This window comes from Prochlorococcus marinus XMU1411 (genome assembly GCF_017696075.1).
Lineage (GTDB): Bacteria > Cyanobacteriota > Cyanobacteriia > PCC-6307 > Cyanobiaceae > Prochlorococcus_A > Prochlorococcus_A marinus_V.
The window spans coordinates 1-57,671 of record NZ_JAAORI010000001.1; the positions used below are offsets into that span (position 1 = coordinate 1).

Genomic DNA, 57,671 nt, shown 5'->3' on the forward strand with positions numbered 1-57,671 from the left:
ATAACGTTTTTAAATTAAGAATTCCACAATTTCCACAATAACTACTACTACTAATTTATATATTTTTTTTAAACCTTTATATTAGAAAAAGAGAATAAAATAAATGATTGAATTTAATTTACGAAAAAAGTATATTGTATTTGTAAAAAGTTCTCAATTCCGATGGAGATTATTTGTAATCAAAATGAGTTAAATAATGCAATACAACTTGTAAGCAAAGCAGTTGCTTCACGTCCAACTCATCCGATTCTTGCAAATATCCTCTTAACAGCTGACCAAGGAACAAATAAAATTAGTTTGACAGGATTTGATCTTAATTTAGGAATACAAACTTCTTTCGATGGAACTGTTAAAAATAGTGGTGCTATTACGATACCTGCAAAACTGTTATCTGAAATAGTAAACAAATTACCTAACGAAACTCCTGTTTCTTTAGAAGTAGATGAGAATTTAGATAACATTTTAATAAAAAGTGATAGAGGTTCTTTTAATCTTAAAGGTATACCTTCTGATGACTATCCAAATTTGCCATTTGTCGAAAGTGGGACTTCTTTAAATATTGATCCAAGTTCTTTTTTGAAAGCTGTAAAATCAACGATTTTTGCTACTAGCAATGATGATTCAAAGCAGTTACTTACAGGAGTCAATTTCACCTTTAAACAAAATTATCTAGAGTCTGCCTCTACAGATGGTCACAGATTGGCAGTTGCTTTAATTGGTAATGATGAAGAATATACAGTAAACAAAGACAAACCACCCATAAACCAAGATGATTTTTCAGTAACTATTCCCACTAGATCATTAAGAGAAATTGAAAAATTAGTATCTTTAAAAAGCTCTGAAAATTCAATAAAGCTTTTCTATGACAAAGGGCAAGTGGTTTTTATTTCGTCTAATCAAATAATTACAACTAGAACCCTTGAAGGTACCTATCCTAATTATTCACAATTACTTCCTGATACCTTTTCTAAGATTTTTAATTTTAAAACTAAAAAATTAATTGAAGCACTAGAAAGAATTGCTGTTTTAGCAGATCAGCAGAGTAGTGTTGTTAAGATTAAGATTGATAATACAGATTTAGCTTCCATCAGTGCAGATGCACAAGATATTGGTAATGCAAATGAATTAATACCTGTTTCCTATTCTGGAGAAAATTTTGATATTGCATTTAACGTTAGATATCTTTTAGAAGGTTTAAAAATTATTTATTCTGAAAATGTACTTTTAAAGTGTAATCTTCCAACTACACCAGCTGTTTTTGTTCCTGAAGATAATTTAAATTCTTTTACTTATTTAGTCATGCCTGTTCAGGTTCGTTCTTAACTTGAAATTACCTAAAGAAATTTTATTAAGTGAATTATTAAGTTACAGTGTTAAGGGCAATATGGCCCTTTATTACGGAAATGGAGAAAATGTTTGGATGCATCCTCCAGTTCATCGAATTTTAGGATGGTACTCTCGCCCTTCAAATTTTGATTTAAAAAGAAATGTTTGGCGTTTAAATCAAATAAGTCAAATAATAGATAATGAAATTTATGTTAAAGGTGATCCAGCTATTTCTGATTTAGCAACTTTAAATAGGTTCCCAACATTAATAGAAGCTAATCTCATAAATATCAATGGATCAAAAATAGGGGTTATTGCAGACTTTTTATTCGAAATGAAAACTGGTAAAATTAAATATTATTTAGTTTCTCGATCAAATCCTAAGATTCCAGGTTCTAGTAGATGGAAATTAAATATTGAAACTATTAATGATCAACAACCTGGATTGGTATTTTGCGAAAGTAATTCTTTAGACGATTTATCTTTAATAAAATCAAGTATAAAACATGAATTTTTACAAAAAGGAAAAAAAATATTTGACAGATTTGATGAAATGAAAAACATAGCTTCTAATAAATTAGAAGATTGGCTTGAAGAAGATGAAGATATAAACCAAAATTTAGATTTAAAACAAAAAAGTTTTTATAATGATGATATATCGACAAGATCTTTTAGTGATAAAAAAGAAGATGACCCTTGGATCTAAAGAATGATAAATCCAGAAAATAATGATCAGTATGATCTTAATGAAGCACTAAAAGTTGAAAATTTAACGATTAATGACTACGAAGAAATTTGCAGAAGACTAAAGAGAAAACCAAATAGAACTGAACTAGGAATGTTTGGTGTGATGTGGTCTGAACATTGTTGTTATAGAAATTCAAAACCTTTATTATCTGAGTTTCCCACTAAAGGAAAAAATGTTTTAGTTGGACCTGGAGAAAATGCTGGTGTTATTGATGTTGGAAGTAATCAAAAACTTGTTTTTAAAATAGAAAGTCATAATCATCCATCGGCAATTGAACCTTTTCAAGGCGCGGCAACAGGTGTGGGCGGAATATTAAGAGATATTTTTACAATGGGAGCCAGGCCTATCGCAGTTCTGAATTCATTGAGGTTTGGAAATCTTGATAAATCATCAAATATCGATTTGCTTCGGGGAGTTGTTTCAGGTATTTCACATTATGGAAATTGTGTAGGTGTGCCTACTGTTGGAGGTGAAATTGATTTTGATGATAGTTATTCTGGAAATCCTCTAGTCAATGTTATGGCTTTAGGACTTTTGGAGACCAATGAAATCGTTTGTTCTGGAGCTAAAAACGTAGGGTCACCTGTACTATATGTTGGAAACACAACTGGGAGAGATGGTGTTGGTGGGGCTAGTTTCGCGAGTTCAGAATTAACTACTACTTCATTAGATGATAGACCTGCAGTTCAAGTAGGTGATCCATTTGTTGAAAAAAGTCTTATAGAAGCATGTTTAGATGCTTTTAAGACCGGAGATGTAATTGCAGCTCAAGATATGGGTGCGGCTGGTTTAACCTGCAGTAGTGCAGAAATGGCTGCAAATGGAAATTTAGGTATATCTATTGATTTAGATTTAGTTCCTTCTAGAGAAGATAATATGTCTTCTTATCAATATTTATTATCTGAATCGCAAGAGAGGATGTTATTTGTCGTAAAGGAAGAAAAAATTAATTCGCTTATTGAAAAATTTAATAAATGGGGATTGTATGCCAAAGTAATTGGTGAAGTAATAGAGGCTAATGAGGTAATTATTTCTCACAAAAGCAAAATTGTTGCTCAAATACCTACTTCTGCATTATCTGATGATACTCCTATTGATTTTCATAATGTGATTAATAATCCACCTCATTATTTATTAAAGAAATGGGAATGGAAAGAAAATAAGTTACCAGAAATTTATGAGCAAAAAATATTCTCCTTGAAGGAAAATAAGATTTTTTCTTGTGAAGAAATTATTTTAAAACTTCTATCTAATCCCTCTATAGCCTCTAAAAGATGGGTTTATAAACAGTATGATTCTCAAGTGCAGGCAAATACAGTGTTTAAACCTGGAGAATCTGATGCAGCTGTTATAAGACTTAGAGAACAAAATGAAAAAAATAAAAATAGAGTATTTTCTGGTGTTGCTGCATCAGTTGACTGCAATAGTAGATGGGTTTTTCTTGACCCTTTTAGAGGAACTATCGCTGCAGTTGCTGAATCTGCCAGAAATGTTAGTTGTGTCGGAGCTGAACCAGTAGCAATTACAAATAATTTGAATTTTTCTTCTCCTGAGAATGACATAGGATATTGGCAACTTTCTTCTTCATGTAAAGGAATTTCTGAAGCCTGTAAAGCTTTAGAAACTCCTGTAACAGGAGGAAATGTTTCTTTATATAATGAATCAAAAAATAAAGATAATGAAATTACTCCTATTTATCCGACACCAGTAATTGGAATGGTTGGAAAGATAGATAATGTTGAAAAAGCTATAAGTAGTGCCTGGAAAAATGTTCATGATCAAATATGGTTAATTGGTTCTCATAAATCAGAAACAACAATAGCAGCTAGTTCTTATTTGGAATACTTTCATGGAGAAATTGCAGGTCGGCCTCCAAAAATAGATTTGTATGATGAAAAGTTCTGTCAGAGTTTTTTAAGAAATGCGATTTTAAAAAGTTTTGTAGTCTCTTCTCATGATATTAGCGATGGTGGTTTAGCTATTGCTTTAGCAGAGTGTTGTATTTTGTCTTCAAAAGGTGCAAAGATAGAATTGAATCAAGATACTATTAGATATGATAATTTATTATTTGCAGAAGGAGGTTCTAGAATTATTTTTTCAGTAAATAATATGAAAGAAAAAGAATGGATTAATTATTTAAAAAAAATCCAAATAAATTCTAAATCAAGTATATTTTTAAAAAAAATAGGATATGTTTCTAATCAAACTTTAAACATAAAAATTCAAGATAACGATATCTGCAATATTAGAGTTGAGGAATTAACCGAAAAATTTAATAATAGTATTTCCAGTCACTTTTAAATATGCAAAATATTTCTCAATTATCCAAATCTTTAAGAAATTAAGTTATGTGCGGAATAGTTGGAATCGTTTCTTCAGATGATGTAAATCAACAAATTTACGATAGTCTTTTACTTTTACAACATAGAGGCCAAGATTCAACAGGAATAGCCACAATGGAAAATACAATTTTTCATATACATAAGGCCAAAGGTCAGGTAAACACTGCTTATAGAACAAGAGATATGAGGAATTTAATCGGCAGAATCGGTTTAGGTCATGTTAGGTATGCAACAAAAGGATCAGCAGAAAGTGTTGAGGAAGCTCAGCCTTTTTATGTTAATGCTCCTTATGGAATTGTTTTGATACATAATGGCAATTTAACTAATACCAGAGATTTAGAAAAACAATTATTTAATATCGATAAGCGTCATACAAACTCTTCAAGTGATACTGAAATGCTATTAAATATTTTCGCTACAGAATTACAAGAACAAATTCATAATCATGAATTAGAACCAGACATTATTTTTGATTCTGTTAAATCTTTGCATAAAAGAATTCAAGGATCATATGCTTCAATTGCATTAATTTCAGGACATGGTTTATTAGCTTTCAGAGATCCTTTTGGTATAAGACCTTTAGTTATAGGTAAAAGACTTTCATCAATTACAAAAAAAGAAGAGTGGATGGTGGCTAGTGAATCTTTAGTGCTTGAGAATAACGATTATCAAGTAGTGAGAGATGTAGATCCTGGAGAAGCTATTTTTATAAATCTTAATGGCGAGTTTTTTTCTAAGCAATGCTCAGAAAATCCAATCTTATGTCCTTGTGCTTTTGAATATGTTTATTTAGCTAGGCCAGATTCGATTATGAATGGAATTTCAGTTTATAAAGCTCGTTTAAAAATGGGAGATTATTTGGCTGAAACAATAAAAACAACAATTAACTCTGGAGATATTGATGTTGTAATGCCTATCCCTGATTCTTCTCGACCTGCAGCTATGCAAGTGGCAAGACAGTTAGGCATTGAATATAGAGAAGGTTTTTTTAAAAATAGGTATGTTGGTAGAACATTCATAATGCCTGGTCAGCAGAAACGTAAGAAATCTGTAAGACAAAAATTAAATGCCATGAGTGCAGAATTTAAAAATAAAAATGTATTAATTGTTGATGACTCGATAGTTAGAGGTACTACTTCAAAAGAAATTGTTCAGATGGCTAAAGATGCAGGAGCAAATAAAGTTTTTTTTACATCAGCAGCACCCCCTGTTCGTTTTCCCCATGTTTATGGAATTAATATGCCAAATAGAGATGAATTAATAGCTCACGATAGAACAGTAAGAGAAATCGCTGATCAGCTAGAAATCGATAACCTGGTTTATCAAAGTGTTGAAAATTTAAGTAAATCTATAATAAGTGATTCTTCTATTAAAGAATTAGAGATGAGTTGTTTTACAGGTTTTTATGTAACAGGAACAGTAAATCAAGAGTACTTAAATTGGGTTGAAAACGAATATAAATCTTAGTCAAGATAGCTTTCGAGTCGAAAACAATTTTCAAGATATTCTCCTTTTTCTAATTTTAAAAAGTCAATTAAAAAATTTGTTCTCTTTGATTTGAAATTTAATTTATCAAATTTTAACCTTGCAGATTTATTTTTATTAGTTTCAATATCAAGGTAATTATTACTAGGTAAAACTTTTAGGAAGTAATCGTTTTTAAGTTTAGTTATTTCATTTAAGTAACCTAAACTGTATTCATTTGCATAATAAATTTCATTACTATTTATACAAAAGATTTTTCCTTGTTTAGAAACTAAATAAATATTTTCTCCATTCTGATATGGACAACAGGAAACAATCTTTTCAGTTGGTAAAAGTCTTGCAATCATTAAACCTTGAGATTGTTTAGTAGTTGGCATAAAAAATTTGTTTGATAAATTAAATTTAAAAATTCTTCCTATTGAGGTTAATATTATTAAATTTTTTTCTTCATCAGAAATAAATGAATCAATTATTTTAATATTATTTTTTAATTTTGATATTGCAAAAGATCTATTACTTTTAATCATATCATCATCAAATAAAACTTTTTTAAATCTTCCGTCCGAATTCAAGATGCATAAATAATTTTTTATTCCTTTTTTAATTGAATGAAAGTTTATTATTTCATTCGGATCAATATTGCCAAGTATTTTATTATCTAATTTATAGTCATTATTAATTTTTGATTCCCAATCAATGTGAAAAACTTTTCCCGTGAAGGTTATTCCAAATATTTTTATATTTTTATCGATACTACATATAAATTTTTGAATATTTTTATTATCTATAAATTGATTTACATCTTCAAACGATTTCTTATAATTATTAAAGATCATCTTTCTTAAATATAATCTATTGTCTATATATAATTTAGTTTTTTTATTAATAAAGTCTTCTAAAATTTGATTGTTTATATTTTCTAATTCTTCATTCTGATCTATATTTTTGAGTATTTTCGTTTTTCTTTTAATATTATATTTTTTCTTTAATATTAATAATTCTTCAATTAGTAATTTAAGTAATAGTTTTCTTTCATTAAGTAATTTTTGAAAATAGTCTTTTTTCTTTTGTAAATTATTTATATCATCATCAATTTGATTTTTCTCTAAATTTGTTAATCTTTTTAGTGGCATATCTAATACCGAATTTGCTTGTTTTTCACTTAAGCAAAAATTATGAATCAACATTGATTTAGCTTCTGATGAGTTTTCTGAATTTTCAATAATATCTATTACTTTTCTTATGTCTTTTGTTGCTTTTGATAAACCTTCCAATATTTCTAGTTTTTCAAGAGTATTTTTTAGAAAATAATGAGTTCTTTTTCTAATTGTTTCTTCTCGAAACTCCAGAAAATAGTCAAGGTATTGTTTTAAATTTAGTTGTACAGGTTTTCCTTTAATCAAAGCTAAAAAAATCGCACCAAAGTTTGTTTGTAGAGTTGTTTTCTTATATAAATTAGATATTACTAGTTCAGTATTAGAATCTTTTTTTAACTCTACAACAATTCTCATCCCATCTCGATCGCTTTCATCTCTGATATCAGAAATACCATTAATTTTGTTTGAATTTACAAGTTCTGCTAGTTTTTCAATCCAACCTGCTTTGCTGATCTGAAAAGGAAGTTCTGTAATGATTAATGCATTTTTTTTATGTTTACCTTTGCCAAAATTTATTTCTTCTTTATTTATTACGCCTCTTATCGGTATTGATCCTTTTCCTGTTTCGTAAAGTTCTTCTATTGTTTGATTAAAAATTAGTTCTCCTCCAGTAGGAAAATCAGGTCCTTTAATAATGTTGGAAAGTTTTTTAATACTTATATCTTTATTTTCTACTAAAGCAATTAAACCATCTATAACTTCTCCTAGGTTGTGAGGGGGAATGTTTGTTGCCATTCCAACAGCAATACCTGATGAGCCGTTTAACAATAAAAATGGAAGTTGTGCTGGAAGAACATCAGGCTCTTTTTGTGAGCCGTCAAAGTTATTTGAGAAATTTACTGTTTCTGATCCAATCTCTTTAAGAAATCCTTCATGAGCTATGGGCGCTAATCTGGTCTCGGTGTATCTCATTGCTGCTGGAGGATCATTATCAACAGATCCAAAATTTCCATGGCCGTCTAAAGTTGGATATTTAGTTGAAAAATTTTGGACTAGCCTTACTAATGCGTCGTAGACTGCTTGATCTCCATGAGGATGGTATTTTCCTAGTACATCCCCAACAACTCTCGCACACTTTCTAAACGGCCTATCAGGAGTTAAACCTAATTCATACATTGCAAATAGTATTCTTCTTTGAACAGGTTTAAGGCCGTCTCTTGCATCAGGAAGAGCTCGACCAACTATTACGCTCATTGCATACTCAAGATAAGAACGTTGCATTTCTTCTTGGAGAGATATAGAAGTGAATTTTTTCTTATCCATCAGAGTGCAGAATTAAAGTATGCATTAATTAACTAAATTAAGACTAATAGGTAAACAAATATTTTCCAGTATTGAAACTTAAGAAGATTAATTTATTTTGGATTTTGCCAATATTACATCCGTTTGTAGTTTTTCATTTTGTAAGAGGATTTCTGTTGATTTTTGTAATTTTTCACCCCATAACTGTTCTTGCCTATAATTGTAATTAACATAATTTGGATCTTTAATTAAAGCTTTTTTTGCAAGTTCAAGAGCTAATGTAATATCTTTCATTCTTAAACACGAAGCAAGTCCTAGTAAAGGTTCTGCATTCTCCTCAATTGAGATCGCTTTTTCAAAAAGTTTTATTGATAGATTGATGTTGTTTTTTTCGAAATAAGCTAAACCTTGATTATTTATTGCTTGCCAGAAATCAGGTTTAATTTTTAGAGACTTATCAAATAATTTGATAGCTTCCGAGTAATTTTTTTTCATTAAAAAAATATTTCCAAGCTGAAAAATAGCTTTATAGCTATTTGGTGCAATACTTAATCCTGTTTCTAAAGCAGTTTTTGCGCTTTGTAGTTTTGAAATTTTAAAATAAATATTACTTTTAGCAAAATAAATTTCACTTAAATTAGAATTAATTTTTTCTGCATTTTCTAGAGAATATAATGCTTCTTTGTAAAGTTTATTAGCTACTTGCGCTTCAGACAAAATTAACCATAGTTTTTCATTTTTTTTATTTATTTTTACAGCTAATTTCGCTAAGTTAAGGCTTTGTTCATATTGACCAAAATATAAAAGTTGATATGCATTTCTCCCTATAGATAAACTTTCTTTATCTAAGTTTTTAATCGTTGGGAAATAATAATATGGAACTAATGATTTAACTTGTTCTACTTTAAAAAAGTAAAAGCTAATTAAAGATAAACATATTATTTTTTTTATAAAATTTTTCATATATTTATTTATTACTCATATTTGCTTTTATGTTTCTTCTCCACATCCATGGTTTAATTCTTTTTAATGTCGTACCTTTAAGATTATCTTGCCAAGTTTTATCACTCCATTTTAACGATTCATTATTTAGATTTTTAATCCATTCTTTTGGAGTATTTTCAAGAATATTATTAAGAGGCACTGATTCATTCCAGGGGCATACATCTTGGCAAATGTCACAACCTGCAACCCATCCATTTAAATTTTTTACTATTTTTTTGGGAATAGTTTTTTCTTTGCTTTCTATAGTGTGATAGGCAATACACAAATCTGACTGTATTACAAAAGGTTCTATTATTGCTTTTGTGGGACAATGTTCAATACACTTGTCACATTTTCCGCATAGTGATTCATGTGGTTTATCCGGCACTAGATCTTTTGTAAGGATAATAAAACCCAAAGTCAACCAAGAACCATGTTTTTTGTTTATTAAATTGCTATTTTTACCAATCCATCCTAGGCCAGATTCTTCAGCCCATGCTTTTTCAAGAAGAGGCGAGGTATCAACACATATTTTCCATTTGCAATCTGGAATTTCTAGGTTAATCCATTTACCAATATTCTTTAATTTTTTTGAAATCACCTTATGGTAGTCTTCTCCTTGACTAAATTTCCCAATCTTGAAGACTTTTTCTTTGTTGTTGTTTAGTGAACTAATGTAATTAAATCCAACGCTTAAGACACTTTTTGCTCCTTCAAGAAGCAAGCCTACATCTTTTCTTCTCTCTGCTTCCATCCATTTCATTTCAGCATGGTGGTTGTTTGATAACCATCTGTCTAATGCATTGGTTCTCAATTTTAATCGCGAGCTGCCTGGAATTGAAGCAATTCCACATACTGTAAAACCTTCAATAATTGCTCTTGCTTTTAACTTTTTGCTTATTTCTTTTTTGTCTTCAAGTGTATTAATCATTTCTTTATTATGTATATCATTTCTCTTAAAAGTAATTTCTTGCTATTGAAACAAATAAATATTTTTAATTTATTAAGAAAAAATATATCCTAACTTAATAAAAACAGTTAAATTATTAGTAAAGTTAATATAGTAAGAAACGTTATTTTGGTTGATTCTAATCAAGATTCGAACCTAGGATCTAGGCTTCAACAGGATCTAAAAAATGATTTAATAGCAGGATTGTTGGTTGTAATACCTTTAGCAACCACTATTTGGCTTTCATCATTAGTTAGTAAATTTGTTTTAACATTAGTTACTTCTGTTCCTAAGCAACTAAATCCTTTTATTAATTTAAATCCTTTATTACAGGATTTGATTAATCTTACTTTGGGTTTAACAGTACCCTTATTAGCTATTTTGCTAATAGGCTTAATGGCGAGAAATTTTGTTGGAAGATGGTTATTAGAATTTGGAGAAGGTACTTTATCAAAAATACCTGTAGCAGGTGCAGTTTATAAAACTTTAAAACAATTGCTCGAAACTTTCTTAAGTAATAAATCTAATCGATTTAGAAGAGTTGTTTTAGTTGAATATCCACGAGAAGGCCTTTATAGTGTAGGGTTTGTAACTGGTGATGTTGGTCCCTCTCTGCAGCAAGAATTAGAAGAAAAGTTGCTAAGTGTCTTTATACCTACAGCACCAAATCCTACTACTGGTTGGTATACATTGGTTCCTGAGACATCTGTTAAGGATTTGGATATATCTGTTGAAGATGCTTTTAGAACAATAATTTCCGCTGGGATAGTAAATCCAGACGAGAAAAATAACATTACAAATCCAACATTTTCAAAATTATTTTCACAATTACGCGCTTCCACTAATACTTCTTCTTAATTGATGCATAATAATAAATCTCTTTCTAGAGAATTATCTTTAATTTCTCTTGGCTTAATCAAAGATAAAGGTGATTTCAAATTAGAAAAATTTCAGATAGAAGAGATTTTTGAATCTGCTTTAGATTCTTTAATAAATCACTTCAGAGATGAATTAGATAATTGTGAATCAGACTTAGAAAATGCATCACAAAAAATATTAGAAAGTGAATTGCATGAAGGACGTGATTCCTCTTTTGCAAAAGTTAGAGATGAGTTAAAAAATTCTTTAAAAAAGATCGAAAATGTAATGAATGCTCTCTCAGTAACTATAGACTTTCCAAAATTAATAGTTTCCAGTGGACAAATTGATATTAGAGAAGACGTCAATCAAAGGATTAGTAAAATAATTAATAACCTAACAACCATTGATTCTCATATTGACCAAGTAATGGATGGATGGAGATTAAAAAGATTACCAAGGATTGACCGAGATATTTTGCGTTTAGCATACGTGGATATCAATTTTTTGGACACACCTGTTGCTGTTGCTTGTGATGAGGCAGTACATTTAGCTAATAAATATAGTGATATGCAAGGAAGAAAATTTATCAATGGAGTTTTAAGGAGATTACAAACAGTAAAATCTCAATGATTATTTGATATAAATAAATAGTATTTTAAATTTATTAGATACGTCTAAAAAATATCAATGACTAATACTGATTCCGATAACTCTCGAGAATGGGCTGCTCAAGCTTATGCACTTTTAAAGAAGAGACAAGAAGAACAAAAACAAGATTTACCAAAGCAAGAAGAACAAAAACAAGATTTACCAAAGCAAGAAGAACAAAAACAAGATTTACCAAAGCAAGAAGAACAAAAACAAGATTTACCAAAGCAAGAAGAACAAAAACACAAGATTTACCAAAGCAAGAAGAACAAAAACAAGATTTACCAAAGCAAGAAGAACAAAAACAAGATTTACCAAAGCAAGAAGAACAAAAAAAGGAATTTATTGATAGTGCTAATAAAAAAAATATTTTGGTACCGCCAAAAACTATTATTGAGCCAGAATTAGGTGAATTTGATGATAATTTTACTTGGTCTGCAATGGTATTAGCTGCCCAAGGAAAAACAATAAATCAAATATCGATAGATGAAATTGATTGGTTAACTAAATTAAGAAGGGGATTAGAAGAAACACGAAAAGGTTTTGTTACTGAATTATTGGATAAATTAGGAGACGATCCTCTCACTCCTGAGTCATTGGATGATTTAGAGACATTATTAATAAGAGCTGATGTTGGGATAGATTCAACTGATAAAGTTATAAATTCCTTAAGAAAAAAATTAAATGAAGAAGTCGTAGGTGCAGAAGCAGGAATAAAATTTTTAAAAAAAGAATTAAAATCAATTATTGATAAACCAATAAAAAACTCAGGTATCGATCTTTTAGTGCCTCAAAAAGGAAGATTAAATGTCTGGTTATTAGTAGGAGTTAATGGTGTTGGTAAAACTACAACATTAGGAAAATTAGCATATTTGTCATCAAGGAGTAATTATAAAACCTTGATCGCTGCTGCTGATACGTTTAGAGCGGCGGCAGTAGAACAACTTAAAGTATGGGGTGAGAGGAGTAATGTAGATGTTATATCTAATCAATCAAAAAATGCTGATCCGGCTGCTGTAGTTTTTGATGCAATCAATTCTGCAAAAAAAAGAAATGTTGACTTATTACTAGTTGACACAGCAGGTAGATTGCAAACAAAAAATAATTTGATGGATGAATTAGCAAAAATAAAAAAAATTATTGATAAAAAGGTTCCAGATGCAATCATTGAATCATTACTAGTTTTGGATGCAAGTCAAGGTCAAAATGGCTTAAAGCAGGCAAAAAGTTTTGCTGAATCAGCTAATTTAAGTGGAGCAATTATTACTAAATTGGATGGCACTTCAAGAGGCGGGGTATCTTTAGCCGTCTCAGAAGAAGTAAATTTGCCAATAAGATTTATTGGTGCTGGAGAGGGTATAAAAGATTTGAGACCTTTTAATAGTTATGAATTTGTGGAGGCTTTGCTTGCAGATCAATAAATATTAAATTAAATTTTTTTAAAAATTTAAATTTAATGTTAGAACATATTTATCTATTAGATTTGTTGTGACAAATAATCAAAAAGAAAAACTATTTTCAAACAAATTTATTAAAAAATTTTTAGATGATTACTCTAAAGTATCTTTAAAAAATAAGTCCAAATTTACTGAAATTGCACTGTCATTGTCATATTATTTGAAGTCTTTTTCCAATATAAATAAATTACTTGATTATATTTGCTTAATTTTTAAACATATTTTTAAAGAAAAAATAATATTAATTCTACCTTTAAATTATGAAGGAGAAATATGGAATGAAAATATTAAAATTTCTGCAAATAATGAATATTTAAAAATTCAAGGAGAAATTAATACTTTTTTGAATCAATTTAACTTCTCTAAAAATTTTAAAATAAAGGAAATTCTAACTTTCGAAAATGATTTAAAAAATAATTTCAAAGAATACAAAATTGAAGCAGACAAAATATTATCAAGAGGTAAATGCAGAGGATTTGTTTACATTTTTAGTAAAGATTTATCAAGTGACTCAATCACTGATGATTCTAATTTTAACTTTATTAAAAATTGTCTGGCTATTGGATTAGAAAATTATTGTTTGATCAAAATAAAGAAAAAGCACGAGAATGTTGATAGAGAAATTTCTACTGGTGCAGAAATACAATCTCAATTACTCCCAGATTACTGTCCAATTATCTATGGTGTAGATCTTGCTGCTCATTGTAGACCAGCTCTTCAGTTAGGAGGAGATTATTATGATTTTATGTGTTTAAAAACTAATATCTCAGAAAAAAGAAAAGAAAAAGCTAGATGGGCTTTAGTAATAGGTGATGTTATGGGTAAAGGGATTCCAGCTGGCCTTCTAATGACTATGCTAAGAGGTATGTTACGCGCGGAGGTTCTTACAGGATTACCTCCAGATAGAATTTTGTATGATTTGAATCAATTAGCAATAAATGATTTAGATCAATCTCATAGATTTGTGACATTATTTTATTCAGATTATGACCCTAGAACAAGAAAATTGAGATTTGCTAATGCAGCCCATAATCCGCCTTTACTTTGGAAAAGTTCAGATCAGAAAATCATAAAATTAGATTCAGAAGGATTTGTCCTTGGCTTACAAAAAGATGCTGAATATGATTGTGGTGAAATTAAACTCAATGAAAATGATTTAGTGCTTTATTACACTGATGGAGTAATCGATACATCTAATTCTGCAGGGGAAAGATTTGATGAGCAAAGGCTAATTAAAACCCTTACAAAATTATGTAAACAATCCTATTCATCCCAAGAAATTTTAAATAAAATTTTTAAAAAATTAGATGACTTCACTGGACAAAATAGACACCTGGACGATGACGCATCTATGGTTGTTTTTCAATTGAAATAGATATTTTTTGTCACTCATATAAAAAAATGCTTTATTAGAGATATCTAAAGCTAAAAATTGATATGGCAAAAGTTTGGAGTAAAAGATTTGATAATACACTTAATCCTTTTATTGAAAAGTTTAATGCATCTATAGGTTTTGATAGAAAGCTTATTTTAGAAGATTTGGCTTGTTCTATTGCTCACGCCAAAATGCTTGGTAAAACAGAAGTTTTATCCTCTTCCGAAACTTTGCAGATTATTAATGGTTTAGAGAAAATAAAAGTTGAGTATTTGGAAGGTAAATTTTTTCCTAGTTCTCCTTCTGAAGATATTCACTACTGTATTGAAGAAAAACTTATTAGTCTAATTGGTGAAACTGGAAAAAAATTACATACTGGTAGAAGTAGAAATGATCAAGTTGGCACAGACATAAGATTATGGCTAAGAAAAGAGATTGACAATCTTGAAATTTTAATAATTGACTTACAAAAATCTTTTTTAAATCTTGCGAAATCTAATATTTATACCTTAATTCCTGGATATACACATATGCAAAGAGCACAACCATTGTCTTTGGCTCATCATTTATTGGCTTATTTAGAAATGTTCCAAAGAGACCGTGAAAGGTTTAAAGAAGTGAGGTTAAGAGTAAATACTTTACCATTAGGCGCTGCAGCATTAGCAGGTACAAAAATAAAAATAGATAGGAACTTTACAGCTGCAGAATTGGGTTTTCAAAAAATTTATAAAAATAGTATTGATGCAGTGAGTGATAGAGATTTTTGTATAGAATTTGTTTCTGCATCTGCGTTGGCAATGTCTCATTTAAGTAAAATTTCCGAGGAAATAATTTTATGGGTAACTGATGAATTTTCTTTCGCTAAATTAACAGACAAATGTGCTACCGGTAGTAGCTTAATGCCTCAGAAAAAAAATCCAGATGTTCCAGAATTGATCAGAGGTAAAACGGGAAGAGTTTATGGACATCTTCAAGCGCTGTTAACTATGGTTAAAGGGGTACCACTTGCATATAATAAGGATTTTCAAGAGGATAAAGAGCCAATATTTGATACTGCAGAGACTATATCTTCTTGCATTAAAGCAATGACTATTTTAATAAATGAGGGCATTGAATTTAACATTAAAAATTTATCTGATTCCGTAGAAAATGATTTTTCTAATGCTACTGATTTGGCAGATTATTTAGTTTGTAAACAGGTACCTTTTAGAACTGCTTATCAAGTTGTCGGTGAAATTGTTAAATATTGCTTAGAGAAAAAAATGTTGTTTAAAGATCTTAAAATTGATGAACTTAAAGAATTTCATCCCAAATTTGATGAAGATGTTTTTGTGGATCTTGAACCCTTTAATGTTGTTAAATCAAGAACTAGTGAAGGTGGCACTGGTTTTAGCCAAGTAGAAAAGGAGGTAATTCACTGGGAGAAAAAATTATTACTTTAAATCTGAATTATTTTTCTACAACAAGGGTATGCTTTGAAGTAGAATAGAAAAGTAGTGTTATAAAACTATTCCAAGTAGTTTTTTTAATTAGGTTATTTTTTGTTGAATTTAAAGTGAGTATTTTTGTTGGCAATTTGCCTTTCCGCGCAGAGCGTGAAGATGTTGTACAGTTGTTTGCACCTTTTGGTGAAGTTTTAAATTGTTCTCTTCCTCTAGAGAGAGATACTGGCAGAAAAAGAGGATTTGCATTCATTGAGATGGCAGACGAATCAATTGAGTCAACAGCTATTGATGGTTTGCAAGGTACAGAGCTTATGGGTAGGCCCTTAAGAATTAATAAGGCAGAGCCAAGAGGATCTGGAGGGTCTCGCAGAGGTGGTAGAGGCGGAAATAACGGCGGCTATGGTGGTGGTGGCTATGGTGGCGGAAATAACGGCGGCTATGGTGGTGGAAATAACAGCGGCTATGGTGGCGGAAATAACGGCGGCTATGGTGGTGGTGGCTATGGTGGTGGAAATAACAGCGGCTATGGTGGCGGAAATAACGGCGGCTATGGTGGTGGTGGCTATGGTGGTGGAAATAACGAAACTAATACGTCTTATACGAATAAACCCTCCGGAGCAGAAGGTTGGGAAGATAGAAGTTATGGCAGCTCTTCTGAAAACTCTGAATATGAAAGTGGGAGAATCAGAAGAAAAAGAGGAATTTCAAATGAGGGTAATGTATCAAATGAAGAGAGTTAATAGCCTATTTCTTTTAGTTTAGAAGTTAAATTAAGAAGACAGTCAATATCTAATTCCTTTTTTATAGATTTAGTTGAAATTTGATTTCTCCAAATTTTTGCTTTTGGAATACCTTCGACTAGATTTATGAGATGTTTACAAATATCCCAAGATTTTCCTCCATTTGCAAGATGTTTTTCTATGTATGGAATTAAAGAAAAAATGATATCTGAAGCAGATTTGGAATTTGAATTTATTCCATAAACTTTTTGATCAATTGCAGACCATCTTAATGGGTGTTTATATACAGATCTTCCAATCATTACACCATCAAATTCTTTAAGGGCCTCTAATGATTGATCGATATTTGTGAAACCCCCATTAATTTCTATTAATAAATCTGGATTTAATTTCTTTAATTTTTTTACTACATCGTACTTTAATGGAGGTATATTTCTATTTTGTTTTGGATTGAGTCCTTTTAAAATTGCTTTTCTCGCATGAACTGTAAATCTATCTGCACCAGCATTTGCTACATCCCTTACAAAATTATTCAAATTTATAAAACTGTCATAGTCATCTACACCTATTCTGTGTTTGATAGTGACTGGTAAACTGCAGCTATTTTTTAAGGATTCTATGCATATTGCAACTTTTTCAGGATCTTTCATTAATGAAGCGCCAAAGTTTCCTGAGCAGACTCTTGGGCTTGGACAACCAACATTAAAGTTTATTTCGTCATAACCCCAATCTTCTGCCATTCGAGCAGCTTCTTTCAGAATGACAGGATTGTCTCCACCAAGTTGAATCGATATTGGGTGTTCTTCACGATTAAAATTTAGAAAATTTTCTTTTTTATTTGTATAAACTAAGCTTTGGGCTACAATCATTTCCGTATACAAGAGAGCTTTAGAACTTATTTTTCTCATTATCATTCTGAAATGTTTATCAGTACAATCCATCATTGGAGCAATACTTAATTTATGAATATTTTTCATAGAATTAGATTGATTAAAACTCATTATCTTTTATGTGATTTAAATATATGAATCAATTTCTAACTAGAAGATCTTTTATTCTAATTCCTATTATGTCAATTTTAAAAATAATCTTTAAGCCAATGAAAGTTTTAGCTTCTTCAGTTAATTCCAAAGAAGAGTGGAACTTATCAAAAGAAGAATGGAAATCCAGGCTTAGTTCAGAATCCTATTATATTTTAAGGGAGGAAGGAACTGAAAGAGCTTTCAGCAGTCAACTAAATAATGAAAAAAGGAAAGGAGTTTTTCATTGCGCAGGATGTGATTTGCCGCTTTTTCTTTCAGATAAAAAGTATGATAGCGGTACAGGATGGCCAAGCTTTTGGGAGTCAATTCAAGGGTCAGTTGAAACAAAGGTTGATTTTAAGTTAATTGTCCCACGGACCGAATATCATTGTTCTAGATGCGGTGGTCATCAAGGCCATGTCTTTAATGATGGTCCGGCTCCTACAGGAAAAAGATACTGTAATAATGGCCTAGCATTAAGATTTGTTCCTGATTAAATATTTGTGCGGCCTTCCGCAACTTGTTTTGTGCATCATTTTAATGGAAAATAGTCTTATTAAATTTTTAGAAAAATGATTGAAAGTCAATCAGACAATATTGATAATAAAGAAAGTGATATTTCTGATCAGAGTAATTGTCCTGAAAATGTCCAATCTCCAGTAGATTCAATAATTGAAAATGATGAATCATCATCCCAAAAAACAGAAGAAATAAATACTGAAGAATTAAAAAATACTATATCCAATAATGATGCAAGATTAGAACAGTTAGAAAAAGAGCATGAAACTTTAAAAAATCAATACGTAAGAATTTCAGCAGATTTTGATAATTTTAGAAAAAGGCAGTCTAGAGATCAGGACGATTTAAAAATCCAACTTGTTTCTAAGACTTTAACTGCAATACTTCCTATTGTTGATAATTTTGAAAGAGCAAGACAACAACTTAAACCAGAAAGTGAAGAAGCTCAGGCTCTTCACAGAAGTTATCAAGGATTATATAAACAATTAGTAGAGGTTTTGAAACAACAAGGTGTGGCGCCGATGAGAGTTGTTGGTCAGCAATTTGATCCTAATTTACATGAAGCTGTATTAAGAGAGCCTAGTGAAGAATTTAATGAAGATTTTATTGTAGAAGAATTGCAGCGAGGATATCACCTAGAAGGTAAGGTCTTGAGACATGCTTTGGTTAAAGTTTCTATGGGACCTGGTAAACAAAATTCACGAGAGGAAGTAGAAAAGGATAAAGTTGAAGGGGATATTAATTCAGAGGAAAATACTTCTGAAGATGTATAAATTCCAATTTTTTACTTGAGTATTATCTAATGGCTGATTTTTACCAAATACTTGGAGTTTCAAGGGATGCTGATGCTGATACCTTAAAAAGGGCTTATAGAAAATTAGCAAGGCAATATCATCCTGATATTAATAAAGAACCTGGTGCTGAAGATAAATTTAAAGAAATTGGCAAGGCCTACGAAGCATTATCCGATCCTGATACAAGAGCCAGATATGATCAGTTTGGAGAGGCTGGCCTTGGAGGTGCCGCTGGAATGCCTGATATGGGAGATATGGGTGGCTTTGCAGATTTATTTGAAACTTTTTTTAATGGCTTTGGTGGACAAAATCCACAGGGAGGGAGAACTCAAAGAAGAGGCCCTCAACAAGGAGATGATTTAAGGTATGACCTTAGTGTTGACTTTAAAGATGCAATATTTGGCCAACAAAGAGAAATTAAAATTCCTCACCTTGAGAAATGTGAAGTCTGCAGGGGAACAGGTGCCAAACCAGGAACCGGTCCAAAAACTTGCTCTACATGTGGAGGAAGTGGACAAGTTAGAAGAGCTACGAGGACACCTTTTGGTAATTTCACACAAGTGGCTGAATGTCCTTCATGTAATGGAGCTGGTCAGATAATTGCAGATCCGTGTGTAAGTTGTGGCGGTAATGGTGTTAAGCAAGTTAGAAAAAAATTAAGAATTAATATTCCTGCAGGGGTTGATACGGGGACTAAATTAAGAGTTTCCGGAGAGGGAAATGTTGGGTTGAAAGGGGGTCCGCCCGGAGATCTTTATGTTTTTATTAAGGTTAAGACTGATTCAAAACTTAAAAGAGAAGGTGTGACTATTTATTCAGAAATAGCTGTCAGTTATTTACAAGCTATTTTGGGAGATACTGTTCAAATTACCACAGTTGATGGAAATGTTAATTTAAAAATTCCAAGCGGTACTCAACCAGATACAACTCTTTCTCTTGAGAATAAAGGGGTACCTAGACTAGGTAATCCAGTTGCTAGAGGAAATCATGAAGTTCTTGTAAAGGTTAAATTGCCAACTCGTATAACTGATGAAGAACGTAAGCTTTTAGAGGGTTTAGCTTCTCAATATTCAGATAAAAACATCAATTCCAGTAGTGGACTATTTAGTAAATTGTTTGGTCAAGAATCCTAATGACTTCTTTAAAGCATTTGGATCTTAAATGTGTTCCATGTCCTTTAAATGTCGTCAAAATTAAATTGGCTTTAGAGAAATTATCCAAAAATGAACAACTTATAGTTGAACTGGATAAAGGAGAACCAGAAGAAATGGTATTAAATAATTTAAAAGAAATGGGATATTTGTTTATACAAATCAAAGAAAATGAAAAATTTATAAAAATAAAAATATTAAATGAAAACTAATATTAAATATTTAGGTTTAGTTACAAAAAAATTTAATGATTTTTTTTTAGTTGACTTAAAAAATCAAGAAAACATTGGAAATAGCAAGAGATTTTTATGTAAGGTGAGGAAGTCTATAAATTTCAAAGATCAAATAATTTATGTTGGAGATGAAGTAATACTTGATAATATTGATTTAAAAAGTAAACGCGCAGTAATAAAAAATCTAAAAAAAAGAAAAAATTTATTAGCTAGACCCTCAGTTGCAAATATTTCTAACATATACGTTATTTTTTCCGTTGAAGAGCCACAGTTAAATTTATCTCAAGTGAACAGGTTTTTGATATCTGCAGAATCAATGGGAGTTGAAGTATCATTAGTGTTAACAAAATGTGATTTAATTTCAGATGAAAGAAGATTTTTTTTACTTGATAAATTTAGTAAATGGGGTTATCAAGCAATAACTTTAAATTTACGAAAAACTTCTTATTTTAAAAAATTTTTAACTGAGTTAAAGCAAAAACAATGTTCAATTTTTATGGGCCCATCTGGTGTTGGCAAAACTACTTTGCTTAATATGATTATTCCAGGTGTTCAAAATAGAACTGCTCCAGTTTCTAATAAAATTAAGAGAGGCAAAAATACTACTCGAAATGTTGAGTTATTTTCCATATCAAAGCAAAGTTATATTGTGGACACCCCTGGTTTTAATATGCAACCTTTAGAGGTTGATATTAGGTTGTTACCAAATCTTTATTCAGAAATATATAAACAGGTAATCGATGAAGAAATTAAGTGTAAATTTCGTAACTGCTTACATTTAAACGATGAGGGCTGTAATTTAAATAAATCATTCGAAAGATACTCTTTTTATAAAGAAATGATTGAGTTTTCTAAGAATCACTATTATCAAAACCAGGAAGATTAAGATTTAATCCACCAGTCAAATCATTCATCCTTTCTTTCATAGTTGTAGTAGATAATTCATGAGCCTTTTGGATAGCTTGTAAAATATTTTGCTCTATTTTTTCTTTATCCGCATTTAAAATATTTTCTTGCACTTCAACTTTTAAAGGAAGTTGGTTTCCGCTTATCCAGACTTTAATCATTTCATCATCACTTTTTCCTTCAATCTCCATATTTTCTAGTTCATCTTGTAATTTTTGAGCATCTTGCTGAATTTGTTTAGCTTTTTTAAAAGCTTCTGTAAGTTGTCCAAAGTTAGGAAGTCCAAAACCCGCCATTTTGTAAAAAAGTTTCTTTAGTTAGGATAGTCAAAACCAATCATTCTTACTTCCGGTTGCAAAAATATTCCTTTGTTTTGTAGTACTTTTTGTTGAATTACTGTTATTAATTCATAAATATCTTTTGAACTTGCTGAAGAAGTGTTAATTATAAAATTTGAATGCATTGTAGAAATTTCTGCACCGCCAATTTTAAATCCCTTTAAACCCATATCATCAATTAATTTTGCTGCATAATTATTTTCAGGATTTTTAAAAACACTACCAAAACTTGGTTGATGATATGGCTGTGTTTTTGTTTTTAATTTGAGGTTATTTTTGGTAGTTTTAATTAATTGTTCGTGATTTCCATTAGGCTCAAAATATAGTCTTGCACTAATAATACTCAAATCATTTCTTTGAAAAGAGCTAAATCTATACTCGAAATCGATATCTTTTTTTTCAATTTCAAGTTTTTCATGAGTTTTATTATTTATAACTTTTACAGAAATAAGATTTTTTGCTAGCGACAAATTATTAGTGCCAGCATTCATATAAATTGCTCCTCCTAATGTTCCTGGAACTCCGACAGCCCATTCACCTCCTTGTAATCCATTTTTAGCAAGAGAATTAGATAACGTTGGAAGCATTACACCTGCTTCCGCTTCAACAATTCCTGAATATGGCTCTATCGTTAATGATTTCATTTTTTTTGTACACACAACTAAACCTTTTATGAAAATATTATTTATTAGAAGATTTGAACCTGCACCAATAATCTGGTATCTTTTTTTATTTAAATTTGCCCATTTTATTAGATATGAAAATTCGTCAATGCTTCTTGGCTCAGCAAAATATTCAGCAACTCCTCCTACTTTTATAGTTGTATAACTACTTAAATTACAGTTCTCAGAAAAAATCTTTTTATTCATAAATTACTTATTCATTTTATTTGTTTTGCATTTAAAATTGACCAGAAATTATGACAATCGCCAGCTCCCATATTCAAAATTAAATCCCCTTCTTGAGTTAATTCGTAAAAATTCTTTGTAATTTCATGATAATTATTTACGTAACTGACATTTTTATTTTTTTTATAAATCAGATCAGTGATAATTTTCGAAGTAATTTTATCTTCGTTTACTTCTCCTGCTCCATAAATACTGGTTACATAAATAACATCTGCTTTTGACAATTCTTCAGCGAATTCTTTAGTAAATTGCTTTACTCGAGAGTATCTATGAGGTTGAAATATAGCTATTAATCTACTTTTTTGACATTCACTATTATGTTTTTGTTTAATAAATAATCTTCCTAATTTAATCGTCTCTTTTATCTCATTTGGATGATGTGCATAATCATCATATAAACATCTTTCATCTATTTGGCCTCTGAATTCAAATCTTTTTTTTGGTAGTTTAAGATGTTTTATATTTTTTTTAATTTCTATAAAATCTACACCTATCATTCTTGAAGCTGCTATTGCCGCGGTGATGTTAGATAGATTGTGTAACCCTGGAATTGGAATATTTAAACTACTTATGAAATTTCCATTTTCATAATATTTTCCAATAGTATGACTTTTATTTATTTCAGTTGGGATTAAGGCATAAGCAACCTCGTTTGGTGTAGTATTTGACCACTTGCTTTCAGAGTTAAAATTATTTCTCGTGATTTCACAATCAAAATTAATTAATAATTTTTTAGAGTTTGAAGCGAAACTTTTAAAAGAAGATATGACTTCACTTAGATTAGAAAAGTGATCGCAATGATCAAAATCAATGTTATTGATTATTCCAATATCAGAGTCATATTTATTAATTGTCCCATCAGATTCGTCAACTTCGGCTACTAAATATTTTGTATTTTCTAAATGACAATTAGAGTTGTAGATAGGAATTATTCCTCCAGTTATTGAAGAAGAATTATGTGTACATAACTCAAGAATTGTAGAAAGAAATGTACTGGTTGATGTTTTCCCGTGACTCCCAGCTACTGCCAATGCATTGTAAGTGCGCATTAGCATTGCGAGAATCTCTGAACGATGTTTTATTGATAAATTTTTTTCTCTGCAGTATGAAAATTCTTCATTTTCTGGCTTTATCGCGGAGCTTACAACAATATTAATCAATTTGTTGGTAAATTTTGAAATTACAAATTCAATATTTTCTTGAACTTGAGAACTAAAGATTACTGCACCTAATTGCTCTAATTTATTAGTTTCATTGTTTTTAACTAAATCAGATCCCGAAACTGAATAACCTTTTTTAATTAAACCCATTGCTAATGCTGACATTCCAATACCTCCGATCCCAATAAAATGAAAATGAACTTTCAACAGTAATTCTTTATCCAATGTTTATCGTTTACTTCAATCAAAATAACTTCTCGGAAAAATTTTGCTATTTTTTCTTAAAAAAAAATGTTTTTTTTTATTGAATTAATACAAAACTAGACTTATTTGCTTAATAAATCAAAAAAAACTTACGTTATTGCACAAAATTCAGTATGATCAGCAACTTAGGTTAATCATTTAGAAATTATTAGTTATGACTTTGCGTGTTGCAATTAACGGCTTTGGCAGAATTGGTCGAAACTTTATGCGTTGTTGGCTTAGTAGAGGGGCTTACACCAATATTGAAGTAGTTGGAATTAACGTTACCTCAGATCCCAAGACTAATGCTCATTTATTAAAGTATGATTCAGTTCTTGGTCAACTTGATGGTGTTGATATTCAATATACTGATGATACTTTTGTAATTAATAACAAGACAATTAAGTGTTTCTCTGATAGAAACCCATTGAATCTACCTTGGAAAGACTGGGGTGTAGATTTGGTTATTGAATCTACTGGAGTCTTTAATACAGACGTTGGTGCAAGTAAGCACTTAGAGGTAGGAGCAAAAAAAGTTATCTTAACTGCTCCTGGCAAAGGCGATGGAGTTGGTACTTTTGTAGTCGGCGTTAATGCTGATAAATATAAACACAAAGATTATGATATTTTGAGTAATGCTAGTTGTACAACAAACTGTTTAGCTCCAGTGGTTAAAGTTTTAGACCAAACGTTTGGGATTAACAAGGGTTTGATGACCACAATTCATAGTTATACAGGGGATCAAAGAATTTTAGATAATAGTCATAGAGATTTAAGAAGGGCTAGAGCAGCGGCTACAAATATTGTTCCTACTTCTACAGGTGCTGCAAAAGCAGTAGCACTGGTATACCCAGAAATGAAAGGAAAATTAACAGGTATTGCAATGAGAGTACCCACTCCTAACGTTTCTGCAGTAGATTTTGTTTTCGAATCTTCTAAATCTGTTACAGCCGAAGAAGTCAACAAAGCGCTTAAGGAATCATCATTAGGCTCAATGAAAGGTATCATAAAGTACGGAGATGAACCATTAGTGTCAAGCGATTATGCAGGTACCAATGAATCATCAATTGTTGATAGCGACCTCACTATGTGTATTGGAGATAACCTTGTAAAGGTCCTTGCTTGGTACGATAATGAGTGGGGTTATAGTCAGAGAGTTGTAGATTTAGCAGAGATTGTTGCTAAAAATTGGGAATAATTTAAAAGTGTTTGAAAGGTTTTTTATTAAATAATATGTTTTTATTATTATTTCTAAATTCTATTGATGGTTCACCATAATCAAAAAAACCAATCTCGTTAATATTTTTATCAAATTTAGATAAATTTTTTGACCATTTTTTTGGTAATGAGAAAACTAATTCGTAGTCTTCGCCTCCAAAAAAATAATATTCGTCCCATTTATCTCCTTTAGGCCAATCCTGATCTTTAGGTATTTTTTCATAATTTATAATCGCTTTACAGTTGCTAGCTATTGCTAAATCTTGTAAAGCTTGAAAAAGACCATCACTGCTATCAGTACATCCTATTCTCTTTATTTTTTTATTGGAGCGAGTTTTCAGGAGATTATTTAGAAAATTTGGGTAGATATTAGGGCGACAAAAATGTTCAATGGACTTACTGATTAATCTTTCATTAAGAGAAAATTCATTATCGAAATTAATTTTATTTTGTATCAAAAATCCTAGTTTGCTAAGACCATGTATACCTGTAGTTAAGATAATATCTCCTGGTTTACATGCGTTTCTTCGTAATTCAAGTTCACCTTGAATTCCAAAGGCTGTAATTGAAATGACTTTTTCATTTCCCTTTGAGCAATCTCCCCCTAAAATCCTCCCGCCATATTCTTTTAATGCTTTATTTATTCCTTTATATAATTCTTTAACCCAAATCCACTCAGTTTTAGCAGGTAAAACTAGGCTTATTGTAATACCTATAGTTTCCTTGCTGCCACTGGATAATAAGTCAGAGATGTTGCTAACAACTGCTTTCCATCCAAGGTCTTGAGGACAAATAGTAATATCATTGAAATGAACATTTTCTACTAAAGAATCAGTATTGACAAGTAAATTTTCATTTTTAGTTTTGATTAAAGCGCAATCATCTGAAGCTTGATTTTTAGGCATAAATTTTTCTAGCCTATTTATTAATTCTTTTTCCCCTATATCTTCTAATATTTCTTTATGCATTTAATTGGAGGTTTTCGATTCCTTCTAAAACATCAATTGAAATTATTGTGTCATCTTTAGTAAGTTCTTCTAATACATCAAATCCATCTACAACGTAACCAAAGGCAGCATTTCTGCCGTCAATTAAATTGCGACCTGCTGGATTTAATTCTGCTTCATATAAAAAGAAGAAAAATTGTGATGAGCCATCATCAACTGCGGTATTCGAATGGGACCATCCTAGAGTTCCAAGTGTTGCAAAAGGTAATGTTGGCGTCTCTGTGTAAAAACCTAAATCTTCAAAAGTTTGATTATAAAAGGTATCTTTTTCATCTGGGATTCTTATTTCTAGGGGAACGTGACGTTCTTCATTTGTTTCAGGATCTATGTAACCAATAGCTTCACCAATTGGATCACCTGTTTGCATTACAAAAAATTCTTCTGCTCTGTTAATAGGTAAATCTTTGTAGAAGTTTTTTGAAGATAAATCTATAAATGCTCCTGCTGTAAGTGGGGCGTTAAATCCATCCACAATAGCTTGCATATCTCCTTTGGAGGTTTTTATATTGACTTTTGCTCTGCCCAGTAATCTTGGTAAATTATCAAATTCGTGGGGAATAGAGTATGGAAATTCATTTGGTAGAAAATATTCTTCTACTTTACCTATTTTATCTAAAGCATCTCTTCGGGTGGCTATAAATGAGTATTTATCTTTTGATTTAGAATAGTCTTGAAGGCTATTAAAATTTTCCTTGAGCTCTAAAAATGTATTTTCAGTAATTTTCTGTTTATCTTTTGGTAATTCTTGAATAATTTTACTTTGGTATTTTTTTAGTAAAGATTGACATTTTGTAACAGTTTTTGCAAGAGCAGGCCATCTTCCTCCTCTGACAAGGTCACTAGTTTCTTCCAATTTGTGTTGAATTTCCTGTAACTCAACTTGCTTGATAGGGAGTGCGTTTCTGAGGATTGCATTAGGGTCTTTTACTGCATTTCCAGTAGGTAAATCAGCTAGTACTTGTATCGGTTTAAATAGAAAAACCTGTGAAAATACAATTAAAAGAATTAAGAAAACTTTGTTCTGATTTGATAAGAATTTTTGCATAGCACTCTTGCAGGTTTATGATCCTTGGGGATGTAATACAGGAATGATTTCCAGTAACGATTTTCGCACAGGTACTACCATCGAATTGGATGGACAAGTTTGGCGCGTTGTAGAATTTCTACATGTCAAGCCTGGTAAGGGTTCTGCTTTTGTGCGAACAAAATTAAAATCAGTTCAAAGCGGCAACGTGGTTGAAAAAACTTTTCGAGCCGGAGAATCAGTACAGCAGGCTATCCTTGAGAAGTCTAACCTGCAGCATACATATGTGGAGTCTGGTGATTATGTTTTTATGGATATGACAAGTTTTGAAGAGACAAGACTCACCTCTGAGCAAATCGGTAAAGGCGCAAAATATTTGAAAGAGGGAATGGAGGTTAATGTGGTTTTCCATAATGGTAAAGTTTTAGAAGTAGAACTTCCAATATCTATTACTTTGAAAGTTACAGAGACTGATCCTGGAGTTAAAGGTGATACTGCTAGTGGGGGCACGAAACCAGCTATTCTAGAAACAGGTGCTCAAGTTATGGTTCCTTTATTTATTTCTGTTGGAGAAATGATTAAAGTTGATACTCGTAACGATAGTTATCTTGGACGTGAAAATTAATGGCTATGAAACTAGATCATGAAGACTTAAATCGCTTAATAGAGAAAATCTCTTCAAGTGATATTCAAGAGTTCTTGCTAGAAGGTGAAGATTTTAAACTAGAAATAAAAAGGAATTTGTTTGATCAGAACCAAGTTATCAATAATTTAGCTTCTAATACTTCATTTGATAAACAAACAATTGCTAATCAAAAAACTATCAATCAGACTATCCCAGTTGTTAATGAGCCTGAAACGCCGCAGGTAGCACCCCCAGGACGCTCTGACCTAACTGAAATTACTTCTCCTATGGTTGGAACTTTTTATCGGGCTGCGGCGCCTGGTGAGGATCCATTCGTCGAAGTAGGAAATAACATTAAGGTTGGTCAAACTATTTGTATTTTGGAAGCAATGAAGTTAATGAATGAAATTGAATCTGAATTTAATGCTGAAATAGTAGAGATTCTGGTTGAAAATGGGACACCAGTTGAATTTGGTCAAGTTTTAATGCGCGTTAAGCAGTCTTGAATTCTAAGTAATTTCTATAGCAGCTTTTATAGCCTCAATCATACTTTGAGATTGAGCAATCCCTTTGCCAGCAATATCAAATCCTGTTCCATGATCTGGAGATGTTCTTATAAAAGGTAAACCGATTGTGGTATTTACTGAGTAATTAAAAGCTATCACTTTCATTGGTATTAAACCTTGATCATGATACATAGCAAGAATGCCATCGTGCTTTTCAGCATTTTTTTCACTCCAAGCTTTTACTGAAGAATTCCAGCAACTATCTGGTGATAAAGGGCCTAATAATTTAATACCTCTATTTTTCTCATTCCATGTAATTAAGGCATCATTGAGCCAATCTTTTTCTTCATGACCTAAAATGCCTTCTTCGCCAGCATGAGGGTTTAATCCTGCTACTTTTAAAGTAGGTTTGTCAGTATAGCTATTACAAAAATTTTTGAATAGATCCAATTTAGAGTGGATTAATTCTGTAGTTAATTTCTTGGGAACTTCACAAAGGGCTATATGGGTTGTAGCTAGTAAGGTATTAAATCTCCAACCTGTAATTGGTGATTTTGCTGTGAATAACATTCCAAAGTTTTTTACTCCACATGATTTTGCTAGTACTTCAGTTTGACCAGAGAAGTAATGACCTGCTAGAGACCATGATTTCTTGCAAATTGGTCCTGTTACAAGTGCCGAATTGGGATATGTTTTTACAATTTCTATTGCTTTTGTTAAATATTGATAACTTGAATTACCGTAACTTGATTGAGGGTTATTATCTGATGAAGAAATTTCGAGATCATGTATCTTTAAATTTTTAGGATTTGCAATGTTTTCTAATCCTAATGATCTAAGGTGGCTATATGTATTTTGTAGATTTTTTTTTGATCCAACCAATATAAAGTCAACATTTTGAGGTATCTCATCAGAACAAAGAGCTTTTAATATTATTTCAGGTCCAATACCTGACTCATCTCCTACGCTTAATACTACGTTCAATGCTTTATTTGTATTTTGACAATTCATAAAAAGTTTTTAAATTTATTTTTTTAACTATTCAGATAGCAATTTTTTAAGCCTATTTTATAATTTTTATAAATTAGTTTATACCCGAGTGTTTCGCATAATAGTTTATTCGAAACTCTTCTATTTTCCATCCAAAAAGATTTAGCTATAGGGGATAATTCCTCTTTTGCATCTTCAAATAATATTGGCTTTGGCATTGTTAAACCAAGGAAATCATAGCAATATTGAATAACTTCTATCTGAGAACAGGGTAGATCATCTGCAATATTAATAATCTGGTAAAATTTTAAGGAATTTTTATTTTGTAAGAGATAAATAATTGCATTTGTTATGTCAGCGACATGAATTCTTGAAAAAACCTGATTTTTTTTTGATATAACACGAATTTTTTTATTTTTTATTGCTTCAAAAGTCGATCGTCCAGGTCCATAAATACCAGGCAACCTAAAAATCTGTACAGGTAAACCAGATCTAATCCATTCTTTTTCACAATTCAATCTCTTATGACTTCTTTGTTGAAAAGGTTTTGGTTCATCAATTTCAGAGACCCAATCACCCTTGCTGTGCCCATAAACTCCTGTTGTAGATAAATATCCAACCCATTCAAGGGATAAACTTTTTAGCTTATCTTTAAGACTTTTTAATACTGGATCGTTTCCATTTTTGTCGGGAGGTATGCAACTAAGAATATGTGTGACTCCATCAAAAATTTCTTTATTAGGAAGCAAGTCTTCTTCGCTGTTGAATACGAAACTATTTGGATCTTTTTTTTCAGATCTTGAACTTGTCAAAGCGGTATAACCCAATTGCCTTATTTTTTTTGCAAAGAAACTACCGCTGAAACCACATCCTAAAACTAAAAATTTATTTTTACCATTTAGTGAACTTGCGGAATTCTTCATGCGACGTTAAAGTAGTACATATGTATTAATTAAAGATGAAGACAACTCTTAGGCCTGATTTAAAATTAAAAACTTATTGCATTAGCAAAAGTTATAGTCGTCTGACAGAAAAAGAAATAAGCTTAATTAACTTTAAATTCTATCAAAAATTATTTGTACTTCTCATTTCATTTTCCACAATTTTAATATTCCCAGAATCGCCAAGAGAATTGGAAAATATATGTGAGAGTTATAACTCTGGAAAAATGTGTAATGTTTGGTAGTCAAGCTGCTCTATATTCTGATCTATCTTTTTCGTTATCTTTATTAACTTGAAAATTAGGATTGGCCCATTGGAGTAATCTTATAGCTAGTCTTAAATCTCCTTCTAACCAAGCTCTTATAGCCATTGCTCTTCGTGGATCATAAAATTTTTGCCTTCTGTACCAATACAAAGCATTTTCATCTGATTTGTCCCCATTACAGGAAAGACATGCAGGGACACAGTTTTCTGTAGTGCTTAAGCCTCCTTGACTTCTTGGTATTACATGGTCAATCGATTCAGATGTTTTTCCGCAATATATACAACTTTTTCCTGTAAACCTATGTATAGATTTTCGCCATTGTCTAAATCTGAACTTAGGACATAAATCCTCTAAAAAAACCGCATCATTAATATGCATTCAGAATATTTATTTAAATAAATAATGGCTTGAATAAATTAAAAGTCAACATTTATCTATCCTTTTAGGTATAAATTTGCAAGCAAAAATATGATTTAGTCTGTTTAGATACAAAATAGTATTTATAAAATTATAAAAATATAACTAACTTTTAAAATCTTTATTAATAACTATATCTTTCAAGTGTTTCATCAGAAAATTCTTCATTAGTTTCTTCTAATTCTTTTTCTAATCTTTTTCTTTTGCTTTCTCTGTCTTTTGCTTCTTTTTCTTGTCTTTCCTCTTCTTTTTCTAAATCTCTTATTAGTTTTCTATTTGGATGAAGTTTATCAAGGTACTCAACACAATAGCTGAAAGTTTCTCTATCTCTAATAACTGATTCAGTAATTTGTGCTGCTGCTTGTTTAGGTGAAACTTTGAAAATTCCACCTTTTTGCTTTTTTATATATGTATATGCTGCATCCCAACTACTTTCATGATCATTTCCTCCATCTCTCATAGTACAAAAAATTTCCGCTCCAAAAGATCCTGCATTTACTTTTAAAGAATGAAATGAAATAGGGGATATAATCCCCAAGGTTACAAAAATTAAATTTTTTCTAAATCCCTTCATTGCATATAAGCTTTCTATTTAAAAATATCTTTTATTGGAAATATGTCTATAGATTTTTAAGATTTTATTATTCCAAATAAGTTTAAGCATTTTACAATTAAAGGTAGAATTAGAAGCACAGTAATTAATCTTACTGCGTGTAGAGTTGCGACTGCAGCCCCAACCCCATACTCTGATCCTACAAGACTCATGCCGCTGATGCCTCCTGGTGCTGCGCCAAGAATTGTTGTTATCACATCGATATTAAGTAATCTGCTTGTCCATAATCCAATTGCTAATCCTGTAATAACTAAAGTAAAAGTTATTAAAATAGCAGGCCTCCACAATGTTTGAAGATCCATTAATGAGTCTTTGGTTAATGATGTGCCGATAACTGTTCCAATACCAATTTCTAAAATTGTTCTTGTGCCTATTGGCCACTCTGCAATATCGACTTTGCCACTGATGCTAAGTATGCTTGCGCCTATTAAAGCACCTGCAAGAGGAGCTGCAGGGATACCTGTTTTTAGAGCTAAAACTCCAAAAATAAAACCTGCAATTAGATAATAGAATAGATTTATGTTTGGCATAAATTTGAAAGATGTTTGACCATAATATTAGAAGAAAATTTATTTGCTTAAGTTTGTAGTCAAATAATATTTTTGATTTTCTCCCGTAATGTCCCCTTTTCTTGGCATAATATTACTAAAGCATGAATTTTTATGTCTTCACAAATTTCATACAAAGATAATAAAAGCCGCATAAAGAAAAAATTATCTTTTTTTGAGGGTGGTCATCAGCTCGAAAAATTAGAGTTTGCCCTTGCAATAGCTCAAACCAAAGGTGACGAAAAAAAATCAATTACTCTTAGAAAAAAGATTGTTGAATTAGGTGGAAATGTTGAAGAGCCAGGTACTTAACCTAATTTCTCTCAAGATATTTAGAGACCACAACCAATGCTTCACCAGCCTGTTGAGCTGTTATTTTGCTTAAATCAAGAAGTACATTACCGATGGCTGCGACAATTGTGATGATATCTCTGTCATTTATATAACCTAAGTGACCAACTCTAAATATTTTTCCTTTCAAGTGATCTTGACCACCAGCAAGTAGGATATCAAATTTATTTTTTATAGTCTTTCTAAATTCTTCAGCATCTATTTCTCCAGTTTCTATCGCAGTAATTGAAGGGCTTAAACATTTTTCATCGGCAAATAATTTGAGATTTAATGTCTTTGCTGCATTGCTCATTGCTAATTTGTGTCTATTGTGTCTGAGGAAAATGTTATCCAAACCTTCTTCTCTCATCATTTTTAAAGCTTCATCTAAAGCAAAAACCAAATTAACTGCTGGAGTATATGGATTACTGTTAGTTAAAAGACTTTTTCTGTATGATTTTAAATTTAAATAAAATTTTGGTAAATTAGATTTTTCTGTTGCTTTCCATGCTTTTTGGCTCATTGATATAAAACTAAGCCCTGGAGGTATCATATATCCCTTTTGCGATCCCGAAGCAACGATATCTAATTCCCATTCGTCTACTGGAACATTGCAAGCTCCAAGACTTGTAACGCAGTCAACAATTGATAAAGCTGTGTTGTGTTTCCGAATATATGAACTTATAGTTTTTAGATCATTAATTACACCTGTTGAGGTTTCAGAATGAGTCAAAATAACCGCCTTTATTTCTTTTTGTTTATCTTTTTCTAATACCTTTTTGAATTCTTCTGGATCAAGGGGAGTACCCCATTCAGAATCTATTTTTATTACTTCTAGACCAAATTCTTTAGCAACTTTTACCCATCTTTCGCCAAATTTTCCATTTTCTCCACAAATTACTTTATCTCCTCTACTTAAAGTGTTTATTATTCCAGCCTCCATTGCGGCAGTCCCACTACCTGTGATTGTTAGAACATCATTTTGAGTTTGATGAAGCCACTGTAAATTTTTAGAAGTACTCTCTACTAGATCTTGGAATTCTTTACTGCGATGGCCTATTGGATGCTTACTTAATGCTTGTAAAACTTTTTCTGGAACTGGTGTGGGTCCAGGAATCATCAATGATAATTTTTGTTGTATGGCCACTTTTTGTTAAATAGGTCATTCTTAGATTAGTTCTCATTATATATTTTTCAATTACTTGATTTGAAAAAAGGATTTTCTTTGCCATTGTGGGTTGCTGGAGCTGCTAGGTCAGCATTAAAAAAACTAGTAGGTTTACCATTTGAGAATTATGAACTAATAAAAATTCCTAATGAAAAAAAAGAAATAAAAATAGAGATTCATTCTGTTGGTTTGCTTAAAGATGAATCAAATGCATTAGGAATTACCTTTGCAAAGTCAGGCTTAGATCTTGACATTACAAATAACTTAGAAATATGGACAATAGCGTCTGTAGAAAAAATTTCTTGTAATAATCCTACTCAAACAATTCCAATAAATATTATTGCGGGATCAGGTGTAGGTATAAAAGAAGATACATCAGAAATATGCATTTCTAATTTTGCAAAAGAAGTTTTATATGAAAATTTATTAGATATTATTCCTGAGGGTTTTAATTTGAAATTAGAAATTATTTTCCCAAATGGTATGTTTTTAGCTGAAAGAACTAGTAATAAGTCATTTGGTATTGTTGATGGCTTATCTATAATTGGTACTTCTGCAGAGACTTATTCGAGTGCTTCTCCTGATCAATTAGAAGAGGCTAAAGCAAATTTAGCAAAATTAATTCAAAATGATTTTAAAGGGGAAGTTGTCTTTGTGATTGGTGAAAATGGGTTAAATTTGGCCAAAAATCATAATGTTAATTTGCCAATTATCAAAATTGGAAATTGGATAGGACCATTATTAGTTGATGCTGCAATAAAAAAAGTTAAAACAGTAATTCTTTTTGGTTATCACGGAAAATTAATTAAATTAGCAGGTGGTATTTTTCATACACATAATCATTTAGCTGATGCAAGAATTCAGATTCTTGTTTATTTAGCAGTTCAAGAAAAGGTACCACCTGAAATAATATTTGAATTATCTCAGTTAAATAATCTTGAGGATGCGTTACTACTTCTTGAAAGATTGAATCAATCTTTAGCTGATCAATTATTCAAGAATTTAGCAAATACGATTGAAAAGCGTTCTCTTGCTTATGTAAATAGGTATTTAAAAACTGACATAGAAATCGCATCAATCATTTTTGATAGAAAAAGGAAAATAAGGTGGGCTGGAATTTACGGTAATAAATATATTTCTTTTTTCCAATGAGATCAATTTGTGATTCATTATGCTTTTGTAAATAAATTGAGCTAACTTTTATACATGAGTCAAAATTTTTTAAAAAAAGAACGAGATCCTTCAATATTAATTTTAGATTTTGGATCTCAATATTCTGAATTGATTGCAAGAAGAATTAGAGAGACTAATGTTTTTTCTCTTGTTGTAAGTAACTTCATTTCAATTGAGGATATTCAAAATATTAAGCCTAAAGGGATAATTTTGAGTGGAGGACCAAATTCTGTCTATGACCAAAACGCACCTAAATGTGATGAAAAGATTTTTGATTTAGGAATTCCTATTCTTGGTATATGCTACGGAATGCAATTAATGGTTAAAGAGCTTGGTGGATCTGTTACTTCAGCAATTAAAAAAGCGGAGTATGGAAGAGCACCAATTAAGATAGATTTAGAATGTGACCTACTTTGTGATGTAGAAGATAAATCTATAATGTGGATGAGTCATGGTGATTCAATAAATTGTTTACCTGATGGATTTAATAAAATTGCTCATACCGAGAATACACTTCATGCAGCAATTTCAAACGATAGAAAGAAGTTATTTGGTGTTCAATTTCATCCGGAAGTAATTCATTCAGAGTTTGGGATGACAGTAATTAAAAACTTTGTTTATAAAATTTCATCTTGTGCTGCTGATTGGACAACTGAAACCTTTTTAGAGGAGACGATTCCTAGAATTAGAGAACAAGTTGGCAATAAGAAAGTTTTGCTTGCTTTATCTGGAGGAGTTGATTCTTCAACGCTTGCTTTTTTACTAAATAAAGCTATTGGAAATAAGCTGACATGTATGTTTATAGACCAAGGTTTTATGAGAAAAGGTGAACCTGAATTTTTAATGAATTTTTTTGATAAGAAATTTCATATAAAAGTTGAATACATTAATGCTAGGAATAGGTTTATTGAAAAATTAAAAGGAATTACTGATCCAGAACAAAAAAGGAAAATTATCGGGGAAGAATTTATTAGAGTGTTTGAAGAAGAAAGTAATAGGTTGGGACCTTTTCATTACTTAGCTCAAGGTACTCTCTATCCTGATGTTATTGAAAGTGCTGGTACAAATATTGATCCTAAAACAGGCGAGAGAATAGCTGTAAAAATAAAAAGCCATCATAACGTAGGTGGATTACCAAAAGATTTGCAATTTAAATTAGTTGAGCCATTAAGAAAACTTTTTAAGGATGAAGTACGGAAATTAGGAGCTGCTCTAGGTTTGCCAGATGAAATTATAAAAAGGCATCCATTTCCAGGTCCTGGTTTAGCAATAAGAATTTTAGGAGAAGTGAGTAATGACAAACTTGATTGTTTAAGAGATGCAGACTTGATCGTGAGAGACGAAATTAAAAAAGCTGGATTATACAACGATATTTGGCAGGCTTTTGCAGTATTGTTACCTGTAAAAACTGTAGGGGTAATGGGAGATAAAAGGACTTATTCATGGCCTATAGTTTTACGTTGCGTATCTAGTGAAGATGGTATGACAGCAGATTGGTCAAAAATTCCCTTTAAAATTTTAGAAAGAATTTCTAATAGGATCGTAAATGAAGTGAGTTCAGTTAACAGAGTTGTTTATGATATTACAAGTAAACCTCCTGGAACCATTGAGTGGGAGTGATGGGTGGTAAAGGAACTCAGTTATAGTCTCGAAAAGTAGGTTACACGTGGGTTACACGTGAGGGTAAAATCTCATCTCTATAGAGAAATCGTATAAAAATAAATCGCTCTATACTTTATTCTTTCTATGATGTTATTTTTCTATTGAGTAACCAATAAATTTAATGATAAGTAATAAAAAATGGCAGAAATTATTAGCACTTGCAACAAGTGGTGAAAAATTACCTAATGATGCCACAGAGGAAGAAAAGCAAGCATATGAATCATTAATTCGTGATTATAAAATTATGCTTAAGACTGCAAAGGAACAAGGAATAAAGAATCCTGAAATGTATATACCTTTTGAAGTTGAGGGAGATTTTTTGTGAATGAACTTAAAGGACCTGACTTATAAAGAAAAACAGCAAAGTTTATACAGTATTTAATATTTAGAAATTTATATTAGTTACTGTATTTAATTTATAAAGGATGCTATTTTTTAGAAAAAATATCATGCTTAATATTGAAGAGAATATAGAACTATGGTCAAGAATAAGGTTTGGTGAAGTTCCAATGGATCATTCAATTGATTTGAAAAATATAAATTTGATTAAAAAAAGTTTATTTGAATTAGGTTTAGAAGATAAGTTTATGGATGGTTTTTCCACAGAAAAACTCCTCGTGCAAAGTAATGCTGAAGGAAGTGGTGGGGAGAAAATGACTGAAATTTTTCATGAATGTGTAAAGAATAATAATTTAAGTCCAGCAATGTATCTCGCCTCATTCGCAAATAGGTACATAAACAAGAATAAAGATCTTTCAAAATTAAATGGTTTTCTTGCAAGAGCGATGAGATCTTTTGGTGCTTTTTTAAGAGAACCTGATCTTGCCTATAAATTAAAAAAAGAATTAGAAAACTTTTTTGAAAAAATTGAAGTTAATATGGATCCTGATCAAGATTTGAAAAGACATATTGATATAGAGATTAATTGTGATGGAAATATTTTAAATGTTTGGTCTTACCAGGCAAGCGATAAAGGATTGCCAAATACTATTGATAGATTAGTAGGAAATAGGGGTCCAGTTGCTTCTGGTATAAATGTTTTGTGTCCAATAAATACATTTAGCGCTCAAAACTTTATAGATAAACAAAAAAGTTTAAAAAAAAAGAAAGAACAAATAATTAACTGGGAAAAAGAGTTAACTCAAAAAATCTCTAATTCCCGACGAAGAAAAGTAGAGGAAAATTTAATAAAAAATAGAGATTTATATCATGATAAGAAAAATGCACTAAAATCTATAGAAGATCAGATTTTAAAAGAAGTGTCTTTAAATAAGGGTTGGTTTTTATACTCTGATTTTTACGTTAAGGAAATGGCAATAATTATTAATGAAACGCTTAATGGTAGAAAGTCTGCTATGGAATATTCTGATTTGCAAAATATTCTTGAGAAACCCAAGGATTTAGTAACCAAAAAATTAATATTTAATAATTGATCTTCTTTTGATGAATAAAAAACCAAAAAAAATTATTGATTTATTTGCAGGTATTGGCGGTTTTCATTTGGCATTTCATAAATTGGGATTGGAATGTGTTTTTGCATCTGAAATTAATGCAGATGCACGAAAGTCTTATAAGCAAAATTTTAAATCTTATGTATCAAAAGACTTCTTCGAGAAAAGTTTTAATGCCGATATTTATCAACAAGATAAATTTGCAATACCAGATTTTGATATTTTATGTGCTGGTTTTCCCTGCCAACCATTTAGTCAGATTGGATATAAAAAAGGTTTTTCTGAAGATTTGGAGGGTAGAGGAAATTTATTTTTTGAAATTGCAAAGATTTTAGAAATCAAAAGACCTAAGGCATTTTTTCTTGAAAATGTTCAGCATCTTATTAAACATGATGATGGAAGGACCTTAGATATTATTAAACAAACAATTGAGAAATTAGATTATTCATTTTATTACAAAGTAATTAGGGCATCTGATTTTAATTTGCCTCAACATAGACCAAGGATATTTATGGTTGGGTTTTTAGGAGAGTCAAATGAACAAAAAATGTTTAATTTCCCTAAACCAATTCCTCTTCAGAATAGTATGAGTGATGTCTTTGAAGCAGAATGCCCAAAAAAAATTGGTTATACCCTGAGACTAGGTGGTAGTGATTCAGGTATCCACGATAGAAGAAACTGGGATAGATATTGGGTTAATGGAGTGGATACTAAAATTAAACCTCTTCATGGTAAGCGTATGCAGGGTTTCCCAGATGATTTTTATCTATCTGAGAGCAGATCAAAGTCAATGAGACTTTTAGGCAATAGTGTTGCTGTTGATGCTGTTTATTATGTTGCTAAAAATATGATTGATTATATGAACGATAAAGAGAAATTTGTGTTTAATAATTTATTTGAACCTTTTCTCAAAGTCGCTGTTTAAGTACTATTGATTGTTCAACTTTTTTGGGAAGGTGTCCCTAAAATTTATTATGGCGAGAATTAAACAAACACCTTATGAAGTTCTACTCTCTGAATTTGGTGGAGTACGTTCCTTAGCAAGGGCGATTGATCGTGATCCTGGTTCGGTTAATAAATGGCGAAAAGGGGATGGTACTATTCCTTCTTCAATACAAAGAAAAGTTTTAGAAACTGCTTGGGATAGAGGTATTAGAATCACAGCAAATGAAATAATTTTTGGTAGAGATGAAAACTAACTTGATAGTTTTTTGGAATTTGTCTAAATTTTATATGGTTTAATTTTTGACTAATGGGAGAAGAAAATAAACGGATAATTCGATATCACGACACTGTACCTCCTTATTGCGATGTGTTTAAAATTTCGGAAAGGAAATATGAAAGCGATACTGACAAGGATCATGATGTTTCATACTCAAAAGAACATTTTGAATTAGAAAGTTCTAACCCTGTAGATACTATTAAAGTGGCAACTTTTGCAAGAAATAAGAAATACAAATCAAATGAAATGATTAAAAAAGATCATTATTATGTTTGTGAATTTACATGGCAACCATATAAAAGGATCAAGGAATTTAAGAATATGGATGAAATGACATATGAAGGTACCGAAATTACAGAAACCAGTCATTTACTCTTCTGGATTTTTTGGGATGAAGATTTTAGTTGTTGGCAGAGATCACCAGCATTTGCTTGTAGGAATGCATTATCACATAATGATGCAGGAGATTGGATGATGAAAGAAATAACTGCGGCAGGGAGCGAAGCGCATGCTGTTGATTACTTCAAAAATGGGGTATTGGAGATATTAATTTAAATATTTTTTACCTAATCAAACTTTATTTTTGCCTCAGTTTTATTTGAAATCAGAATTAAACTTAGAGGCATGAAACATTCTTTTTTGATTAATGGAAAAGGAAACTTATCGAATAGAAGAATATTGGCATAACGAGGTAACCGCTTTTGCTACGGCGTTCGGTATTCTTGGTGAGAGAAAATATCCAAAAGAAGATTTTGCTGAATCAACTGACTTTAATAATCTAGAGAGTTCCTTACCACCAGATACTATTCAAGTTGCAACGTTTTTGTACAAAGAATATTCCACAAAAAAAATATATTTTTATGTTTGCTCATTTCAGGAACCACATCCACATTATTCATATTCTCTCTTCTCTATAATGTGGAGTAGGGATAGTCTTTGGGAATTAAATGCTTGGTATTGTTGTACTGTAAAATCTGAACAACCTCAACCATCTTTACATAAAGAAGCAGCAAATTGGATGTTACAAGAAATGACCACTAAAGGTTGTGCTATTGCTCCAGTAGAAGTCTTCAAAAAAGGAATACTAGAAATATTAATTTGATAATCTCATAGATTTTTTTAATTATATTCGTTTGTTGAATACTTAAATATTCTGTCAATTAATAATGATATCTCTACAAAAATTTATCAAACTGCCAATATCCTTTAGATTGCCCGCTATGACTGGGTTACACGTGAAGAAATCTGTCTTTTTCTTCCCTTAAATCAACTGATATGACTATGTTTTTTATTAATCTTTTAGTAGGTTTTATTGAGTTGGAATGAAAAGTAGGTTATCAACAAATCTTAGTCTAGAAAAATTGGTTAAACATAGGTTTTACATATAAGTAAAAATCTATCTCTATAGAGAACTCATAGAGTTTGAAAATCCTCTACATCTTAAAAAATTAATTGTTTATTTTTTTAATTTTTTCTAAATTCCATTTATCAAATATTAATTTCATTTCTTTTTCGTAGTATTTTACTTTCTTTGAAAAAGGTAATTTTTGAATAATTATCCCAAAGGGGAATTTAAAAAAAGAAGAAACATAAACAAAATAAAACTCGACAAATGAAGGTTTTGGTGGGAGAGGTAAATTTTTTATATATGCCCAATCAATGCATGGTTTTAGTTGCTTATCACTAGCAGTAATATTTTTTCTACATCTCCAGTAAGAGAATAGATAAATTCCTATAAAAATCGGTAGTGGAAGAAGTCGCAACATTAAATATCAAAGATAATTTTTCCCCTCATTGATTCATATTAAAGTGATAGTTAAGTTTTTATGAAAATTCCTGATGATAAACCAAAGCAAAAACTTAACTTATTAAAAATTAAATAAGAGGGCATTTGTTTGCCCTCTTCGAGTCTTATGCACCTCGCTGTCCACAAAGTCGATGAAGTGCTTTTGACTCCTGAATTATTCCTACTCCTACTCAATAGAAAAAGATAGTCGTACAAACCACAAAGCACTTCTACTCGGGTAATAATACTCTATGAATTTCAAGTTAATAGGTGGACAATATAGATATAGATCTAGGAGGTCTTATGAAACTATTCAATCAATTTAACATTCTTCCAAGATACTTAACTGCGTTTAATTATGCAGGGTTAAATCTTAACGAGACTCCAAAAGAACTTGAGAAATGTACCCCTGAGTTTCAAAACTTTTGGGATAAAGAATGTAGGGAACATCCAACAAATCAAAATTGTCTAATTTACTGTGACTGAGGTTTTAATTTTTAGTCTTTATTAAATAAACTTTTGCTAACAAAAAGTTTCATAATAGAGGTCAAAAATAATCTCTAAAGATAACTTTTAAGCAGTTTGTTAAAGAATTTAATAAAAATTTTAAGATATAAAAAATCGCAGTTTTTTATTAATTATTTAAAAAGGTAAGTTTCGATATTTTTCAGATTGGGTGAGTATTTCTATACAAGGTTTCATTATATCTTTATAGTTTTTCCACCCACCGATTGATTTTGAATTGATGGGGGATCTCACTTGAACTTTGCTTGCTGTAAATATTTCGCGTGGATTTAAATGTGGAGACAGATATGCATCGCTCCACTCCCAACCTAACCAAGAGATTAAAGATTTAATTTCTTGGTTAGGATTACAAACTAAGGAGTCATAATTTAAGTCATATATTTTTGATCTAAATCTACTTTTATAATTGCTCATTATTTCTTCTTGTTTTAAATAAATAATTGCACAATCCATCAAAGAAGAGGAATATTCATTTCCCTGTGTAAAATGAGCACGATAAATTGAGAGAATATTATCTAAGGGATTTCGATAACAATGAATAATTTTTGAGTTCGGTATTTTTTTTGCAATAATACCTGCGTATAAAAAATTATATAAATTTTTATTAGTTGTTTTATTTGATTGTTTCTTAAGATCTCTGATTTTCTCCCAATATCTTTCAGCCAGATTTAACTTTTGGTTGCTTTTTTTATAATCCAAAAATGATTTTTCTAAGATCTCACTTTCACCTAAATCATCGATATCAGGGTTCATACTTAGAATTGATTCCAATAATGTAGAACCACTTCTTGGCATTCCCACAATAAAAATACTTTCATGAGATTTTATATATTCTTTTTGATTGATTGCTTGTTTATTAGATTCAATAAGTAATGCTTTAGATTTATTAATAAGAGCATCACAGTTGGATGGATGAAGGGTAAGTTTTAATTGATTTGCTAACTGAAGGAATTTAGAGCTATCTTCGTAATTTTTTTCTTTGTGAAGAATATTTGCTCTAGCAAAGTAAATATTAATTTGATCTTCTTTTGTCTTGAGATTTAAAATACTTTCATTAAATAGCTGATTTTTCCAGTTCTTATTTTCACTAGAGTATTTAAGTGAGGATAGTAAATAGTATGCTTCTGTATAATTAGGATTGAGTTTAATTACTTTGCTGTATGATAATTCTGCTTCCTTTAATTTTCCAAGATTAGATAAAGCATGTCCAAGGTTAAAATATGCTTTTACGTAATTAGGATTTAGTTCAATTGCTTTTCGGTATAGTAATTCTGCTTCCTTTAATTTTCCACGGGTAGACATTAGATGTCCAAGATTGTAATGTACTTCCGCATGTTTAGGATTAAGTTCAATTGCTTTTCGGTATAGTAATTCTGCTTCTTTTAGTTTGCCAAGATCAGACAATATAACTCCATAATTAGAAAAAACTAAGTGATTTTTAAAACCTTGATCTATAAAAGATTTATAGTATTTTGCTGCTTCTGAAATATTACCTTTTGAGTGAAAATAAAATGCTTTATTTATTATTTGCTCTTGAGAGGCTTTACTTTTCTTCTTGCCTGTTTTTTTAGATTTATACTCCTCTCCAAAACCTTTCATTATCAAGTTACATATTGAAATTTATTAATTATTATAATGTTTGTTGAATCTGTGAGATACATTTCTACCTTAATACTTTAATTCCATTTATTTTGCATTTTGAGTAATTACTTCTATAAACCTTCTAAGTAATTATTTATAAATATACTATATTTTCTTTTGATTAGAAGAGTTTTTCTATTGATTTATTAATTAAATATTTAATGTCAGATGAATAAAGATTGCGTTAGATATAATCTACCGAATATAGATATTTAGAATTAAAAATTTTTTTTAAATCGATTTTTTTAAATAGAATTACGTATTTATTGTATTAATATTCAGAATCTTAAAGTAAATTTAAAATAAGTAATATTTTAGTTTTACTTATAAACTATTCAAAAAATGAATCATTTTTTTGAGCGTGACTATAAAAATTCTTGTAATTAATCTTCGAGTACCTACAATATATCTTAGAGGTATTTTTATTTCTAAAATTTAAGCTTACAGCATTTTTATCTTATGTTTTTGCACAAAATTTTCTCCTTTTTAATACGAGATTAGAGCAATGAAAATATTAGTTGATAGTAATTTATCAAATCTTTTAAAATTTTTGAATTAAATTCATAAGAAATTTTTATATTAGATTTAAATGTAATGAGTGAGATTATTAAATTAAGTCGTACTACTGTTGAGAAATATCTTAATTGTCCAAGATGTTGTGTACTTGATAAAAAATTTAAAATAAAACCACCATCATTACCTTTTACTCTAAATATAGCTGTAGATAATTTATGTAAAAATGAATTTGACTATTATAGAGAAATACAGAAACCGCATCCTTTATTTGATAAATATGGCATTGATGCTATTCCTTTTAAACATAAAAATTTAGAAATTTGGAGAAGTAATTTTCAAGGCATTAGATTTAAATGTATCGAAAATAATTATGATTTTGGAGGAGCAATAGACGATATTTGGCAGAAAAAAAATGGTGACCTTATTCTTGTTGATGTAAAAGCGACATCTAGAAATAACTTTGATTGGTCCGAGACTTTTAATAAATACGAATATGCAAAAGCTTATAAGAGGCAATTGGAAATGTATCAGTGGCTATTTAAAAAAAATGGTTTTCAAGTCGCTAATGAAGCTTATCTTCTGTATTTTAATGGAAAAAAAAATGAAGAGTTTTTTAATAATCAACTGAATTTTGACGTACATTTAATTAGGTTAGATTGTTCTACATCATGGGTTGAGTCTAAGATAATTGACACTGTAAATTTATTACGTTCGAATCATTTCCCAAAACCTTCAATAAATTGCGAATACTGCAATTATTTAAAAAAGCGTTGGCAATTATCAATGACTTAATACTCATAAAATTTGTTCATATTGATGGAAAAATATTTAATAAAAGATAATCTTTAAATAGATTATTAATAAAGACTTTTGATAGAATCGACAAAATCTGAAAGAACGCTTACTAAGCATCTTCAGCAAGATATAGTAAAAATATCTGGAAAAACAATTTTTATAAATCCTTTTTTGTATTGGAGAAGGTTTGACGACAATACCAATAGATGGCTAAGAGAACCAGGTCAAATGTCAGAGGACCAAATTCAACCTAATAGGAATCGTTTTTATCCAGAAATAGATTGGGTTGATTTAAGTCATGAACAAAAGCTTATAAAAGATGCCACAGTCGAGATGTTTTTAAAAACTCTTGAATTAATAAGTACATTTCATCCCTACCTTAGTTCAGGGCAGCTATTGGAAGTTGAAAGAAAAATGGCAGTTACAAAAAAGATTCCTTTTGAAAAGTGGGTTACAAAATCCTTTGCCAAAAAAGCAAGATTATTAGAAAATGAAAAAAGAAAATTCCAAAGAGAAAGGTTTTTTAGTAATTGGAGGGAATGGTTTAGTCTTGAAAATACCCAACAAGCTATTTTGCCATTAATAGTTACGATATTTATTTCATCATTTATTGGCTGGTCTTTAGGAATATCGAAAAATAGTTGTAATCCTTATTTTGAACAAAGCTTAGATCAGTTAAATTAAAATATTTAATATTTTTTAGTATTCAACTTAATATTATTTTGAAAAAATAATAATATTCATTTATGATTGTATTAACTGGAATAAAAAATTATTTAATATTGTATGAGTCAAAACTTCTCTTCAAATAATAATGAGAATAATGATTCCTCTCACCAAGAGAGTGACTATGAAAATTTGATTAAAAGACTAAAAGAGATAAGCACCAATATTTCTTTATTGGAAAAAAAAATATTGAGATAAATTTTTAATTTTTTGATAAAAAGTAATTCTAATAAAAAACTTATTTCATTCAAGAGACAACCTTTAGTCTTACTTATTCTTTCTTCTTTTACTTTCTTCTTGATTTTATTAAGGTTAATTTTTTTACAACTATTAAATTATGAATCCTTTAAGAAAATGTCAGATGAGAATAGGATTAGATTAATTGCATCACCACCAATACGTGGAAGAATACTTGATAAAAGTGGTAATGTCTTAGCAGATAGTAGAATTCAATACTCTTTAATAATAAAGCCTCAATCTTTAGACGTAAGCAATTGGCAAAAACATAAATTAATTCTTTCTGAATTATTAAATATTGATAGAGATTTCATTCAAAAAAAATATTTAGATGGTTTACGAAATAAGAAACTTTCAGTAAATATAATTGAGGATTTAAATATTGATCAATTAATAAAATATAAAGAAAACGAAAATATTGTATCAAGTTTTGAAATTGCGACGAAATTAATTAGAAATTACCCTTATAAATCTGTTGCTGCTCACGTAATTGGCTATACTCAGCCAATAAATAAGTCAGAATATAAATTTTTATCTAATAAGGGTTATAAATTAAATGATCTAATTGGGAGAACTGGAATTGAATATGTTTATGAAGACTTAATAAGAGGTGAATGGGGCGGAGAGATGATTGAAGTAAATTCTTTAGGTAACTTTCAGAAATCTTTAGGAACAAAACCCTCATTACAAGGAAATGATATTAAATTGACAATTGACATAAACCTGCAATTAGTTGCTGAGGAAGTTCTTAAAGATAAAAAAGCTGGAGCGATAATAGTAATGGACCCAAGGGATGGTGCGATAAGAGCAATGGCAAGTAAGCCTACTTTTGATTTAAATTTTTTCTCAAAAGATTTTAAGCCTCAAGCAGAATACGATAAGATATTTAATTCCCCTGAAAAACCTCTTTTTAATAGAGCTTTAAATGCTTATGATCCAGGAAGTGTTTGGAAAATTGTAACGGCCTTAGCTGGCTTGGAAAGTGGGAAATTTCCGATTGATACTATGCTAGATACAAAACCATGTATAACTTATGGAAATCAATGTTTTAGAGAGCACAATGATTTAGGTTTTGGAGTTATAGGTTATGAAGATGCTTTAAGAGTTTCTAGTAATACATTCTTTTATCAAATTGGATATGGAGTAGGAGTCGATGAAATTTATGAGGTATCAAGAAAGCTTGGTTTTAATGCTTTATCTGGGATTGAAATTTCAGAACAAGAAAATATAGGATTAGTCGCTAGTAGTGAATGGGCTAAACAAGGTCGAGGATGGGGTGAACCAGGAAGAACTCCTTGGCTTCCAGAAGATATTGCGAGTATGTCGATTGGACAATTTGTCGTTCAAGTTACTCCTATTCAAATAGCGAAAGCATATGCTGCAATTGCTAATGGAGGCTATCTAGTTACTCCTCATTTAGTTGAAAAAGATGAAGAATATCTTTCAGATAAAAAACAAATTAAAATTGAAATTGATTCGAATAATATTCAGCTGATAAGAAGTGGTCTGAGGAAAGTAGTAGAGTCTGGTACAGGAGTATCAATTAATTATGGAGTTTCAAATTTACCTCCAGTTTCAGGCAAAACTGGAACAGCTGAAGATGGTGAAGGCGGCTCTGATCATGCTTGGTTTGTTTGCTTTACTCCTTCTCAAAAGAGTGAATTGTTGATAGTTGCATTCGCACAAAATACTCCTGGTGGGGGGTCTGTTCATGCACTTCCTATGGCTAGAAAAATTTTAAAAGTTTGGAATGAAAAAGAATGATACTAATTCCTAACTTATAGAAGTTTATATGTTTATTTTTTTCATTTGTAACAGTCTTTTGATGATGTCCTCAATACTTTTAGTATCTACTGGTTTGCTATATGAGGATAAAAGTTGTCTGCCTAATACTTGACTCCCTAAATGAACTAATTGAATACGTAATGAGGTAAGCAGTTCTAATCCTATACCACCAGAAAATGTTGCAATCGCAATTGGTTGACCATTAAATAAATTTCTAAAGTCATCTCCCGAAATAGAAAGCCATGCTATGAAGTTAGATAGAATGGGAGGGATGGATCCATTATATTCAGGAGCACAAATAACCCATTTTTCTGTTGAGAAAAGCTTTTTTTTAATAGAAACTATTACATCTGGAATATTATCTTTAGTGTGAATTCGTGGATTAAATAGTGGAATATCAAGAGTGGTAAGATCTAATATTTCTGAACTTATTTTGAGTTCATGACTTTTTTCAAGAAACTTCTCGGAAAGTTCTAGATTTTTTCCACAACTAGCCGAAATTATTATTAGATCTTTTGATTGATTCATAAATTAGATAAATAAGGTTAATAGTTTGCACCCGTTTTGCGATGATGCACAGCTGTTAGAATATCGGACTTTAGTATATTACCGTGTAGTACTTCAGCGTATATTACCCAATGATCTCCACATTCCATTCTTTCTTTCACTGAAGCATCTAACCATGCTAAAGATTCTGGAATAATTATCTGTTCATTAGGAGTCAATTCAATATCTAAACCTTTAAATCTGTCTTCTCCTGGTGCAAATGGTTTTGTGAATCTTTTCAAAGGCTCTTTGTAATCTTTTTCACTTAAAATATTTAAAGCAAATAAATCTCCAATTTGAAGAAGAGATTCTACCGATCTATCTTTTGCTACCGCAATACTTAACCCTGGTGGAGAAAAACTTGCTTGACTAACCCAAGATGCAAGCATAGCGCCTTTTATATTATTCTCATTTTTTCCTTTAGAGGCAGTTAGCACACAAAGTGAACCAATTATTCTTCCAAGAGCTTGCAATTTTGGATCTGTTTTGCTAGAAATCATTCCCGTATCTGTTTTTCTAGTTTTTATCTTTGTTTGCTTTATAATTTTTCTCCCAAAATGAGTTCCTATCTCTTCTAATTCTTTAATCTTTGGTTTGTCTGGGCTAAATTTAATTCTTATGGGATCAAAACTAAACTTAAAACCACCGTCTTTTAATTTTGATTCAAGTAGATCTATTGCTTCACCGCTCCAGCCAAAGCTACCAAAAATCCCAACAGGTTTATCTCTGTTACCCTCTGATAATAATGTTCCTAGGGCGCTGACTATAGGAGTTGGAGCATGACCTCCGAGTGTGGGCGAACCGATTAAATATCCATCCGCATTTTGTATAGATTTTATTAGAACATCATTAGGTGTAAACTCACAATTAATACTTTGAACTTCAACCGAAGTTCTATTTATTCCTTTAGCCAATGCATCTCCTATAGAGGCTGTATTCCCATATGCACTTGCATAAATCAAAGCGATTCTAGGATTGTTAGTTGAGAGATTTTCACCCCATCTGATGTAGTCATTAAGAAAGCTTTTTAAGCTATATTCAATAGCGGGTCCATGTAATGGTGCAATAGTTTTTATTTCATATTCAGCAATTTTTTCAGTGATTGTTACCACTTGGTTGGACATGGGTGCCATTAGACAATCATAAAAGTGTTTCCGATCAATTTCTGTACTAACTCGATTTGTCTCAGACCAATATTCAGCTGCAATGTGCGCAGAGAAAAATTTTTCACTTATAAGTATTTCTTGATTCCGTTCATAGACTATTAGTCCTCCTGGCCATCGTGCGGTTGGAATAGGAATTAATTCAAGTAAAATATTATCTAATTCTAATTTCAGTTCTTTTTTTATAATGTTTATTTTGGGTAATTGAATATCAATATTATTTTTTAAATTGGGGTTCTTTTGATTCCAAAGCTCGTTAATAAGTTTAAAGCCAGGATTTGAGCAAGTGATAGTTAGGTTTTGAAATCTTGCACTGATGTTTTTTATAGTTTCTATTACTTGGGGATTAATATGACCAGAAATGATATTAATTTTTTGAAATTTAAATTGATTAAATAAATCGCATATTTTTTTGTTAAATGCATCTAAATTTTGTTTTTCAGGTGGATGAATAATAAATAGATCATCTTTACTTCTAATTAAAAAAGTATTAAAAGAGGTCCCTTTTTCAAGATTAAATTCAAGCTCAAATCTTTCTTTATTTTGATCTAAAAATCTGATACAAGTAATATTTTCAGTAATTTCAAATTCTAATAAGTTTTGATTTTGAGAGATTAAGCTTGTATTAATAACTGACATTTTCAAAGATTTATTTTTTAGTACAAAACATAACTTTCCAGCTCATTATCGAAATAGATATGTTTTTTAAGTGACTTTCAATTTTCGAATCAAACATTATATGTTCTAAGTTATATTGTTTTCAGTAGATTATAATCATATAGTTTAGTTACCGCTGTTATTCGTCTGTTTTAATTACGCAAAAATTTTTTGTCAAATGCGATTCTTTCTCTTTAATCACTTTTTTTATGGTAATTAGTTGAAATAGATTTTCCAGATATTGTGAATATGAACTTCTTTACGGATGTTCTAATATATGAATTTAATTGCAGATAAGTTCCTTTAAATAATTCTTTCTTGAATCCACGAAAAGTTGTTGAGTGATAATATTTTTTACCTGATGGAGAATTTATTGAAAAGTAATAATTACTTATACATTTTCTTCTTTTTGTTTTCGACAGGATTTTTTTGACTCCATGTATTGATTTATTATCAGTTCTCATTATGAGCAATCTATTAAACTTGCACTTTATTATCTCTTCTTTATTTTTAATCCCATCAGGATAAAGGACTAATTCACCTCCATCTTTTTTCGGAATCCAGTCTTGATTGACGTAATAAAGTAGATTTAATCTTCTGAAGTTTTTTAAATTTCTATCATGAGAATTGTCAATATGAGGGTTAAGGTAACATCCTTTGCTCATGCTTGATATCCCTCCTGCATAAAGTTCTGGATCACCTATTAAATCTTTAATATTTGTAATTTGACCAATTATTTTTATTATGCTTTCTTCTTGAAATGAATATAAGCATTCTTGGACTAATTTTTGTCTATCAGAAAAATTTACACCGACATATTTATTCTCTGATGGCCCATTTAAATGATTCAGTTCTTTCTCTTCTGGAAAGTCAAAATGTAATTTCGATGCGATTTCGTTTGGTAATAAGTTATCGATTATTAGATGGTTTATTGAACCTGATTGTTCATATTTTTTTGTTAAAAAATTTATTCCTATTTCATTAAGTCTTTTTTTTATCAGTTCAGAAATTTCTTGCCTATCCAAAATTCTTAAAATTCTTAAATAAGGTTAAGTGGTAAAATAATTTTTTTCAAATTATACAGATAATAATAACACTGTTTTTCTGACTCATGCTGGGATAATTTTTAATATTGAAAATATCACTTCATAATTGGAATTTATATTTTGCAGTTTATAATTTGCGTAATCCATTAATATTATAAATTCCTTTTAATATCTTTCTTGAGCAGTTAATAATGATTTGCAACTTTCCTGTGATGAACTGCCGTTTTACAAGATAGGTCTGAAACGTTTCCATTTTCAACAATACCGTAAATTATCCAGTGATCTGGAGTTTCTAATCGGGAGTTGACTCGACAATCTAAAAATGCAAGAGAATCTGAAAGAACTGGTCCTCCTTCTGCAATGTTATTTATTACATCTATATCAGCAAATCTATCGGCTCCAGGCGCAAACCTCTTTAAAAAGTGCCTAAACATTTTTTGGTAGTTATCTTCTCGTAAAACATTCACAACAAAACCTTTCCCAACTTGCATATAAGATTCAATGGCTCTATCTTTTGCTACTGCTACCGTAATACCTGGTGGAGAAAAACTTGCTTGACTAACCCAACTGGCGACCATTGCACTTTGTCGAAACGTGGAACCTTCTCCCTGGCTAGCTGTAACTACATATAATCCTCCACTTAATCTACCTAAAGCTTTATCTAAATTTGAATCGACGCTTTTCATTGAGGCAATATTTTTCTTTTTATTGATCAATTGACCCAAGTCAGTACCTGCCTCTTCGAATTGTTGATAAACAATTGGATCTGGAATATTTTTAACCCTTAGAGGCGAAAAGGCTTCTTTCTGGCCCAGTTCTCTTAATTTACTTGCTAAAGAATCTATTGGCTCATCATTTCCTCCGAATGCATCATAAACAGCAGTAAATTGTTTAGGCTTCAATGCGGCAAACAAAGTGCCAAGAGATTCTTTTAATTCATTATCTGAATCAACTGGCCATGTGGGAATTACCACTGCTTTTGATTCAGAAATTAAACCTGTTAATTCCTGAGGATCAGAAGATCTTAAATCAATTAATTGTACTTGTGCATCTGCCTTACTTATTCCATGAGAAATAGCCTGGCTTAGTCGATCACAATATCCATAGTCACTTATGTAGCAAACAGCTACAAATTCGTTTCCCTTACTTTTATTACTGCTCCATTCTAGATATTTTCCTTTCCAAAAATTGACTTGATTATGAAGTAAAGGTCCATGACCTACGGCTATTGTTTTTAATTCAGGTAGCTTATCTATTCTTTTAATTGCCTGAATAACGCTTCTAGCGTTTGGACCCATTAGACAATCGTAATAAAAACGAAAATCATCATAAATTTCTTTTTGGTCAGTGTCATAAAATTCATCAGAACAATAGTGGAGTCCAAATGCATCGCATGTATAGAGAACATGAGTGCTGTGGTCATATGAAAAAATTGTATCTGGCCAATGTAAATTTGGTGCGCTTATAAATTCAATATTATGTTCTAAACCGCTATTAGGATTGGTCCCCAGATTTAAAAACTCTCCACTTTTGACTTCTAGACGATTAAAGGGAATATGTATTTGGTCTTCAATGAATTTAAGGGCTAATTTTGATCCTACTATTGTGATATCTTTGTTTAATTTCAAAAGATTACCTATTAAACCAGAATGATCAGGTTCTGTATGGCTTGTAATTAGATAATCAATTTCTTGTGGATTTACTTTTTTAAGTAATTCTTCAAACCATAATTCTTCGAACTTTGCGTGACTAGTATCAATAATTGCTAGTTTTTCACCTTTAATAATGAAACTATTGTAAGTAGTTCCATTTCTTAATCCAAATTCAATATCAAATCTACTGCGATCCCAATCCAAAGATCTTATGGCACATGAATCATCAGCAAAGTTTTGAGATTGAATTGTCAACTTATTATTTATTTGTGCCAATTTAGAATTACTTGTCTGGGCAGAGGCTAGCATAGGACAAATCGCGTTATAGAATAACTCTAGTTATGTAGAATATAAATCCGCGTGATTATTTTTGCGAAATAACCGAAATTACGCTTTTCTTTAATTTTTATTATTTTTATTCAGGATAAATGACATCTCAACTAATTAAAAAAATAGTTACTGGAGATGAGATAAGAAATGCTTTTTTAAAATTTTACAGTGAAAAATTACATAAAATCATTCCAAGCGCATCTTTAATTCCAGATGATCCTACCGTTATGCTCACAATTGCTGGGATGCTACCTTTTAAACCAGTTTTTTTAGGTTTAAAAGAAAGACCATCAAAAAGGGCTACATCTAGCCAAAAGTGCATTAGAACAAACGATATTGAAAACGTTGGAGTTACAGCTAGACACCATACTTTTTTTGAAATGCTTGGGAATTTCTCTTTTGGAGATTATTTTAAACGAGAGGCTATTCAGTGGGCTTGGGAATTAGTTACTAATATTTATCAACTTTCCCCTGAAAATATAATTGTGAGTGTCTTTCATGAAGATGGAGAGTCTGCAGAAATTTGGAGAGATGAAATTGGTATTCATCCAGATAGAATAGTGAAACTAGGTGAGAAAGATAATTTTTGGTCCTCTGGAAAGACAGGTCCATGTGGACCTTGTTCAGAACTTTATTATGATTTTTATCCCGAAAAAGGTCTGCAGAATATTGATTTAGAAGATGGAGATCGTTTTATTGAATTTTATAATCTTGTTTTTATGCAATATAATCGCGATCCTAATGGAAAATTGACAGATTTAAAATTTAAAAATATTGATACAGGAATGGGCCTTGAGAGGATGGCTCAAATATTGCAAAAAAAGCAAAATAATTATGAGACAGATTTAATTTTTCCTATCATTCAAAAAACTTGTGAGATTGCAAATATTGATTATTTTTCTTCAAATGATAAAAACAAAATTTCTTTAAAAATTATTGGAGATCATACAAGAGCTGTTATTCATCTAATTTCTGATGGAGTAGCAGCAAGTAATCTCGGCAGGGGTTATATATTGAGAAGGCTTATTAGAAGAATGGTCAGACATGGGAGATTATTGGGTATAACAAATGAATTTTTACCGCATATTGCTACTGTCGGGATCAATTTAATGAAAAAAAATTATCCTGATTTAAAAAATAATAATAATTTAATTTTGAATGAGATAAAAATTGAAGAAGTAAGGTTTAGGGAAACTCTTGAAAGGGGAGAGAAATTGTTAGATGAATTAATTTCTTCAGGTCAGAAATTAATATCTGGTTTTAAAGCTTTTGAACTTTATGATACTTATGGATTTCCTCTAGAACTTACTGTTGAAATTGCTGAGGAAAATAGTATCAGTGTAGATGTAAAGGGTTTTGAAGAAGAAATGAATGCACAAAAAGAGAGAGCGAAAGCTGCTTCTAGTAATATTGATTTGACATTAGAGGGATCATTAGAACGAGAAATAGATCTTTTTAACAAAACTGTTTTTCATGGTTATGATTCACTTCTTTCGGAAGCAGCAGTAAAGGGTATATTCTTGGATTCAACATTAGTTAAGCAAGCAAGTGAAGGTCAGAAAGTTTTAATTGTTCTTGATCAGACAACTTTTTATGGAGAATCTGGCGGTCAAGTTGGTGATATTGGAACGATATTTTCAAAAGATGTAGAGGTCTTAGTTGAAAATGTAATTCGAAAGAAAAATGTTTTTTTACATTATGGAACTATTAAAAAAGGAATATTAACTATTGGACAAAAAGTTAAGACTAATGTTAAATCCTCTAATAGAGCTAAGGCTGCTGCAAATCATACAGCGACCCATTTATTGCAATCTGCTCTCAAATTAATTGTTGATGAAAGTGTTGGACAAAAAGGTTCATTGGTAGCCTTTAATAAATTAAGATTTGACTTTAATTCTTCTAAGCCTATATCTAAAGATCAAATTTCTAAGATTGAGAGTCTAGTAAACTATTGGATTATGGAAAATCATATCCTAGAAATAAAAAATATGTCTAAGAGTGACGCCCTTGAAAAGGGTGCAGTGGCCATGTTTGGAGAAAAATATGATGATGAAGTGCGCGTTGTTAATGTGCCAGGAGTTTCAATGGAACTTTGTGGTGGCACACATGTTAAAACTACATCTGAATTAGGTTCTTTCAAAATAATCAGTGAGGAAGGAATCTCAGCCGGAGTAAGAAGAATCGAAGCATTATCTGGTCAATCAGCATTCGACTATTTCAGTGATAGAAATGCTTTAGTTAATCAACTAAGTGATTTGTTAAAAGCAAATCCTAATCAACTTTTTGAAAGAGTTAATAATTTGCAAGCAGAACTTATCAATAAGAATAAAGAGATACAAAAAATGAAAGATGAAATTGCATATTTTAAATACTCTTCTATGAAATCATCCGCAGAAATAATAAATTCTTTTTCAATTTTAGTAAATCAGATTGATGGCTTAGATGGAAATTCTTTGCAATCTGCAGCCCTTAATTTAACTTCTCATTTAGGAAAGAAAGCATTAGTGATTCTTGGGGGAATACCAAATCCAGAAAATAGAAAGTTGTTATTTGCAGTTTCTTTAGGTGATGATGCGGTAAAATTAGGATTGCATGCAGGTAAATTAATTAACGAGATTGCAAGAATTTGTTCGGGAGGCGGAGGAGGTAAGCCTAACTTTGCTCAAGCAGGTGCTAAAGATATTGATAAGTTAAGTGTTGCTTTAGATTATGCTAAAAATCATTTGCAAAAAACATTGGAAAGTTATTCTGATAAATAACTACTTTTTCTGAGACTCATTTCGATTTGATCAATTAATTTTCTTGCCTCTTCAATAGTTAATTTTTTTTGATCAATTGCTGATTCAGTATTAATCCTTATAGATTCAACCAAAGAAGCTGAACTGTAATCCAATAACTGTAAAATTTCAGATTTACTTTCCTCTTTAATAATATTTTTGACCTTATATGAATTATCTTGATTTATATCTATATGAACAACGTTTGTATTGCCAAATAAATTGTGAAAGTTTCCCAATGCTTCTTGATAGGCTCCAGTCATGAAAATTCCAATTAGATAATCTTTATCTAGTTCTGGCTTATGTAAATTAAGTAATGATTTAATTTTTCCATCATCAATAAAATTATTGAGTTTCCCATCTGAATCACAAGTTAAATCTGCAAAGTTGCCTTTGCAGAAAGGTTCTTCTAAGTGCCTATGTATTGGTACTATTGGAAAAATCTGATTGATTGCCCAGCTATCGGGAATAGATTTAAAGATAGATAAATTTGCATAATAAGTTGACGCGAGAGTTTCTGTAATTTCAGATAAATCGGGGTGATTGATTTCATCATTATTCAGGTTATTAGAAATTTCTTTTGCGCAAGCCCATGTAAGTTCTTCGGCATAAGCTCGTTCTGCCAAACTTAAAAATCCTAATCTAAAGGCAACTAAGCAATCTTCTTTAAACTTTTTTGCATCATTCCATAGTTCAATTATTTGAGATAAATTTATTTTTTTATTTTTAAGTTTTTTTAATTCATAGAAAGTTTCAAGTAAATTTGAAATGATTAATTGTTGATCTTTTTTATCAAAAATTTGTATTTTGGAACTGACATGACTTGTTCCTAAGACATTAAAAATTAAAACTGAACAATGACTAATTATTGCTCTTCCACTTTCTGAGATTATTATTGGATGCTTGATATTATTTAATTCACATGAATCTTTAATGGTTGCGATTACATCGTTAGCATAATTTTGAAGAGAATAATTAGTAGAGGTGTTGGAAGAGGTTTTAGTTCCATCAAAATCTATCCCTAATCCTCCCCCTACGTCGATATATTGCATTGGGGCACCAAGTTTAGATAGTTCAACATATATTTGACTCGCTTCTTGTAATGCGTCTTTAATCACAGCAATATCACTTATTTGACTTCCTATGTGAAAATGGAGCAATTTCATTTCGTTTATAAGATTTGCTTCTTTAAGTTCTTTTATTGTCGACATAATTTCTGGAATTGATAATCCAAATTTGGAATTATCTCCAATAGATTTGCCCCACCTACCACTACTTTTACTTGATAACTTTGCTCTAATTCCTATCAATGGAGTTGCGTTAAGTTCTTGTACTGCTTGAATAATTCTTTTTACCTCATCTGTTTGTTCAATAACTATTATTGGATTTTTGCCGAGTTTTCTGGCCAAAGTAGCAATCTCAATATATTTTTTATCTTTATATCCGTTGCATATTAATAATGAATTTTGGTTTTCAAGAAGTGCAAGGCCAATTAATAGTTCTGATTTACTTCCTACTTCTAAACCAAAATTCCATTGACTACCAAACTCTATTATCTTTTCCAAGATATTTTTTTGTTGATTACATTTGACAGGAAAAACTCCTTGATAGATATTTTCATATTTGTAGGTTTTTATTGCTTTTGAAAAAGCATTATGTAGTGCATTTATTCGATCTTTTAAGATATCGTTAAATCTTATGATTAATGGAGGATTGATTTCTCTACTTTTAAGTTCTTTGACAAGCTTGAAAAGATCAATCTTATTTTCAGAATTTATATCTTTAGTTACTGATATATTTCCTTTGGAATTTATAGAAAAATATTTATCCCCCCATTTGTCTATTTTGTAAGTCGAAATACTATCTTCAATAGTCCAAATATTTTTTAATTTTTTCGGCTCAAAATTGGTCACTTTATGTCTAATTGATTAATAAATGTTTTTGAAAATAACTAAAAACAATATCTATTATTTTAATGATTACTTGCCAAGTTACCACCCAAAAGTTGAATATACATAGAGTGATTATTAACTAAATGAACAAAGAGAGAACCTTTATTGCAATTAAGCCAGATGGAGTTCAAAGAGGATATGTTGCTGAGATAATTGGCAGATTTGAAAAAAAAGGATTTAAATTGGTTGGATTAAAGCAATTAATACCCTCAAAAGATCTTGCTCAAAATCATTATGGGGTACATAGAGAAAGACCCTTTTTTGGCGATTTAGTAGACTTTATTTCAAGTGGTCCTGTTGTAGCAATGGTGTGGGAAGGAGAAGGAGTTATTTTGAGTGCTAG

56 protein-coding genes and 1 pseudogene (1 of these 57 running past the window's edge) are annotated in these 57,671 nt (G+C 30.6%); 35 read left to right on the forward strand and 22 right to left on the reverse strand.

Translation table 11 applies throughout. From position 1 onward, the window contains the following. Nucleotides 1-162: 162 nt before the first annotated feature. The 4 genes from dnaN to purF are packed head-to-tail and all read left to right on the forward strand — an operon-like array spanning nucleotide 163 to nucleotide 5,883. Nucleotides 163-1,323, forward strand: a complete 1,161-nt coding sequence (gene dnaN, locus HA145_RS00005; protein ID WP_209127290.1) for a DNA polymerase III subunit beta — start codon at nucleotides 163-165, stop codon at nucleotides 1,321-1,323. Between the two features lies 1 nt (nucleotide 1,324). Continuing rightward, nucleotides 1,325-2,032, forward strand: coding sequence for a PRC-barrel domain-containing protein (locus HA145_RS00010; RefSeq protein WP_209127291.1), 708 nt, complete (start codon nucleotides 1,325-1,327; stop codon nucleotides 2,030-2,032). 3 nt (nucleotides 2,033-2,035) lie between these two features. Beyond that, on the forward strand, nucleotides 2,036-4,375 hold the full coding sequence (purL, locus tag HA145_RS00015; RefSeq protein WP_209127292.1) for a phosphoribosylformylglycinamidine synthase subunit PurL: 2,340 nt from the start codon (nucleotides 2,036-2,038) through the stop codon (nucleotides 4,373-4,375). A 47-nt stretch (nucleotides 4,376-4,422) separates the two neighbouring features. Continuing rightward, entirely contained in the window at nucleotides 4,423-5,883 is a 1,461-nt protein-coding gene (gene purF, locus HA145_RS00020; RefSeq protein WP_209127293.1) for an amidophosphoribosyltransferase, read from the forward strand. On the opposite strand, the gene HA145_RS00025 is transcribed toward purF, so the two are convergent. The 3 genes from HA145_RS00025 to queG all read right to left on the reverse strand — a co-directional run bounded on the left by HA145_RS00025 (nucleotide 5,880) and on the right by queG (nucleotide 10,215). After that, a complete protein-coding gene (locus HA145_RS00025) occupies nucleotides 5,880-8,321 on the reverse strand; it encodes a DNA gyrase/topoisomerase IV subunit A (RefSeq protein ID WP_209127294.1) in 2,442 nt (813 codons plus the stop codon). The genes purF and HA145_RS00025 overlap by 4 nt on opposite strands. 87 nt (nucleotides 8,322-8,408) lie before the next feature. Then, entirely contained in the window at nucleotides 8,409-9,263 is an 855-nt protein-coding gene (locus HA145_RS00030) for a tetratricopeptide repeat protein (protein WP_209127295.1), read from the reverse strand. Nucleotides 9,264-9,267: 4 nt separating this feature from the next. Beyond that, the gene (gene queG / locus HA145_RS00035; RefSeq protein WP_209127296.1) at nucleotides 9,268-10,215 is read right to left on the reverse strand and encodes a tRNA epoxyqueuosine(34) reductase QueG; all 948 of its coding nucleotides are present in this window, start codon (nucleotides 10,213-10,215) and stop codon (nucleotides 9,268-9,270) included. Between the two features lie 144 nt (nucleotides 10,216-10,359). Here queG and HA145_RS00040 point away from each other — a divergent pair, with 144 nt between their 5' ends. From HA145_RS00040 to HA145_RS00065, 6 genes and pseudogenes are all read left to right on the forward strand, one after another. Further along, nucleotides 10,360-11,091, forward strand: a complete 732-nt coding sequence (locus HA145_RS00040) for a DUF502 domain-containing protein (RefSeq protein ID WP_432421774.1) — start codon at nucleotides 10,360-10,362, stop codon at nucleotides 11,089-11,091. A gap of 3 nt (nucleotides 11,092-11,094) precedes the next feature. Further along, nucleotides 11,095-11,724: a transcription antitermination factor NusB gene (gene nusB / locus HA145_RS00045; protein WP_209127298.1), complete on the forward strand. Its 630-nt coding sequence runs from the start codon at nucleotides 11,095-11,097 to the stop codon at nucleotides 11,722-11,724. Nucleotides 11,725-11,781: 57 nt separating this feature from the next. Next, nucleotides 11,782-13,163 (forward strand): annotated as a pseudogene (gene ftsY / locus HA145_RS00050) (signal recognition particle-docking protein FtsY). A gap of 67 nt (nucleotides 13,164-13,230) precedes the next feature. Then, nucleotides 13,231-14,574, forward strand: coding sequence for a PP2C family protein-serine/threonine phosphatase (locus tag HA145_RS00055; protein ID WP_209127299.1), 1,344 nt, complete (start codon nucleotides 13,231-13,233; stop codon nucleotides 14,572-14,574). A gap of 62 nt (nucleotides 14,575-14,636) precedes the next feature. Then, nucleotides 14,637-16,016, forward strand: a complete 1,380-nt coding sequence (gene argH / locus HA145_RS00060; protein WP_209127300.1) for an argininosuccinate lyase — start codon at nucleotides 14,637-14,639, stop codon at nucleotides 16,014-16,016. Nucleotides 16,017-16,129: 113 nt separating this feature from the next. Further along, the gene (locus tag HA145_RS00065; protein ID WP_209127301.1) at nucleotides 16,130-16,759 is read left to right on the forward strand and encodes an RNA recognition motif domain-containing protein; all 630 of its coding nucleotides are present in this window, start codon (nucleotides 16,130-16,132) and stop codon (nucleotides 16,757-16,759) included. On the opposite strand, the gene dusA is transcribed toward HA145_RS00065, so the two are convergent. Continuing rightward, nucleotides 16,756-17,760 (reverse strand): tRNA dihydrouridine(20/20a) synthase DusA, encoded by a 1,005-nt coding sequence (gene dusA / locus HA145_RS00070; protein WP_209127302.1) that lies wholly within the window; start codon nucleotides 17,758-17,760, stop codon nucleotides 16,756-16,758. The two genes, HA145_RS00065 and dusA, sit on opposite strands and share 4 nt — an antisense overlap. A gap of 23 nt (nucleotides 17,761-17,783) precedes the next feature. On the opposite strand from dusA, the gene msrB reads away from it, so the two are divergent. The 5 genes from msrB (at nucleotide 17,784) to rsgA (ending at nucleotide 21,364) form a co-directional block, all read left to right on the forward strand. Further along, nucleotides 17,784-18,278, forward strand: coding sequence for a peptide-methionine (R)-S-oxide reductase MsrB (msrB, locus tag HA145_RS00075; protein WP_209127303.1), 495 nt, complete (start codon nucleotides 17,784-17,786; stop codon nucleotides 18,276-18,278). A 75-nt stretch (nucleotides 18,279-18,353) separates the two neighbouring features. Then, nucleotides 18,354-19,073: a nucleotide exchange factor GrpE gene (gene grpE, locus HA145_RS00080; protein ID WP_209127304.1), complete on the forward strand. Its 720-nt coding sequence runs from the start codon at nucleotides 18,354-18,356 to the stop codon at nucleotides 19,071-19,073. A gap of 29 nt (nucleotides 19,074-19,102) precedes the next feature. Beyond that, nucleotides 19,103-20,227, forward strand: coding sequence for a molecular chaperone DnaJ (gene dnaJ / locus HA145_RS00085; protein WP_209127305.1), 1,125 nt, complete (start codon nucleotides 19,103-19,105; stop codon nucleotides 20,225-20,227). Further along, nucleotides 20,227-20,457, forward strand: a complete 231-nt coding sequence (locus HA145_RS00090) for a sulfurtransferase TusA family protein (RefSeq protein ID WP_209127306.1) — start codon at nucleotides 20,227-20,229, stop codon at nucleotides 20,455-20,457. Before dnaJ ends, HA145_RS00090 begins: the two co-directional genes overlap by 1 nt. Then, nucleotides 20,447-21,364: a ribosome small subunit-dependent GTPase A gene (gene rsgA / locus HA145_RS00095; RefSeq protein WP_209127307.1), complete on the forward strand. Its 918-nt coding sequence runs from the start codon at nucleotides 20,447-20,449 to the stop codon at nucleotides 21,362-21,364. The genes HA145_RS00090 and rsgA overlap by 11 nt, the downstream gene beginning before the upstream one ends. On the opposite strand, the gene HA145_RS00100 is transcribed toward rsgA, so the two are convergent. Genes HA145_RS00100 through murC form a run of 3 tightly spaced genes read right to left on the reverse strand, consistent with a single transcriptional unit; the run spans nucleotide 21,330 to nucleotide 24,015 of the window. Continuing rightward, nucleotides 21,330-21,680 carry a YbaB/EbfC family nucleoid-associated protein gene (locus tag HA145_RS00100; protein WP_025931188.1) on the reverse strand — a complete coding sequence of 117 codons (351 nt, stop codon included), beginning with the start codon at nucleotides 21,678-21,680 and terminating at the stop codon, nucleotides 21,330-21,332. The genes rsgA and HA145_RS00100 overlap by 35 nt on opposite strands. Before the next feature lie 17 nt (nucleotides 21,681-21,697). Then, nucleotides 21,698-22,591: a UDP-N-acetylmuramate dehydrogenase gene (gene murB / locus HA145_RS00105; protein WP_209127308.1), complete on the reverse strand. Its 894-nt coding sequence runs from the start codon at nucleotides 22,589-22,591 to the stop codon at nucleotides 21,698-21,700. Between the two features lie 11 nt (nucleotides 22,592-22,602). Further along, complete coding sequence (gene murC / locus HA145_RS00110; protein WP_209127309.1) at nucleotides 22,603-24,015, reverse strand: UDP-N-acetylmuramate--L-alanine ligase; 1,413 nt, start codon at nucleotides 24,013-24,015, stop codon at nucleotides 22,603-22,605. A 193-nt stretch (nucleotides 24,016-24,208) separates the two neighbouring features. Between murC and gap the strand changes: the two genes are divergently transcribed. Continuing rightward, the gene (gap, locus tag HA145_RS00115) at nucleotides 24,209-25,231 is read left to right on the forward strand and encodes a type I glyceraldehyde-3-phosphate dehydrogenase (RefSeq protein ID WP_209127310.1); all 1,023 of its coding nucleotides are present in this window, start codon (nucleotides 24,209-24,211) and stop codon (nucleotides 25,229-25,231) included. Nucleotide 25,232: 1 nt separating this feature from the next. On the opposite strand, the gene thiL is transcribed toward gap, so the two are convergent. Next, nucleotides 25,233-26,219, reverse strand: a complete 987-nt coding sequence (gene thiL, locus HA145_RS00120; protein WP_209127311.1) for a thiamine-phosphate kinase — start codon at nucleotides 26,217-26,219, stop codon at nucleotides 25,233-25,235. Continuing rightward, entirely contained in the window at nucleotides 26,212-27,303 is a 1,092-nt protein-coding gene (locus HA145_RS00125; protein ID WP_209127312.1) for a peptidylprolyl isomerase, read from the reverse strand. The genes thiL and HA145_RS00125 overlap by 8 nt, the downstream gene beginning before the upstream one ends. Before the next feature lie 43 nt (nucleotides 27,304-27,346). Between HA145_RS00125 and efp the strand changes: the two genes are divergently transcribed. Together efp and accB are read left to right on the forward strand one after the other, a co-directional pair. Then, on the forward strand, nucleotides 27,347-27,907 hold the full coding sequence (gene efp, locus HA145_RS00130) for an elongation factor P (protein WP_209127313.1): 561 nt from the start codon (nucleotides 27,347-27,349) through the stop codon (nucleotides 27,905-27,907). Beyond that, entirely contained in the window at nucleotides 27,907-28,413 is a 507-nt protein-coding gene (gene accB, locus HA145_RS00135) for an acetyl-CoA carboxylase biotin carboxyl carrier protein (RefSeq protein ID WP_209127314.1), read from the forward strand. Before efp ends, accB begins: the two co-directional genes overlap by 1 nt. Nucleotides 28,414-28,416: 3 nt before the next feature. Here accB and pdxA read toward each other — a convergent pair whose 3' ends face one another. Together pdxA and HA145_RS00145 are read right to left on the reverse strand one after the other, a co-directional pair. Further along, nucleotides 28,417-29,424, reverse strand: coding sequence for a 4-hydroxythreonine-4-phosphate dehydrogenase PdxA (pdxA, locus tag HA145_RS00140; protein WP_209127315.1), 1,008 nt, complete (start codon nucleotides 29,422-29,424; stop codon nucleotides 28,417-28,419). A 23-nt stretch (nucleotides 29,425-29,447) separates the two neighbouring features. Further along, complete coding sequence (locus tag HA145_RS00145) at nucleotides 29,448-30,326, reverse strand: SDR family NAD(P)-dependent oxidoreductase (RefSeq protein ID WP_209127316.1); 879 nt, start codon at nucleotides 30,324-30,326, stop codon at nucleotides 29,448-29,450. Nucleotides 30,327-30,361: 35 nt separating this feature from the next. Between HA145_RS00145 and HA145_RS00150 the strand changes: the two genes are divergently transcribed. Beyond that, nucleotides 30,362-30,589, forward strand: coding sequence for a transcription factor TFIID (locus HA145_RS00150; RefSeq protein WP_209127317.1), 228 nt, complete (start codon nucleotides 30,362-30,364; stop codon nucleotides 30,587-30,589). Here the strand turns inward: HA145_RS00150 and HA145_RS00155 are convergent, their stop codons facing one another. From HA145_RS00155 to HA145_RS00165, 3 genes are all read right to left on the reverse strand, one after another. Beyond that, nucleotides 30,590-30,988, reverse strand: a complete 399-nt coding sequence (locus tag HA145_RS00155) for an HNH endonuclease (protein WP_209127318.1) — start codon at nucleotides 30,986-30,988, stop codon at nucleotides 30,590-30,592. It lies immediately after the preceding gene. Between the two features lie 163 nt (nucleotides 30,989-31,151). Further along, nucleotides 31,152-31,601: a DUF6554 family protein gene (locus HA145_RS00160; protein ID WP_209127319.1), complete on the reverse strand. Its 450-nt coding sequence runs from the start codon at nucleotides 31,599-31,601 to the stop codon at nucleotides 31,152-31,154. A gap of 56 nt (nucleotides 31,602-31,657) precedes the next feature. Further along, a complete protein-coding gene (locus HA145_RS00165; protein WP_209127320.1) occupies nucleotides 31,658-32,170 on the reverse strand; it encodes an AbrB family transcriptional regulator in 513 nt (170 codons plus the stop codon). A gap of 132 nt (nucleotides 32,171-32,302) precedes the next feature. Here HA145_RS00165 and HA145_RS00170 point away from each other — a divergent pair, with 132 nt between their 5' ends. Then, entirely contained in the window at nucleotides 32,303-32,500 is a 198-nt protein-coding gene (locus HA145_RS00170) for a hypothetical protein (RefSeq protein ID WP_209127321.1), read from the forward strand. Nucleotide 32,501: 1 nt separating this feature from the next. On the opposite strand, the gene HA145_RS00175 is transcribed toward HA145_RS00170, so the two are convergent. Continuing rightward, a complete protein-coding gene (locus HA145_RS00175) occupies nucleotides 32,502-33,638 on the reverse strand; it encodes a pyridoxal-phosphate-dependent aminotransferase family protein (protein WP_209127356.1) in 1,137 nt (378 codons plus the stop codon). Between the two features lie 87 nt (nucleotides 33,639-33,725). On the opposite strand from HA145_RS00175, the gene cbiD reads away from it, so the two are divergent. The 8 genes from cbiD to HA145_RS00215 all read left to right on the forward strand — a co-directional run bounded on the left by cbiD (nucleotide 33,726) and on the right by HA145_RS00215 (nucleotide 40,296). Then, nucleotides 33,726-34,838 carry a cobalt-precorrin-5B (C(1))-methyltransferase CbiD gene (cbiD, locus tag HA145_RS00180; protein ID WP_209127322.1) on the forward strand — a complete coding sequence of 371 codons (1,113 nt, stop codon included), beginning with the start codon at nucleotides 33,726-33,728 and terminating at the stop codon, nucleotides 34,836-34,838. A 54-nt stretch (nucleotides 34,839-34,892) separates the two neighbouring features. Beyond that, nucleotides 34,893-36,479, forward strand: coding sequence for a glutamine-hydrolyzing GMP synthase (guaA, locus tag HA145_RS00185; RefSeq protein WP_209127323.1), 1,587 nt, complete (start codon nucleotides 34,893-34,895; stop codon nucleotides 36,477-36,479). Between the two features lie 163 nt (nucleotides 36,480-36,642). Next, the gene (locus HA145_RS00190; RefSeq protein WP_209127324.1) at nucleotides 36,643-36,846 is read left to right on the forward strand and encodes a hypothetical protein; all 204 of its coding nucleotides are present in this window, start codon (nucleotides 36,643-36,645) and stop codon (nucleotides 36,844-36,846) included. A 124-nt stretch (nucleotides 36,847-36,970) separates the two neighbouring features. Beyond that, entirely contained in the window at nucleotides 36,971-37,954 is a 984-nt protein-coding gene (locus HA145_RS00195; RefSeq protein WP_209127325.1) for a hypothetical protein, read from the forward strand. A gap of 10 nt (nucleotides 37,955-37,964) precedes the next feature. Next, a complete protein-coding gene (locus HA145_RS00200; RefSeq protein WP_209127326.1) occupies nucleotides 37,965-38,897 on the forward strand; it encodes a DNA cytosine methyltransferase in 933 nt (310 codons plus the stop codon). Nucleotides 38,898-38,928: 31 nt separating this feature from the next. Next, nucleotides 38,929-39,171, forward strand: coding sequence for a hypothetical protein (locus tag HA145_RS00205; RefSeq protein ID WP_209127327.1), 243 nt, complete (start codon nucleotides 38,929-38,931; stop codon nucleotides 39,169-39,171). Nucleotides 39,172-39,224: 53 nt separating this feature from the next. Further along, on the forward strand, nucleotides 39,225-39,749 hold the full coding sequence (locus HA145_RS00210; RefSeq protein ID WP_209127328.1) for a hypothetical protein: 525 nt from the start codon (nucleotides 39,225-39,227) through the stop codon (nucleotides 39,747-39,749). Between the two features lie 91 nt (nucleotides 39,750-39,840). Continuing rightward, nucleotides 39,841-40,296: a hypothetical protein gene (locus tag HA145_RS00215; RefSeq protein ID WP_209127329.1), complete on the forward strand. Its 456-nt coding sequence runs from the start codon at nucleotides 39,841-39,843 to the stop codon at nucleotides 40,294-40,296. Nucleotides 40,297-40,642: 346 nt separating this feature from the next. Here HA145_RS00215 and HA145_RS00220 read toward each other — a convergent pair whose 3' ends face one another. Continuing rightward, on the reverse strand, nucleotides 40,643-40,960 hold the full coding sequence (locus HA145_RS00220; RefSeq protein WP_209127330.1) for a hypothetical protein: 318 nt from the start codon (nucleotides 40,958-40,960) through the stop codon (nucleotides 40,643-40,645). 290 nt (nucleotides 40,961-41,250) lie between these two features. Here HA145_RS00220 and HA145_RS00225 point away from each other — a divergent pair, with 290 nt between their 5' ends. Then, a complete protein-coding gene (locus tag HA145_RS00225) occupies nucleotides 41,251-41,466 on the forward strand; it encodes a hypothetical protein (protein WP_432421773.1) in 216 nt (71 codons plus the stop codon). Between the two features lie 156 nt (nucleotides 41,467-41,622). Here the strand turns inward: HA145_RS00225 and HA145_RS00230 are convergent, their stop codons facing one another. After that, complete coding sequence (locus tag HA145_RS00230) at nucleotides 41,623-43,104, reverse strand: tetratricopeptide repeat-containing sulfotransferase family protein (protein ID WP_209127331.1); 1,482 nt, start codon at nucleotides 43,102-43,104, stop codon at nucleotides 41,623-41,625. 636 nt (nucleotides 43,105-43,740) lie between these two features. Here HA145_RS00230 and HA145_RS00235 point away from each other — a divergent pair. The 4 genes from HA145_RS00235 to mrdA all read left to right on the forward strand — a co-directional run bounded on the left by HA145_RS00235 (nucleotide 43,741) and on the right by mrdA (nucleotide 47,184). Further along, nucleotides 43,741-44,454: a PD-(D/E)XK nuclease family protein gene (locus HA145_RS00235; RefSeq protein WP_209127332.1), complete on the forward strand. Its 714-nt coding sequence runs from the start codon at nucleotides 43,741-43,743 to the stop codon at nucleotides 44,452-44,454. 78 nt (nucleotides 44,455-44,532) lie between these two features. Continuing rightward, on the forward strand, nucleotides 44,533-45,141 hold the full coding sequence (locus HA145_RS00240; protein WP_209127333.1) for a hypothetical protein: 609 nt from the start codon (nucleotides 44,533-44,535) through the stop codon (nucleotides 45,139-45,141). A 102-nt stretch (nucleotides 45,142-45,243) separates the two neighbouring features. After that, nucleotides 45,244-45,381, forward strand: coding sequence for a hypothetical protein (locus HA145_RS00245; RefSeq protein WP_209127334.1), 138 nt, complete (start codon nucleotides 45,244-45,246; stop codon nucleotides 45,379-45,381). A gap of 12 nt (nucleotides 45,382-45,393) precedes the next feature. Next, nucleotides 45,394-47,184 carry a penicillin-binding protein 2 gene (gene mrdA, locus HA145_RS00250; protein ID WP_209127335.1) on the forward strand — a complete coding sequence of 597 codons (1,791 nt, stop codon included), beginning with the start codon at nucleotides 45,394-45,396 and terminating at the stop codon, nucleotides 47,182-47,184. Between the two features lie 24 nt (nucleotides 47,185-47,208). Here the strand turns inward: mrdA and HA145_RS00255 are convergent, their stop codons facing one another. The 4 genes from HA145_RS00255 to HA145_RS00270 all read right to left on the reverse strand — a co-directional run bounded on the left by HA145_RS00255 (nucleotide 47,209) and on the right by HA145_RS00270 (nucleotide 52,578). After that, the gene (locus HA145_RS00255; RefSeq protein WP_209127336.1) at nucleotides 47,209-47,733 is read right to left on the reverse strand and encodes an NAD(P)H-dependent oxidoreductase; all 525 of its coding nucleotides are present in this window, start codon (nucleotides 47,731-47,733) and stop codon (nucleotides 47,209-47,211) included. Between the two features lie 17 nt (nucleotides 47,734-47,750). Further along, on the reverse strand, nucleotides 47,751-49,553 hold the full coding sequence (locus HA145_RS00260; RefSeq protein WP_209127337.1) for a diflavin flavoprotein: 1,803 nt from the start codon (nucleotides 49,551-49,553) through the stop codon (nucleotides 47,751-47,753). 212 nt (nucleotides 49,554-49,765) lie between these two features. Beyond that, nucleotides 49,766-50,596: a 2OG-Fe(II) oxygenase gene (locus HA145_RS00265; RefSeq protein ID WP_209127338.1), complete on the reverse strand. Its 831-nt coding sequence runs from the start codon at nucleotides 50,594-50,596 to the stop codon at nucleotides 49,766-49,768. 206 nt (nucleotides 50,597-50,802) lie between these two features. Continuing rightward, nucleotides 50,803-52,578 carry a diflavin flavoprotein gene (locus HA145_RS00270; protein WP_209127339.1) on the reverse strand — a complete coding sequence of 592 codons (1,776 nt, stop codon included), beginning with the start codon at nucleotides 52,576-52,578 and terminating at the stop codon, nucleotides 50,803-50,805. A gap of 119 nt (nucleotides 52,579-52,697) precedes the next feature. Here HA145_RS00270 and alaS point away from each other — a divergent pair, with 119 nt between their 5' ends. Continuing rightward, nucleotides 52,698-55,358, forward strand: a complete 2,661-nt coding sequence (alaS, locus tag HA145_RS00275) for an alanine--tRNA ligase (protein WP_209127340.1) — start codon at nucleotides 52,698-52,700, stop codon at nucleotides 55,356-55,358. Here the strand turns inward: alaS and speA are convergent. Further along, nucleotides 55,343-57,289, reverse strand: a complete 1,947-nt coding sequence (gene speA, locus HA145_RS00280; protein WP_209127341.1) for a biosynthetic arginine decarboxylase — start codon at nucleotides 57,287-57,289, stop codon at nucleotides 55,343-55,345. The two genes, alaS and speA, sit on opposite strands and share 16 nt — an antisense overlap. 122 nt (nucleotides 57,290-57,411) lie before the next feature. Between speA and ndk the strand changes: the two genes are divergently transcribed. After that, a protein-coding gene (gene ndk, locus HA145_RS00285) for a nucleoside-diphosphate kinase (RefSeq protein ID WP_209127342.1) crosses the window boundary here: on the forward strand, nucleotides 57,412-57,671 show its 5' portion. 199 nt of this gene lie beyond the right edge of the window; 260 of the gene's 459 nt are visible here — the first part of the coding sequence; it begins with the start codon at nucleotides 57,412-57,414; its stop codon lies beyond the right edge, outside the window.

Coding starts and splice junctions, on each gene's coding strand:
- dnaN (WP_209127290.1), top strand. CDS start 163: ATGGAGATTATTTGTAATCAAAATGAGTTAAATAATGCAATACAACTT.
- purL (WP_209127292.1), top strand. CDS start 2,036: ATGATAAATCCAGAAAATAATGATCAGTATGATCTTAATGAAGCACTA.
- purF (WP_209127293.1), top strand. CDS start 4,423: ATGTGCGGAATAGTTGGAATCGTTTCTTCAGATGATGTAAATCAACAA.
- HA145_RS00025 (WP_209127294.1), bottom strand. CDS start 8,321: ATGGATAAGAAAAAATTCACTTCTATATCTCTCCAAGAAGAAATGCAA.
- HA145_RS00030 (WP_209127295.1), bottom strand. CDS start 9,263: ATGAAAAATTTTATAAAAAAAATAATATGTTTATCTTTAATTAGCTTT.
- queG (WP_209127296.1), bottom strand. CDS start 10,215: ATGATTAATACACTTGAAGACAAAAAAGAAATAAGCAAAAAGTTAAAA.
- nusB (WP_209127298.1), top strand. CDS start 11,095: ATGCATAATAATAAATCTCTTTCTAGAGAATTATCTTTAATTTCTCTT.
- argH (WP_209127300.1), top strand. CDS start 14,637: ATGGCAAAAGTTTGGAGTAAAAGATTTGATAATACACTTAATCCTTTT.
- dusA (WP_209127302.1), bottom strand. CDS start 17,760: ATGAGTTTTAATCAATCTAATTCTATGAAAAATATTCATAAATTAAGT.
- msrB (WP_209127303.1), top strand. CDS start 17,784: ATGAATCAATTTCTAACTAGAAGATCTTTTATTCTAATTCCTATTATG.
- grpE (WP_209127304.1), top strand. CDS start 18,354: ATGATTGAAAGTCAATCAGACAATATTGATAATAAAGAAAGTGATATT.
- dnaJ (WP_209127305.1), top strand. CDS start 19,103: ATGGCTGATTTTTACCAAATACTTGGAGTTTCAAGGGATGCTGATGCT.
- HA145_RS00090 (WP_209127306.1), top strand. CDS start 20,227: ATGACTTCTTTAAAGCATTTGGATCTTAAATGTGTTCCATGTCCTTTA.
- rsgA (WP_209127307.1), top strand. CDS start 20,447: ATGAAAACTAATATTAAATATTTAGGTTTAGTTACAAAAAAATTTAAT.
- HA145_RS00100 (WP_025931188.1), bottom strand. CDS start 21,680: ATGGCGGGTTTTGGACTTCCTAACTTTGGACAACTTACAGAAGCTTTT.
- murB (WP_209127308.1), bottom strand. CDS start 22,591: ATGAATAAAAAGATTTTTTCTGAGAACTGTAATTTAAGTAGTTATACA.
- gap (WP_209127310.1), top strand. CDS start 24,209: ATGACTTTGCGTGTTGCAATTAACGGCTTTGGCAGAATTGGTCGAAAC.
- thiL (WP_209127311.1), bottom strand. CDS start 26,219: ATGCATAAAGAAATATTAGAAGATATAGGGGAAAAAGAATTAATAAAT.
- HA145_RS00125 (WP_209127312.1), bottom strand. CDS start 27,303: ATGCAAAAATTCTTATCAAATCAGAACAAAGTTTTCTTAATTCTTTTA.
- efp (WP_209127313.1), top strand. CDS start 27,347: ATGATTTCCAGTAACGATTTTCGCACAGGTACTACCATCGAATTGGAT.
- accB (WP_209127314.1), top strand. CDS start 27,907: ATGGCTATGAAACTAGATCATGAAGACTTAAATCGCTTAATAGAGAAA.
- pdxA (WP_209127315.1), bottom strand. CDS start 29,424: ATGAATTGTCAAAATACAAATAAAGCATTGAACGTAGTATTAAGCGTA.
- HA145_RS00145 (WP_209127316.1), bottom strand. CDS start 30,326: ATGAAGAATTCCGCAAGTTCACTAAATGGTAAAAATAAATTTTTAGTT.
- HA145_RS00150 (WP_209127317.1), top strand. CDS start 30,362: ATGAAGACAACTCTTAGGCCTGATTTAAAATTAAAAACTTATTGCATT.
- HA145_RS00155 (WP_209127318.1), bottom strand. CDS start 30,988: ATGCATATTAATGATGCGGTTTTTTTAGAGGATTTATGTCCTAAGTTC.
- HA145_RS00160 (WP_209127319.1), bottom strand. CDS start 31,601: ATGAAGGGATTTAGAAAAAATTTAATTTTTGTAACCTTGGGGATTATA.
- HA145_RS00165 (WP_209127320.1), bottom strand. CDS start 32,170: ATGCCAAACATAAATCTATTCTATTATCTAATTGCAGGTTTTATTTTT.
- HA145_RS00170 (WP_209127321.1), top strand. CDS start 32,303: ATGTCTTCACAAATTTCATACAAAGATAATAAAAGCCGCATAAAGAAA.
- HA145_RS00175 (WP_209127356.1), bottom strand. CDS start 33,638: ATGATTCCTGGACCCACACCAGTTCCAGAAAAAGTTTTACAAGCATTA.
- guaA (WP_209127323.1), top strand. CDS start 34,893: ATGAGTCAAAATTTTTTAAAAAAAGAACGAGATCCTTCAATATTAATT.
- HA145_RS00190 (WP_209127324.1), top strand. CDS start 36,643: ATGATAAGTAATAAAAAATGGCAGAAATTATTAGCACTTGCAACAAGT.
- HA145_RS00195 (WP_209127325.1), top strand. CDS start 36,971: ATGCTTAATATTGAAGAGAATATAGAACTATGGTCAAGAATAAGGTTT.
- HA145_RS00200 (WP_209127326.1), top strand. CDS start 37,965: ATGAATAAAAAACCAAAAAAAATTATTGATTTATTTGCAGGTATTGGC.
- HA145_RS00210 (WP_209127328.1), top strand. CDS start 39,225: ATGGGAGAAGAAAATAAACGGATAATTCGATATCACGACACTGTACCT.
- HA145_RS00215 (WP_209127329.1), top strand. CDS start 39,841: ATGGAAAAGGAAACTTATCGAATAGAAGAATATTGGCATAACGAGGTA.
- HA145_RS00220 (WP_209127330.1), bottom strand. CDS start 40,960: ATGTTGCGACTTCTTCCACTACCGATTTTTATAGGAATTTATCTATTC.
- HA145_RS00230 (WP_209127331.1), bottom strand. CDS start 43,104: ATGAAAGGTTTTGGAGAGGAGTATAAATCTAAAAAAACAGGCAAGAAG.
- HA145_RS00235 (WP_209127332.1), top strand. CDS start 43,741: ATGAGTGAGATTATTAAATTAAGTCGTACTACTGTTGAGAAATATCTT.
- HA145_RS00245 (WP_209127334.1), top strand. CDS start 45,244: ATGAGTCAAAACTTCTCTTCAAATAATAATGAGAATAATGATTCCTCT.
- HA145_RS00255 (WP_209127336.1), bottom strand. CDS start 47,733: ATGAATCAATCAAAAGATCTAATAATAATTTCGGCTAGTTGTGGAAAA.
- HA145_RS00260 (WP_209127337.1), bottom strand. CDS start 49,553: ATGTCAGTTATTAATACAAGCTTAATCTCTCAAAATCAAAACTTATTA.
- HA145_RS00270 (WP_209127339.1), bottom strand. CDS start 52,578: ATGCTAGCCTCTGCCCAGACAAGTAATTCTAAATTGGCACAAATAAAT.
- alaS (WP_209127340.1), top strand. CDS start 52,698: ATGACATCTCAACTAATTAAAAAAATAGTTACTGGAGATGAGATAAGA.